General features: G+C 66.3%; 57 protein-coding genes and 1 tRNA gene (2 of these 58 cut by a window edge). 24 read left to right on the top strand and 34 right to left on the bottom strand.

The window, feature by feature from the left end:
- The 3 genes in view from ACED67_RS04640 to ACED67_RS04630 are tightly spaced (at most 13 nt apart) and all read left to right on the top strand, a layout consistent with a single transcriptional unit that may run on beyond the window.
- On the top strand, window positions 1-1,382 hold the 3' portion of the coding sequence (locus tag ACED67_RS04640) for a TylF/MycF/NovP-related O-methyltransferase (RefSeq protein WP_395540362.1). 391 nt of this gene lie to the left of the window's left edge; only the last 1,382 of its 1,773 coding nucleotides appear in the window; its start codon lies off the left edge, out of view; the stop codon is at window positions 1,380-1,382.
- A gap of 13 nt (window positions 1,383-1,395) precedes the next feature.
- Window positions 1,396-2,853, top strand: coding sequence for a CmcI family methyltransferase (locus tag ACED67_RS04635; protein WP_395540361.1), 1,458 nt, complete (start codon window positions 1,396-1,398; stop codon window positions 2,851-2,853).
- Entirely contained in the window at window positions 2,850-3,938 is a 1,089-nt protein-coding gene (locus tag ACED67_RS04630; protein ID WP_395540360.1) for a COG1470 family protein, read from the top strand. Before ACED67_RS04635 ends, ACED67_RS04630 begins: the two co-directional genes overlap by 4 nt.
- A gap of 198 nt (window positions 3,939-4,136) precedes the next feature.
- Here ACED67_RS04630 and ACED67_RS04625 read toward each other — a convergent pair.
- The 3 genes from ACED67_RS04625 to ACED67_RS04615 form a co-directional block, all read right to left on the bottom strand.
- A tRNA-Cys gene (locus ACED67_RS04625) sits at window positions 4,137-4,210 on the bottom strand.
- A 151-nt stretch (window positions 4,211-4,361) separates the two neighbouring features.
- Complete coding sequence (locus ACED67_RS04620; RefSeq protein ID WP_395540359.1) at window positions 4,362-4,805, bottom strand: GNAT family N-acetyltransferase; 444 nt, start codon at window positions 4,803-4,805, stop codon at window positions 4,362-4,364.
- An 11-nt stretch (window positions 4,806-4,816) separates the two neighbouring features.
- Window positions 4,817-5,680 carry a LysR substrate-binding domain-containing protein gene (locus ACED67_RS04615; RefSeq protein ID WP_395540358.1) on the bottom strand — a complete coding sequence of 288 codons (864 nt, stop codon included), beginning with the start codon at window positions 5,678-5,680 and terminating at the stop codon, window positions 4,817-4,819.
- 98 nt (window positions 5,681-5,778) lie between these two features.
- On the opposite strand from ACED67_RS04615, the gene ACED67_RS04610 reads away from it, so the two are divergent.
- Window positions 5,779-6,048, top strand: a complete 270-nt coding sequence (locus ACED67_RS04610; protein WP_395540357.1) for a hypothetical protein — start codon at window positions 5,779-5,781, stop codon at window positions 6,046-6,048.
- Here ACED67_RS04610 and ACED67_RS04605 read toward each other — a convergent pair.
- On the bottom strand, window positions 6,014-7,285 hold the full coding sequence (locus ACED67_RS04605; protein WP_395540356.1) for a TRAP transporter large permease: 1,272 nt from the start codon (window positions 7,283-7,285) through the stop codon (window positions 6,014-6,016). The two genes, ACED67_RS04610 and ACED67_RS04605, sit on opposite strands and share 35 nt — an antisense overlap.
- A gap of 37 nt (window positions 7,286-7,322) precedes the next feature.
- Here ACED67_RS04605 and ACED67_RS04600 point away from each other — a divergent pair, with 37 nt between their 5' ends.
- From ACED67_RS04600 to ACED67_RS04580, 5 genes are read left to right on the top strand one after another with little or no spacing between them, the layout of a single operon-like run.
- Window positions 7,323-7,646, top strand: coding sequence for a PAS domain-containing protein (locus ACED67_RS04600; protein WP_395540355.1), 324 nt, complete (start codon window positions 7,323-7,325; stop codon window positions 7,644-7,646).
- On the top strand, window positions 7,647-8,426 hold the full coding sequence (locus ACED67_RS04595) for a sensor histidine kinase (protein ID WP_395540354.1): 780 nt from the start codon (window positions 7,647-7,649) through the stop codon (window positions 8,424-8,426).
- Window positions 8,427-8,473: 47 nt separating this feature from the next.
- Window positions 8,474-8,653, top strand: a complete 180-nt coding sequence (locus ACED67_RS04590) for a response regulator (RefSeq protein ID WP_395540353.1) — start codon at window positions 8,474-8,476, stop codon at window positions 8,651-8,653.
- A gap of 21 nt (window positions 8,654-8,674) precedes the next feature.
- Window positions 8,675-9,151 carry a response regulator transcription factor gene (locus tag ACED67_RS04585; protein WP_395540352.1) on the top strand — a complete coding sequence of 159 codons (477 nt, stop codon included), beginning with the start codon at window positions 8,675-8,677 and terminating at the stop codon, window positions 9,149-9,151.
- Complete coding sequence (locus ACED67_RS04580) at window positions 9,142-9,594, top strand: RrF2 family transcriptional regulator (protein WP_395540351.1); 453 nt, start codon at window positions 9,142-9,144, stop codon at window positions 9,592-9,594. The genes ACED67_RS04585 and ACED67_RS04580 overlap by 10 nt, the downstream gene beginning before the upstream one ends.
- A gap of 23 nt (window positions 9,595-9,617) precedes the next feature.
- Here ACED67_RS04580 and ACED67_RS04575 read toward each other — a convergent pair whose 3' ends face one another.
- The 10 genes from ACED67_RS04575 to ACED67_RS04530 form a co-directional block, all read right to left on the bottom strand.
- Window positions 9,618-10,163: a chemotaxis protein CheD gene (locus ACED67_RS04575; protein ID WP_395540350.1), complete on the bottom strand. Its 546-nt coding sequence runs from the start codon at window positions 10,161-10,163 to the stop codon at window positions 9,618-9,620.
- Window positions 10,160-11,155, bottom strand: a complete 996-nt coding sequence (locus ACED67_RS04570) for a chemotaxis protein CheB (protein WP_395540349.1) — start codon at window positions 11,153-11,155, stop codon at window positions 10,160-10,162. The genes ACED67_RS04575 and ACED67_RS04570 overlap by 4 nt, the downstream gene beginning before the upstream one ends.
- A 117-nt stretch (window positions 11,156-11,272) precedes the next feature.
- Window positions 11,273-13,630, bottom strand: a complete 2,358-nt coding sequence (locus tag ACED67_RS04565) for a methyl-accepting chemotaxis protein (protein ID WP_395540348.1) — start codon at window positions 13,628-13,630, stop codon at window positions 11,273-11,275.
- A gap of 115 nt (window positions 13,631-13,745) precedes the next feature.
- Window positions 13,746-14,105, bottom strand: a complete 360-nt coding sequence (locus ACED67_RS04560; RefSeq protein WP_395540347.1) for a DUF8776 family protein — start codon at window positions 14,103-14,105, stop codon at window positions 13,746-13,748.
- Window positions 14,102-14,488, bottom strand: coding sequence for a response regulator (locus ACED67_RS04555; RefSeq protein WP_395540346.1), 387 nt, complete (start codon window positions 14,486-14,488; stop codon window positions 14,102-14,104). Before ACED67_RS04555 ends, ACED67_RS04560 begins: the two co-directional genes overlap by 4 nt.
- Window positions 14,489-14,526: 38 nt before the next feature.
- A complete protein-coding gene (locus ACED67_RS04550) occupies window positions 14,527-15,480 on the bottom strand; it encodes a CheR family methyltransferase (RefSeq protein WP_395540345.1) in 954 nt (317 codons plus the stop codon).
- Window positions 15,477-15,935, bottom strand: a complete 459-nt coding sequence (locus ACED67_RS04545; RefSeq protein WP_395540344.1) for a chemotaxis protein CheW — start codon at window positions 15,933-15,935, stop codon at window positions 15,477-15,479. Before ACED67_RS04545 ends, ACED67_RS04550 begins: the two co-directional genes overlap by 4 nt.
- Complete coding sequence (locus ACED67_RS04540) at window positions 15,928-18,171, bottom strand: chemotaxis protein CheA (RefSeq protein WP_395540343.1); 2,244 nt, start codon at window positions 18,169-18,171, stop codon at window positions 15,928-15,930. The genes ACED67_RS04545 and ACED67_RS04540 overlap by 8 nt, the downstream gene beginning before the upstream one ends.
- A gap of 9 nt (window positions 18,172-18,180) precedes the next feature.
- Window positions 18,181-18,555 carry a response regulator gene (locus tag ACED67_RS04535; protein WP_395540342.1) on the bottom strand — a complete coding sequence of 125 codons (375 nt, stop codon included), beginning with the start codon at window positions 18,553-18,555 and terminating at the stop codon, window positions 18,181-18,183.
- Window positions 18,552-18,836, bottom strand: coding sequence for an STAS domain-containing protein (locus tag ACED67_RS04530; RefSeq protein ID WP_395540341.1), 285 nt, complete (start codon window positions 18,834-18,836; stop codon window positions 18,552-18,554). The genes ACED67_RS04535 and ACED67_RS04530 overlap by 4 nt, the downstream gene beginning before the upstream one ends.
- A 224-nt stretch (window positions 18,837-19,060) precedes the next feature.
- Here ACED67_RS04530 and ACED67_RS04525 point away from each other — a divergent pair, with 224 nt between their 5' ends.
- A complete protein-coding gene (locus ACED67_RS04525; RefSeq protein WP_395540340.1) occupies window positions 19,061-20,074 on the top strand; it encodes an NAD-dependent epimerase/dehydratase family protein in 1,014 nt (337 codons plus the stop codon).
- A 109-nt stretch (window positions 20,075-20,183) separates the two neighbouring features.
- Window positions 20,184-21,563 (top strand): hypotaurine--pyruvate aminotransferase Tpa, encoded by a 1,380-nt coding sequence (tpa, locus tag ACED67_RS04520; protein ID WP_395540339.1) that lies wholly within the window; start codon window positions 20,184-20,186, stop codon window positions 21,561-21,563.
- A gap of 135 nt (window positions 21,564-21,698) precedes the next feature.
- On the opposite strand, the gene ACED67_RS04515 is transcribed toward tpa, so the two are convergent.
- Both ACED67_RS04515 and ACED67_RS04510 read right to left on the bottom strand, forming a co-directional pair.
- Window positions 21,699-22,169, bottom strand: a complete 471-nt coding sequence (locus ACED67_RS04515) for a nucleoside deaminase (RefSeq protein WP_395540338.1) — start codon at window positions 22,167-22,169, stop codon at window positions 21,699-21,701.
- A 102-nt stretch (window positions 22,170-22,271) separates the two neighbouring features.
- The gene (locus tag ACED67_RS04510; RefSeq protein WP_395540337.1) at window positions 22,272-22,625 is read right to left on the bottom strand and encodes a cupin domain-containing protein; all 354 of its coding nucleotides are present in this window, start codon (window positions 22,623-22,625) and stop codon (window positions 22,272-22,274) included.
- A 138-nt stretch (window positions 22,626-22,763) separates the two neighbouring features.
- On the opposite strand from ACED67_RS04510, the gene ACED67_RS04505 reads away from it, so the two are divergent.
- The 5 genes from ACED67_RS04505 (at window position 22,764) to ACED67_RS04485 (ending at window position 28,275) form a co-directional block, all read left to right on the top strand.
- Window positions 22,764-23,339, top strand: a complete 576-nt coding sequence (locus tag ACED67_RS04505; protein WP_395540336.1) for a GNAT family N-acetyltransferase — start codon at window positions 22,764-22,766, stop codon at window positions 23,337-23,339.
- A gap of 86 nt (window positions 23,340-23,425) precedes the next feature.
- The gene (pdxR, locus tag ACED67_RS04500) at window positions 23,426-24,889 is read left to right on the top strand and encodes a MocR-like pyridoxine biosynthesis transcription factor PdxR (RefSeq protein ID WP_395540335.1); all 1,464 of its coding nucleotides are present in this window, start codon (window positions 23,426-23,428) and stop codon (window positions 24,887-24,889) included.
- A gap of 229 nt (window positions 24,890-25,118) precedes the next feature.
- Entirely contained in the window at window positions 25,119-25,772 is a 654-nt protein-coding gene (locus ACED67_RS04495) for a protein-L-isoaspartate O-methyltransferase family protein (protein WP_395540334.1), read from the top strand.
- 89 nt (window positions 25,773-25,861) lie between these two features.
- Window positions 25,862-27,256 (top strand): TolC family outer membrane protein, encoded by a 1,395-nt coding sequence (locus ACED67_RS04490; protein ID WP_395540333.1) that lies wholly within the window; start codon window positions 25,862-25,864, stop codon window positions 27,254-27,256.
- 143 nt (window positions 27,257-27,399) lie between these two features.
- Window positions 27,400-28,275, top strand: a complete 876-nt coding sequence (locus ACED67_RS04485) for a hypothetical protein (RefSeq protein WP_395540332.1) — start codon at window positions 27,400-27,402, stop codon at window positions 28,273-28,275.
- Window positions 28,276-28,446: 171 nt separating this feature from the next.
- Here the strand turns inward: ACED67_RS04485 and ACED67_RS04480 are convergent, their stop codons facing one another.
- The 3 genes from ACED67_RS04480 to ACED67_RS04470 all read right to left on the bottom strand — a co-directional run bounded on the left by ACED67_RS04480 (window position 28,447) and on the right by ACED67_RS04470 (window position 31,660).
- Window positions 28,447-28,773 (bottom strand): DUF6280 family protein, encoded by a 327-nt coding sequence (locus ACED67_RS04480; protein ID WP_395540331.1) that lies wholly within the window; start codon window positions 28,771-28,773, stop codon window positions 28,447-28,449.
- A gap of 304 nt (window positions 28,774-29,077) precedes the next feature.
- Complete coding sequence (ygfZ, locus tag ACED67_RS04475) at window positions 29,078-29,848, bottom strand: CAF17-like 4Fe-4S cluster assembly/insertion protein YgfZ (protein ID WP_395540330.1); 771 nt, start codon at window positions 29,846-29,848, stop codon at window positions 29,078-29,080.
- A 54-nt stretch (window positions 29,849-29,902) separates the two neighbouring features.
- The gene (locus tag ACED67_RS04470; protein ID WP_395540329.1) at window positions 29,903-31,660 is read right to left on the bottom strand and encodes an ABC transporter ATP-binding protein; all 1,758 of its coding nucleotides are present in this window, start codon (window positions 31,658-31,660) and stop codon (window positions 29,903-29,905) included.
- A gap of 141 nt (window positions 31,661-31,801) precedes the next feature.
- On the opposite strand from ACED67_RS04470, the gene ACED67_RS04465 reads away from it, so the two are divergent.
- A complete protein-coding gene (locus tag ACED67_RS04465) occupies window positions 31,802-33,004 on the top strand; it encodes a pyridoxal-phosphate-dependent aminotransferase family protein (RefSeq protein ID WP_395540328.1) in 1,203 nt (400 codons plus the stop codon).
- 4 nt (window positions 33,005-33,008) lie between these two features.
- Here the strand turns inward: ACED67_RS04465 and ACED67_RS04460 are convergent, their stop codons facing one another.
- Window positions 33,009-33,662, bottom strand: coding sequence for an exopolysaccharide biosynthesis protein (locus tag ACED67_RS04460; protein WP_395540327.1), 654 nt, complete (start codon window positions 33,660-33,662; stop codon window positions 33,009-33,011).
- Between the two features lie 33 nt (window positions 33,663-33,695).
- Entirely contained in the window at window positions 33,696-34,610 is a 915-nt protein-coding gene (locus tag ACED67_RS04455) for a DMT family transporter (RefSeq protein WP_395540326.1), read from the bottom strand.
- 71 nt (window positions 34,611-34,681) lie between these two features.
- Here ACED67_RS04455 and ACED67_RS04450 point away from each other — a divergent pair, with 71 nt between their 5' ends.
- Window positions 34,682-35,401 (top strand): MBL fold metallo-hydrolase, encoded by a 720-nt coding sequence (locus ACED67_RS04450; RefSeq protein ID WP_395540325.1) that lies wholly within the window; start codon window positions 34,682-34,684, stop codon window positions 35,399-35,401.
- Here the strand turns inward: ACED67_RS04450 and denD are convergent.
- The gene (gene denD / locus ACED67_RS04445) at window positions 35,365-36,324 is read right to left on the bottom strand and encodes a D-erythronate dehydrogenase (protein ID WP_395540324.1); all 960 of its coding nucleotides are present in this window, start codon (window positions 36,322-36,324) and stop codon (window positions 35,365-35,367) included. The two genes, ACED67_RS04450 and denD, sit on opposite strands and share 37 nt — an antisense overlap.
- Window positions 36,325-36,632: 308 nt before the next feature.
- Between denD and ACED67_RS04440 the strand changes: the two genes are divergently transcribed.
- Entirely contained in the window at window positions 36,633-37,424 is a 792-nt protein-coding gene (locus ACED67_RS04440) for a gamma-glutamyl-gamma-aminobutyrate hydrolase family protein (protein ID WP_395540323.1), read from the top strand.
- 3 nt (window positions 37,425-37,427) lie between these two features.
- Here the strand turns inward: ACED67_RS04440 and ACED67_RS04435 are convergent, their stop codons facing one another.
- Window positions 37,428-37,787 (bottom strand): DUF1304 domain-containing protein, encoded by a 360-nt coding sequence (locus ACED67_RS04435; RefSeq protein WP_395540322.1) that lies wholly within the window; start codon window positions 37,785-37,787, stop codon window positions 37,428-37,430.
- A 177-nt stretch (window positions 37,788-37,964) separates the two neighbouring features.
- Here ACED67_RS04435 and ACED67_RS04430 point away from each other — a divergent pair, with 177 nt between their 5' ends.
- Window positions 37,965-38,651, top strand: a complete 687-nt coding sequence (locus tag ACED67_RS04430) for a D-lyxose/D-mannose family sugar isomerase (RefSeq protein ID WP_395540321.1) — start codon at window positions 37,965-37,967, stop codon at window positions 38,649-38,651.
- Window positions 38,652-38,727: 76 nt separating this feature from the next.
- On the opposite strand, the gene ACED67_RS04425 is transcribed toward ACED67_RS04430, so the two are convergent.
- Window positions 38,728-39,726 carry a L,D-transpeptidase gene (locus ACED67_RS04425; RefSeq protein ID WP_395540320.1) on the bottom strand — a complete coding sequence of 333 codons (999 nt, stop codon included), beginning with the start codon at window positions 39,724-39,726 and terminating at the stop codon, window positions 38,728-38,730.
- Between the two features lie 235 nt (window positions 39,727-39,961).
- Window positions 39,962-41,155, bottom strand: coding sequence for a kynureninase (gene kynU / locus ACED67_RS04420; RefSeq protein ID WP_395540319.1), 1,194 nt, complete (start codon window positions 41,153-41,155; stop codon window positions 39,962-39,964).
- Between the two features lie 96 nt (window positions 41,156-41,251).
- Between kynU and ACED67_RS04415 the strand changes: the two genes are divergently transcribed.
- From ACED67_RS04415 to ACED67_RS04405, 3 genes are all read left to right on the top strand, one after another.
- The gene (locus ACED67_RS04415) at window positions 41,252-41,746 is read left to right on the top strand and encodes a methyltransferase family protein (RefSeq protein ID WP_395540318.1); all 495 of its coding nucleotides are present in this window, start codon (window positions 41,252-41,254) and stop codon (window positions 41,744-41,746) included.
- A 116-nt stretch (window positions 41,747-41,862) separates the two neighbouring features.
- The gene (locus ACED67_RS04410; protein ID WP_395540317.1) at window positions 41,863-43,437 is read left to right on the top strand and encodes a Re/Si-specific NAD(P)(+) transhydrogenase subunit alpha; all 1,575 of its coding nucleotides are present in this window, start codon (window positions 41,863-41,865) and stop codon (window positions 43,435-43,437) included.
- A gap of 16 nt (window positions 43,438-43,453) precedes the next feature.
- Window positions 43,454-44,887, top strand: a complete 1,434-nt coding sequence (locus tag ACED67_RS04405) for an NAD(P)(+) transhydrogenase (Re/Si-specific) subunit beta (RefSeq protein ID WP_395540474.1) — start codon at window positions 43,454-43,456, stop codon at window positions 44,885-44,887.
- 58 nt (window positions 44,888-44,945) lie between these two features.
- Here the strand turns inward: ACED67_RS04405 and glpK are convergent, their stop codons facing one another.
- Complete coding sequence (glpK, locus tag ACED67_RS04400; RefSeq protein WP_395540316.1) at window positions 44,946-46,427, bottom strand: glycerol kinase GlpK; 1,482 nt, start codon at window positions 46,425-46,427, stop codon at window positions 44,946-44,948.
- A gap of 110 nt (window positions 46,428-46,537) precedes the next feature.
- Window positions 46,538-47,353: an N-acyl homoserine lactonase family protein gene (locus ACED67_RS04395; RefSeq protein WP_395540315.1), complete on the bottom strand. Its 816-nt coding sequence runs from the start codon at window positions 47,351-47,353 to the stop codon at window positions 46,538-46,540.
- Between the two features lie 133 nt (window positions 47,354-47,486).
- Between ACED67_RS04395 and ACED67_RS04390 the strand changes: the two genes are divergently transcribed.
- A complete protein-coding gene (locus tag ACED67_RS04390; RefSeq protein WP_395540314.1) occupies window positions 47,487-48,356 on the top strand; it encodes a helix-turn-helix transcriptional regulator in 870 nt (289 codons plus the stop codon).
- Window positions 48,357-48,406: 50 nt separating this feature from the next.
- Here the strand turns inward: ACED67_RS04390 and ACED67_RS04385 are convergent, their stop codons facing one another.
- The 7 genes from ACED67_RS04385 to glpD all read right to left on the bottom strand — a co-directional run.
- The gene (locus tag ACED67_RS04385) at window positions 48,407-50,131 is read right to left on the bottom strand and encodes an ABC transporter substrate-binding protein (RefSeq protein WP_395540313.1); all 1,725 of its coding nucleotides are present in this window, start codon (window positions 50,129-50,131) and stop codon (window positions 48,407-48,409) included.
- A gap of 84 nt (window positions 50,132-50,215) precedes the next feature.
- Complete coding sequence (locus tag ACED67_RS04380) at window positions 50,216-50,617, bottom strand: DUF2160 domain-containing protein (RefSeq protein WP_395540312.1); 402 nt, start codon at window positions 50,615-50,617, stop codon at window positions 50,216-50,218.
- Between the two features lie 2 nt (window positions 50,618-50,619).
- Window positions 50,620-51,435, bottom strand: a complete 816-nt coding sequence (locus tag ACED67_RS04375; RefSeq protein WP_395540311.1) for a carbohydrate ABC transporter permease — start codon at window positions 51,433-51,435, stop codon at window positions 50,620-50,622.
- Entirely contained in the window at window positions 51,435-52,316 is an 882-nt protein-coding gene (locus ACED67_RS04370; protein ID WP_395540310.1) for a carbohydrate ABC transporter permease, read from the bottom strand. The genes ACED67_RS04375 and ACED67_RS04370 overlap by 1 nt, the downstream gene beginning before the upstream one ends.
- Window positions 52,316-53,389 carry an ABC transporter ATP-binding protein gene (locus ACED67_RS04365; RefSeq protein WP_395540309.1) on the bottom strand — a complete coding sequence of 358 codons (1,074 nt, stop codon included), beginning with the start codon at window positions 53,387-53,389 and terminating at the stop codon, window positions 52,316-52,318. Before ACED67_RS04365 ends, ACED67_RS04370 begins: the two co-directional genes overlap by 1 nt.
- Window position 53,390: 1 nt before the next feature.
- On the bottom strand, window positions 53,391-54,491 hold the full coding sequence (locus tag ACED67_RS04360) for an ABC transporter ATP-binding protein (RefSeq protein ID WP_395540308.1): 1,101 nt from the start codon (window positions 54,489-54,491) through the stop codon (window positions 53,391-53,393).
- A 10-nt stretch (window positions 54,492-54,501) separates the two neighbouring features.
- On the bottom strand, window positions 54,502-54,649 hold the end of the coding sequence (glpD, locus tag ACED67_RS04355; protein WP_395540307.1) for a glycerol-3-phosphate dehydrogenase. It continues 1,460 nt past the right edge of the window; the window shows 148 of its 1,608 coding nt (coding positions 1,461-1,608); its start codon lies off the right edge, out of view; the stop codon is at window positions 54,502-54,504.

Below are 54,649 nucleotides of genomic sequence, written 5' to 3'. Positions count from 1 at the left end.
TTGGCCCGGGCCCCCAATGGATCACGATGCAGCAGGGCTATGATGCGGCATGGGAAGACCGGCTGCTGGACGGCATCGACTGGCAGAAGCACGGCTATCGCCTTTTCGATATTGCACCCTTTGCCGAGAATATCGTGCGCGGATGGTTCGGGCCGCTGAACGAAAGCAATCTTCTGTTCATGCATCGGGGGCTCTGGCAGGACCTCGGTGGCTTTGACCCCGCTTTCGAAAGCCCCGGCGGCGGGGCGGCAAATGCCGATCTGCTGTGGCGGGCCTTGGAGGCGCCCGGGACGCGCCAGGTGGTCGTGCTGGGGGAAGGGGTGTTTCATCAGATCCATGGCGGCACGCATACCAATGCCGGCAGCGCCTCGATCGAAATCCACAAGCAGGCCGCAAAGGAATATTACCGGCTGCGCGGACGGATCCGCGTGGTCGATGCGGAACGCAGCTATTTCGGCCCCGTCTCGCGCGAGGCGGCGGAAAGCTATCAGCGCCAGCTCGCGGCGGGCCATGCCGCGCCACGCCACACGGCGACCGTGCTGAACGCGGCGCCCGGGGCGTCAGAGCGCTATCTCGATCTGCTGAAGGCGGTGCTGCTGAACGAGACCGGGCTGGAGACCGAAGTCGCGCTCGATTCGGTGCGCGGCATGACGGAAATCCCGTCCGCCTTCTGGACCGAGACGCTTTATGACGTGCCCGGCGCGCTGGCGCAGCCACTGGCCGAGAAACGCCGGGTCCGCGCGCTGGGCATCGACACCCTGACCGCCCGGTCCGGGCCGCCCCTTGGCCATACGATGATCGGGCGCAAGCGGCTGGACCATCTTCAATGGTGCGTGACCACCGCGCTTGCCGAAGGGGTGCCGGGCGATCTCATGGAATGCGGCGTCTGGCGGGGGGGCGCCTGCCTGCTGATGAAAGCCACCCTCGATCTGAGCGGCGAGACGGGGCGCAATGTCTGGCTTGCCGATTCCTTTGCCGGCCTGCCGCCGCCGTCGCAGCCCGAGGACGAGGGCCTCGATCTGTCGCGCGGCAATTATCCCGCGCTGGCCGTCGCGCAGGAGCGGGTGGAACGGGCCTTTGCCGAATTCGGTCTGCTCGACGCCAGGGTGCGCTTCCTGCCCGGCTTCTTCGCCGATACGCTGGCGGGCTGCGCGGTCGAGACTCTGGCCCTGCTCCGGCTGGATGGTGATCTCTACAGTTCCACGATGCAGGCGCTCGAGGCGCTCTACGACCGTGTCTCGCCGGGTGGCTTCATCGTGATCGACGATTACGGCGGGCTGGGCAAATGCGCCAAGGCGGTCGACACCTTCCGGTCGGCGCGCGGCATCACAGCCCCTCTCAGCATGATCGACTGGACCGGCGCCTTCTGGCGCAAGTCGTAACCCCTTACCGGAGATGGAATTCGTGTTTCAATTCTGGCCAAGCGTCGTCAAACCCGTCCTCGACGCCGTGAAGGCCCGGCGCGTGATCGAGATCGGGGCGGGTACGGGCCGCAACACCCGCCTTCTGGCTGGATGGGCGAAAGCCAACGGCGCGCGGCTCGAGATTGTCGATCCCGAACCCGGTTTCGATCTCGCGCCCCTCTGCGACCGTTTCGGCGAGAGCCTGTGCCACCATCGCCGCCCCAGTCTGGAGGTTTTGGCCGATCTGCTGCCGGCCGATGCCGTGCTGATCGACGGCGATCACAACTGGTACACCGTCTATCATGAACTTGAAGCGATTTATGGCGCCGCAGGCCCGGTCGATGCGCGGGCGCCCGTCAGCCTCTGCCACGATGTCGAATGGCCCTATGGCCGCCGCGATCTCTATTACAGCCCCGACCGCATTCCCGCTGAATACCGCCGTGACTGTCGCATGGGCGGGCTTCTGCCCCAAGAGCGCGGCCTGACGCCCGGCGGCTACAATGCCAATCACTTCCATGCCCCTCAGGAGGGCGGCGCCCGCAATGGCGTGCGCACCGCGATCGAGGATTTCCTCGCCCGGCGCGGCGGCGAATTCCGCGTGCTCTGGCTGCCGCTGCTGCACGGCCTCGCAGTGATCGTCCCCCGCGCCCGTCTTGAACAGGCCGATGCGCTTGAGGCAGTGCTGGCATCGCTCGAGATCAGCCCCCGCCTGCGCAGCCTGTGCAAGATCGCCGAGCTGGAACGGATTGACGCCGACCGGCCCATTCTGGCGCCCGTAGGCGCAGGCCCAAGGGCCGGCAGCGCCGCGCGCAGCTATGCCAGCGCCTTGCCCGATAGCGTGCTGGTCGATTTGCTGAAGGGCAGCATGGGCTATCGCTACAAGGGCCGCTCGATGCTGCTCAACCCGTTGGACATGGCCAATTATCTGGCGCTGATCGGCGATCTGAAACCGGCAGCGGTGATCGAGATCGGCAGTCTCGAGGGCGGGCGCACCGAATGGCTGGCCGATACGATGGCGGCCCTGAATCTGGACGCCCGGGTGATCAGCGTGGATCTGCTGCCCCGGGCGCCCAGCCGCCACCCAGCCATCGACGCGCGGGTCGGCGATGCGCTGGATCTGGCAAAGGTTCTGCCGCCCGAGGAAATCCGGCGTCTTGGGCATCCTTTGCTGGTCATCGAGGATTCCGCCCATGACGAGGCAACCTGTACCGCGGTTCTGAACTATTTCGATCCGCTTCTGGCGCCGGGTGATTATGTGATCGTCGAGGATGGCGCCTTTCGCGCCGAGGGCGACCTCTCCGCTGCCGCCTCCGACCTTTCCCCGCCGTCGCTTGCGATCGACGCCTTCCTGGCCAGGCGATCGCAGGATTACGAGATCGACGGCGCGATCTGCGACCGCTTCGGCTATAATGCCACCTTCAACTTCAACGGCTGGCTGCGGCGGCGATGAGCGACTATCCCGACAGCAACCGGCCTGACGCGCCGGCAGCGCCGCCACGCGCATCGGCATGGATCGACATGGCCCTGTTTGACCGTATCCGCAACGCGGTGGCGGGCGTCAGCCGTCCCTGGTGGAAGGGCGAGGTGGTCAGCGAGAACGGTCTGATCTATGGCACCAATCTTGGCGGGTCGCGGCCACCGCTCATCTGGTGTTTTCAGGGCCATGGAGAGTTCGCCGCCTTCGCGCGCGCGCTGGGGCCGGATCAGCCGCTCTATGGCATGCGATCGGGCCATATGATCCTGTCGACCAGTGCCGAAAACCACCTGCATATGGCGATGGTCTGCGTGCAGGAACTGCACTCCCTCGGTCTGCCGGGGCCGGTCTTCATCGGTGGCAACTGCCAGGGCGCGCTGCTGGCCCAGAAGATGGCGCAGCTCATCACGGCCTCGGGGCGCCCGGTTTCCTTGCTGGTCGAACTCAATCCCATGATCCTGACGCCCTATGCCGGACGCACGGCCCTGATCGTCGGCCGATACGACAAGACCAACCCTTTCAGCCGGTTCCACGATCCCGACACTCTCCTGCGTGCCAACCTGCCCAATTGCACCATCGATACCCTGCCATCGCAGCATGGGGAAATGTTCAGCGGCAGGATCCTCGCGCTGCTCAGCGCGGCGGTGCGCCGCCGGATGGACGAGGCGGCGGAGGCCTTCCCGGGATCCTTTGCCGACTGGTCGCTGCGCGCCGAACTTTCGGTTCCGCCCCGGCTTGAGATCGCGGCCGGAAGCTTGCAGGAGGTGCCGGTCACGCTGCGAAACAGCTCTGATTTCGCCTGGCCGCCCAGCATCCAGAGCGGCATTTCGGTCGGGAATCACTGGTTCAAGACCGATGGCAGCCTGGTCCAGTGGCTGGATGGCCAGCAGGGCTTCGAGCGGCCCGTGCCGCCCGGCGAGAGGCTGGATCTGACCCTTCTGGTGCGCGCGCCCGGCAAGCCTGGGGAATATCTGCTGAAAATCGATGTCCAGCAGGCCGGGATCATGTGGCTCAGCGAAACCGGCATCGAGACCGCCACCAGCCTGGTCAGTGTCTCCTAACCTGCCTAGGTGGCGGATTCGCCCGGCCTCACCGCCGTCGCGCCGCAGATGGAGCACCGCGCGGCCCTGGCAGCCATGCACGGTCGCCCCGCACAACGGGCCAGCGCCGCGCCCGTAGCCCCTGGCATCGCAGGGCGCCCTGACCCACTGCCGCGCGATGCAACAGCCGGTATCCAAGTCACTGATCTGCAGGGATAGTGGAGGCGGGTACCGGAATCGAACCGGTCTTCACGGATTTGCAATCCGCTGCGTAACCTCTCCGCCAACCCGCCGCTGAAAGGGTAGGGGGGAGATAGCGGAAAGGGTGGGGGGCTGCAAGGGGGTCGCGGGCGCTGCGCAGGGCGACGGGGTCCGGTCCGGCGGCAGCGCCCGCGCGTCTCGGGGGCGGCGGGTCACTGCGGGGTGACCCGGGGCCCGCTTCCCTCAGCGGCTGTAGCGGATGAAAGGGGTCACCTTGGCGATGCGGTCGTAAAGCTGGCGGGCGGTGGCGTTGAAGTCCTGGGTCAGCCAATAGACCGCCGGGGTGCCATTGGCATCGGCCTCGGCATAGACCGCCTCGATCAGCCGGCGGCCAAGGCCGGTGCCGCGCGCCTGCGGGTCGACATAGAGGTCCTGCAGGTAGCAGACATTCTCGATCTTCCAGCAATGGCGGTGGAAGAGGAAATGCACAAGACCAAGCGGCTGTCCGTCGACCAGGGCGAGACGGCCCTGGAAATCCTGCGGGTCGTCGCCCAGGAGGCGGGCGAATGTGGTCTGATAGACCGCTTCCGGCACCTGTGTCTCGTAATAGGCCAGATAGCCGGTCCAGAGGCGGCGCCAATCGGCCGCGTCCGAGGCGGTCAGCGGTCGGATCTCGATCTTCGGCATGTCCGGTCCTTTCAGAGTTTGCGTTTCAGCCAGGTGACGAAGGCCGCGACCGGGGCGCGGGTCTCGCCTTGCGGGGTCACCGCCCAATAGGTGACTTCGGGCAGGTCCCAGCCCGGCAAGGTGACAAGCGCGCCCGAGGCGATGTCGTCGCGCATGATGATCTCGGTCGCGAACAGCAGACCCAGGCCGCGCAGGGCGGCGGCGCTGGCCAGCATGGAATTCTCGATGAAGACCCGGGTCAGCCGCGCCGGATCCAGCCCGCGCGTCGCAAGCCAGCCAGCCTCGAGCCGGTCGCCGTCATTCAGGATCCAGGGCATTGCGGCCGGATTGGCATCGCGGGCGATCAGCTCGGGCGTGCCGACCACGACCATGCCGGTGCGGCACAGCATCTCCGCCTCGGTCCCCGGCCAGGGCGGGCTGCCCGCGCGGATGGCCAAGTCAAAGCCGTCACGGATCAGGTCGGCATTGCGGCTGTCGGGCACCAGCGAGACCGGGATGTCGGGATGTTCCGCCCAGAAGCCCGCCAGGATCGGCAAGAGCACGCTCTGCGCGAAGCCGGGCGTCGTGGTGATGCGCAGGCCGCGGCCGCGGTCGGCCAGCCGGGCGCGGTCCAGCGCTTCGGCCATGCCCGCGAAGCCCGCGTTCAGCGCCGCAGCCAGGCGCATGCCTTCTTCCGTCAGCCGCAAGCGCCGCGCCGCCTCGGCCACCAGCCGCACGCCCAGATGCTTCTCCAGCGCCCGCACCTGCTGCGCCACCGCCGGATGAGTCACGTTCAGCACCCGCGCCGCCGCCGAAAAACTGCCCAGCCGCGCCGCCGCCTCAAAGGCGCGCAGCGCGGGCAGGGGCGGAAGGCTGCGCCAGTCAAAGGGGATCATCTGAAACCCTGGCTTTCAGGTTCGAAAAAGACCTGAGCGGCAGCCTGCGCCGTTTTGTGGCAAAACACCAGTGGGTCCAGCAGCAACAGGAGGGTCAGATGTTACAGATGCCGAATCCCGATCTTCTGCGTGCCATGCGCCGCGTGGCCGCCGAGGACACCGCCGAGGGGCGCGAGGCCGCCCATCGCCGCACCCTGGCGCAGGCCCGGCGCGACAGCGCCCAAAGCCCGGGGCAGATCGTCCGGGCGCGCCTGCGGGTCTTGCTTGCCCGGCTCCTCCGCCGGGGCGTGAAAGCCGGAGGCCGGTCCGCCAAGACCGGCCCCCGCCCGGGCCTTACATGCCCAGCAGCCTTGGCAGGAACAGCGTGATCTCCGGGATATAGGTGATCAGCATCAGGAAGATCAGCGCCGTCATCAGCCAGGGCCAGGTCGCCACCGTCACCTCGGTCAGCCCCAGCCGCGACAGCGACGAGGCGACATAGAGGTTCAAGCCAACCGGCGGCGTACAGAGACCGATCTCCATGTTGACGACCAGCATGATCCCGAAATGCACCGGATCGACCCCCAGCGCCATCGCCACCGGATACAGGATCGGCGCCATGATCAGAACGATGGCCGAAGGCTCCATCACCATGCCGATCATCAGCAAGAGCAGGTTGACGACCAGCAGGAACCCGACCTTGCCCAGGCCCAGCGACACGATCCATTCCGACAGCGCCTGCGGAATCTGCTCCGAGGTCAGGATGAAGGCGAACATCACGGCATTGGGGATGATGTAGAGCAGCATCGCCGACATCGCCGCCGAGGTCAGCAGCACCCGCGGCACATCGCGCAGCCTGATGTCCTTGTAGACCCAGACGGCGATGACAAAGGCATAGACGGCGCTGACGGCGGCGGCCTCGGTCGGCGTGAAGATGCCGCCATAGATGCCGCCCATGATGATCACGATCAGCAACAGGCCCCAGACGCTGTCGCGGAAGGCTTTCCAGCGCTCGGCAAAGGGCGCGCGGGGCTGGCGCGGATAGTCATGCTTCCAGGCGCAGAACATCGTGGTCGAGCCCAGCATCATCGCCAGCATCAGCCCCGGCACCACGCCCGCGATGAACAGATCGCCGATCGAGGCCGACATCACCGGCGCGCCATCCGGCCCCTGCACGACCATGCCCGAGGTCGCGACGGCATACATGACCATGACGATCGAGGGCGGGATCAGGATGCCCAGGCCGCCCGCCGTGGCCACGGTACCCACACCGAATTGCGGTGGATAGCCCTGCTTGACCATGGCTGGGATCAGGATCGAGCCCACCGCCATCACCGTGGCGGGCGAAGAGCCCGAAATCGCGGCGAACAAGGCGCAGGACAAGACGGCGGCAAGGCCAAGCCCGCCATACCAATGCCCGACCATGGAGGAGGCGAAGCGGATCATCCGCCGTACCCCGCCGCCATGGGTCAGGAAGTTCCCGGCCAGGATGAAGAACGGGATCGCCATGATCTCGAACTTCTCGATGCCGATGAACAGTTTCAGCGCGATGGCATCCAACGGCACGTCGGACAGGGTGAACAGGAAGGTAAAGACAGTCAGACCCAGCGCGATCGAGACCGGCATCCCGGTGATCAGCAGCAGCGCCAGGATCTTCGGCGAAATGGCCTTTCGGCGCTCGATGGAGGAAAGCCTGACCGTAGGTCTGCGCGCCAAGGACCATGACGGCGGCGTCCTTTATGTGAATGCGGCCTTCTGCCGCCTGGTCGGCTGGCCTGCCGCCGCGCTTCTGGGCCAGGCGCCGCCGATGCCGTACTGGGCGCCCGAACGACTGGAAGAAACGCTGGCGCAGCAAAAGGCGTTGGCCGAAGGCGGCGCGCAGAGCCGGACCTTCGAGACCCGCTTCCGCCGCGCCGATGGCAGCGAGATCGACGTCCAGGTTTATGAAGCCCCGCTGATCGACGCCCGCGGGCAGCATCGCGGCTGAATGGGCAGCCTGGTCGACATCAGCGATGCCAAACGCGCCGCGCGCCTTGCCCGCGCGCAGGACGAGGCGGTGGCGCGCACCGGGCGGCTGGTGACGCTGGGCGAGATGGCTTCGACCCTGGCACATGAATTGAATCAACCCCTTGCCGCAATTGCCAGCTATGCGGCCGGCACGCGCAACCTGCTCGAACGCGGCGAGGGAACCGAGGCAGCGCTGACTCCGGTGGTCGAAAAACTGTCGCTCCAGGCCGGGCGGGCAAGCCAGATCATCCGCCGCATCCAGGACCTGGCCCGGAAGCGCGAGCCAAAATTCACCCGGCTGGCGCTGGACGAGGTCATTCAGGGCACGGCGGGGTTTCTTGCGGCTGATGCGCGCGAACATCGGGTGCGGATCGAGCTTGCGCTGGCGGCGGCGCCCGAGGTCGAGGCCGACCGCATTCTGATCGAGCAGGTTCTGGTCAACCTGATCCGCAACGGCATGGAGGCCATGGCCGGCACGCGAAGCGGCGATGCGCTGACCCTGCGCCTGACCGATCGCGAGGGCGCGGCGGTGATCGAGATCGAAGATCGTGGTCAGGGCGTCGAGGCGGATATGGCCGCGTGGCTCTACGATCCCTTCGCTTCGTCCAAGGCGCAGGGCATGGGGATGGGGTTGAACATCTGCCGCTCGATCATCGAATTGCATCGCGGCCAGCTGACCCATCGGCCCGCGCCCGGCGGAGGCACGGTGTTCGAAGTGGTTCTGCCTGCGGCGGGCGACGATCGGATGGCGGCGGAATGAGCGAATTTTCGACGAAAATTCGGGCTCTTGCGGGGGAGGCGCAGGCAATGATCCACATTGTCGATGATGATGAGGCGGTGCGAGACGCGCTTGCCTTCCTTCTTGCCTCGCGCGGGATCGCGACACAGGGCTGGCCCTCGCGCGAGACCTTTCTCGAGGCGATGCCGGTCGAGGACTGCGCCTGCGTGATCCTGGATGTGCGCATGGCGTGTCTCTCCGGCCCCTAAGTCTTTGAGCGGCTGCGGGCGATGGGCCTGACCGCGCCGGTGATCTTCCTGACCGGCCATGCCGATGTGCCGGTGGCGGTGCGCACGCTTAAGGCCGGGGCCTTCGATTTTGTCGAAAAGCCCTTCAACGACAACCAGATCGTCGATCTTGCCATCGCGGCGATGGACCGCCATGCCGCTGAACGCGCGGGTGCTGCCGAGCACGAGGCCCTCGCCGCGCGCCTGTCTGGCCTGTCCGCGCGCGAGGATGAGGTGATGCGCCTGATGCTTCAGGGTCTATTGAACAAGCAAATCGCCGCCGGGCTGGGCATCGCCATGCGTACGGTCGAGGTGCATCGCGGCCGCGTTCTTGCCAAGCTGGGCGCGCAATGTCGCGGAACTCGCGCTTTTGCTGGCCGGGGCCGACCGGCGGGACTGATCTGGATCAAATCCGCTGCCGCGCTGCCGGTTTATGATTTCGTCTCCAGCCCTGCGGAGCCTCGCAACGAATGCGCCTGACGGTCCGAGCCAATCTTGCCATGCGCATCCTGATGCAGGCGGCGGTGAATGCCCCGGGGGTGATCCGCGCCGTCGATGTGGCCCGGGCCTGCAATGCCTCGGTCAACCATGTCTCGCAGGTGGTCAGCCAGCTTGCGCTTGCGGGCTACCTCAACACGCAACGCGGGCGCGGCGGCGGTATCGTGCTGGCGCAGGCGCCGGGTGCGGTGCGCGTGGGCGAAGTGTTGCGGCTGATCGAGGCCGACGTTCCCTTGGCCGAATGCATGTCGCGTGACGACAATACCTGTCCGCTGACCGCCGCCTGTCGCCTGCGTGGTGCGCTGTGCCGTGCGCTTGACGCTTTCTACGCCGCGCTGGACGAGGTGTCGCTGGACCATCTGATTGCTAACAATCCGGCGCTGGCCGGCCTTCTGGCCCATGAAAAACCGCCTCTCGTTGGATAGCATTCGGTCCCGGCGCGCCGCGGTCAGAACAGTTCGATACCAGCGGCCGCCTGAGGTGCCGGGCGCAGCGGGCGGGGCGGCGGCGGGGTTTCCTGAACCTGGCTGCCGGGGATCAGCAACTGGCGCGCGCGCCCGCTGACCGGGTGAAAGGTGATCCGGCGAGCCTGCGTGCCGCCCAGGCTTTCGGCGATGCAGGGAATGCCTTCGTCGCGCAGGAACTGGCGGGCGAAACTGGCATTCGACGCGCCGATATCGCGCAGATTGGTGGCGATCTTGGCACCGCCGAACAATTTGGCCTGCAGCTGGTCGCGCCGCGCGCCGCCGCGCAAGAGCGCGTTGATCAGCATTTCCATGGCATGGACGCCATAGCGGATATCTCCGGCCGCCGCGCCGGGTTGCGACTGGGCCAGAAGGAAATGGTTCATGCCCCCGATGGCTGCGCCTTGATCCCAAAGGCAGGCGGCGACGCATGAGCCGAGCACGGTGGACAGCATTTCCTCGGGGTTGCGGGTGATGCGGAATTCGCCCTGGACGACCTGCACCGTGGGTTGGGGCGCTGTGTGGTTCATTTGCGGGCAGCCTCCATCCGCTGTTCCGTGCAATGGGCCAGGATTGCGCCTGCCATCTGCGGCAGGGCCACGATCTGTTCGGCGGCGCCCAGATCGGCCGCGGCGCGCGGCATCCCATAGACCACCGAACTCGCCTCATCCTGGGCGAGGGTGCGGGCCCCGGCTCGGCGCAGCTCAAGCAGGCCCTGCGCGCCGTCGCGCCCCATCCCGGTCAAAAGCGCGGCGACGATGCGCGGGGCGACCGGCAGCGCCGATTGAAACAGCACATCGACCGAGGGTATATGGCCCGAGACCGCCGTGCCGGGCAGGACGCGGGTTTGAAGCGGTGTGCCGGGCGCGAGTTGCAGATGGCCCCGACAGCCAGCGCCGACCACGATGGTGCCGGGCGACAGGGCGATCCCATCCTGTGCAGGCAGCACGCGCGCCTTGGCGCAGCGCACGAAAAGCCGGATCAGGCTGTCGGAAAAGGCCGCGCCGGTGTGCTGGACAATGGCCGTGGGCGGACAATCCGGCGGCAGGGCGGAAAGGATCTGCAGCAGCGCGTCAATGCCCCCGGTCGAGGCGCCGATCAGGATCACGCTGTCGGGCCGGAACGCCCTGGCTGTTCCGCTGTCTGCTGGCGTGACCGCCGGAAGGCGGCGCGGCATTGCCGCGGCCTGGACGGCGTGCAGGCGTGCGCGCAGGGCCGCGGGCGCCGTCCCCGGCAGGATGGCGGCATCGCCCGCAGCGGCTCCCGGCCCGGTCGCGATCTCGATACAGGCGGTGCCGATCATGCCGAACAGGGACAGTATGCCTTCAAAGTCGGGATGGTTCAGCATGTCACGGCCGATTAGCGCGATATCCGGTTCCCGTTGCTCGGCAAGCATATAGACCGCGGACAGATCGGTCGCCTGTCCGCAGAGATCGATATCGGGCAATGCGGCGAGATCGCGGGCGAGGCGCGATTGCGCCAGGGGGCTGGACGTGGCGATGATCACGCGTAACGCGGGCATTGCGGTCTCCGCGACAGGGGAAGGGGGCAGTGAACGGATCTGGCCGGGAAAGCCGCGGCTGCGGGCACCGTCAGGCAGAAGCGCGCGGGTGGCGCCCGGGCGGGCCGGATATGCATGTCAAAAATCCTCCCAATCGCCCACCGCAGCCGCCGGGAGCGGGCGCGCAGGGGCCGGTACCTGCGGCTGCGGCCTCTCCGGTGCGCGCTGGGCGGGATCCGCCAGAACTGCAGGGGCGAACGGCGCATCTGCGGCGGCGGCAAGCGGCGCGGGTGTTGGAAGAGGTGAGGCCGCGCCACCGCCAGGCTGGAAGCGGGCGATCAGGGTCTGCAAAGAGACCGCCTCGCGCGACATGGCGCGGCAGGCCTCCTCGGCCTGGCTGACCATTCCGGCATTCTGCTGGGTAACCCCGTCCAGCTGCGTCATGCCGGTATTGATCTCGTTCAGCCCGGTCGATTGTTCCGAGGCGGCAGCAGCGATCTCGGAGATCAGCTTTGCGATCTCCTGAACCCGCATCACGATGCGCGACAGCGTGTCGCCCGTCAGCCCGACCTGGGCGACGCCGCTTTCCACCTGCTGCGAGGATGTGGCGATCAGGGCCTTGATCTCGCGCGCCGCCTGCGATGAGCGCTGCGCGAGCGCCCGCACTTCCGAGGCGACTACAGCGAAACCCTTGCCCGCTTCGCCCGCCCGTGCGGCCTCGACGCCCGCATTCAGTGCCAGAAGGTTGGTCTGGAAGGCGATGTCATCGATTACGCCGATGATCTGGGTGATCTGGCCCGAAGATCCTTCGATTTCCTGCATGGCCTGTACGGCCCTGCGCACGATATCGGCCGATTTCTCAGCCTCGCCCCGCGCCTGGGTGACGATGTCTTCGACATTGCGCGCCGCCGCCGCCGTGGCGCGGACGCTGCCCGTCATCTGGTCCAGCGCAGCGACCGCCTGCTCCAGCGTGGCAGCCTGGGTCTCGGTGCGCCGGGACAGGTCCGAGGCTGACTGGCCCAGCCGTTCCGCTGCATCGCCGATCTTGGTCGAGGATTGCGCGACCCCCGAAAAGGCCAGCGCCATCTGCGCGAGCGCCGCGTTGAAATCGTGGCGCAAGGCATCAAGCCCTTCGGGAAAACCCTGGGCGATGCTGGCCGTCAGATCGCCCGCGGACAGCGCGCGCAAGCCTGCGCCCAAGGCCATGACCACGCCATCTTGCTCTTCCCGCATCCGCAGGGCCGCCGCTTCGGCCTCGGCCGCCAGGGCCAGCTTGTGGCGCAAGCCTTCCAGCGTCGAGGCCATCCCTCCCATCTCGTCGCGGCGCTGGGTCTCGGGCACTTCGCTGGCCAGATCGCCTGCGCCCACCCGGGTCAGGGCTGCCGACAGCCGGGCGATGGGCCGGGTGACCGAACGCGCAAGGGCCAGCCCCGCAAGGGCGATCAGCACAACCAGCACCAGATCGGTCACGGCCGAGCGGAGACGAAAGGCGGCAAGCGTCGCGTCGATATCCTGCCAACTGCGATCCATCACCAGGCGCCATCCGGCCTCGCTTGCGGCAAGGGTCTGAACGATCGTCAGGCCCCGCTCGCCGGTGACGGTGACCACATCGTCAAGCAATTGCCCGGGCGGGGCGGCGTCCAGGCGTTCTGCGGCGGGCAAGGCCGCGTTCACCTCGAACAATCCTGCTTGCCGTGACGAGCTGCGGCTGCGTCCGTCAGGGCCAAGAACATAGGCTTCGCCGGTCGCGCCCAGCCCTTCCTCCAGTCCCAATGTCTGCAGCAGCGGCTCGATCGGAACCTGGATTGCAAGCACACCCACCAGCGTGCCAGAGCCATCAAAGGCCGGGGAGGCGACGAACATCGCCGGTTCCCCCTTCGACGGGGCATAGGGCTGGAAGTCCGAAATCGTGCTGGACCCGGCGGGCAGGGTCAAAGCCTTGGCAAAGATGCGGCCCAACTCGGTCGCGGCATAGGCGCCATGGGCGAGGTTCGTGCCGAAATCATCTTCTTTGGCAACGGTATAGAGCACGTCGCCATCCGGCGTGATCAGGAAGATGTCATAATAGCCTGATTTTTCCGCCAGGGTGCGGAGATAGGGGTCCAGCTGGGCATGGCGGGACGGATAGGGGCCTTGCAGCGCGTCCTGATCCGCGCTGCCGCGCTGCGCGGCACGGTTGGCCAGAAACCTGTCGCGCAGGCGGGCCAGGGGATCGGCGCCAAGATCGGCCAGCGCGGCGCCGAGATCCGATATCGCCCTGACCACGGTCGGGTTTGCGGCGGTGGAGACGGCGCCCGCCTCGACGGTTTCAAGCCATTGGTTGATTCGGTCGGCCCGCCACTTCGAGGAAGCGATCAGGTCGCCCCGCGCCCTTTCGATCGTCAGCTCCTTCACGGCAAGATATGACAGGCCCTGGCTGACCAGTTCGACCAGAAGGCAAAGACCGATCACCGCGAGCGGGACTTTCCACCGGATCGGCAGAGCGAGCTTTCTCATCTGGCGGGCGTCCTTTGGCAGGATACGGGCGGAACGGCAGGTCTGGTGGGCAGTATCCGGATCAGGCACGAAGAAGCGGTTAAAGAGGATACCCGCGGCCCGGTTGGACCCGCGTTCAGAAAAGTTCGGTCAAGCCGGCCCCTGGATCATGGGCGCGCGCGCGGCCGCCCAGGGCATGGCGCAATTCTTCGAGCCTGAGCGCGGCGAGCGCGTCGAGCGCGGGCTGCGGCAGCGGCGTGGCACCGGTCAGCGGCGCGATGGCCGAAAGCCAGCGGGACAGATCGTCAAGCCGCTGGTCCAGAAGGTCGATCGACTGCACTTCGGCCAGCGGCAATCCGGCACCGCGCAGGCGCCCGCTTTCAACCAGGCGGTGGACCGTGTCCTCGATCCGCTGGACGATGGCGCGGCAGCGCGCCACCTCCTCGGCGGTGCGGGCGATCACCTCGGCCATGGTCGCGGGCGCGGGGATGGTCACAGGGGGCCCACCACGCGTTCGATGCTGGCCTTGACGGTCGCGGTGGTGAAGGGCTTGCGGATCAGATTGTTCAGGCCAAGCTGCTGGCCGCGCTGCATCACCTCGGGCGAGGGCGTGCCGGTGATCAGGATAAAGCCAATGCGCTGCGTCGTCTTGTTCTGGCGCAGCGCCCCCAGCAGGTCGAGGCCCGACAGTCCGGGCATGTTCATGTCCGAGATTACCAGATGCACCGGGTTGGCGGCCAGCTTGCCCAGTGCGGTCTTGCTATCGGATTCGGTGGCGACATGCTTGATGCCGATCTCCTCGAGCGATTGCGAGATCAGGGCGCGGCTGACGGACATGTCGTCGACGACAAGGACGCGAAGGGAATCTTTGAGGCTCATGGCAGGGTGCCTTTCGTGATCGGGCCGGGGGAGGGCGGTCAGGGAACGGTCGGGACATCGGGGCCCGGCGGGCCGAGCGCGCCGGCCGGGCTGGCATTGCGGCGGTAGGCGGTGATGCCCACGCTGTCGAGCTGCGCCGTGGCGGGGCCTGACAGGCGTTCGGAATGCCCGATGCAAAGCAGCCCCCCGGGCGCAAGCAGCGCCGCATAGCGTTGCCAGAGCCGGGCCTGGGTCGGCTTGTCGAAATAGATCGCGACATTGCGGCAGAAGATCGCGTCGAAAGGGCCATGAACCGGCCAATCCGCCATCAGGTTGAGTTCCGCGAAATGAACAAGGCCGCGGATCCGGGCCTGGACCTGAACCTGCGCCGAAGTCTCGGCTGCGCGGTCGAACATCTGTGCGCGCAGCCGGTCTGGCACGCCCTTGGCTTCTTCGGCAGGGTAGTTCGCCGCGCGGGCGCGGGCGAGGATCGCCGGGTCGATATCGGTGGCGAGGATGCGGATGTTCATCCGCGTCGCTTCGGGCAGCAGCTCAAGTACAGTGGCCGCGATTGAATAGGGCTCCTGCCCGGCCGAGCAGCCGGCCGACCAGATGCGCATCCGTTGGCCCGCGCGCAACCTGTCGGCCTGGGGTTTCAGAACCAGGTCCGAAAGCAGGGTGAAATGATGCTCTTCGCGGAAAAAGTGGGTGACATTGGTGGTCAGCGCCGAGATCAGCTCGACCCGCTCCGCCGCGCCGCCATCGCCTTCAAGCTGGTTGCAATAGGTCGCGAAATCCGGGCAGCCGGCCTTGCGCAACCGCTTGACCAACCGCGAATAGACCAGGTCCTTCTTCGACTCCTGAAGGTGCAGCCCGTATTCGCGGTGGGCAAAGGCGGCGATGCGGGTGAAATCGGCATGGGTAAAGGCGATGTCGGCCCGATAGCCGCGCGGCTCCGCCGCTGCGCCGGTTGACAAGGGTGCGGCCGCGTGTGGCAGGGAAGCCGCGGTCATGCCGCCTGCCTTCCCTTGCTCTGGATCACTGCGGCAAGGTCGATCACCCGGGTCATGCCCTCTTCGATCGGAATGACGCCGGTGATCGAGAGCTTGGTGGATTCCGACCTTATGTCCGGCGTATCCTGGATCTGCGACCGGGCGACCGACAGGATCTCGGACACGGCCTCGACCAAAAGCCCGACGGTCTGATTGTCGATCATGGCGACCACCACGACATTGCGCGGGTTTTCGGGCGTGTTGCCCAGGCCGAACCGCGCCGACAGATCGTAGATCGGGATGACCGAGCCGCGCAGGTTCATCACCCCCAGCACTTCTTTTGGCGCGTGCGGCAGTGGCGTCACCGCGCTCCAGCGGCGGATCTCGCGCACATGCGAAATGTCGAGCGAGAAGCTTTGTCCTCCTGCCTGGAAGGTGACGAATTCAGCATCGATTCTGGTATCGGCGTCAGACATGGGCTGCTCCTGAAGGGGCGCCGGGCGGGGGCGCGAAGCTGCGGATCGGCACGTGGCCGTTCAACATGCGGTTGGAGGTCAGTGCCTCGGAGTCGAGGATCAGGGCGATCTGGCCATCGCCCAGAACGGTCGCGGCGGAAACGCCGGGGATCGAACCGTAATTCGATTCCAGCCCCTTGATCACGACCTGGCGCTGATCGTGAACCGCATCGACGATCAGGGCGCATTGCGTCTGGCTTTCGGTCTCGACGAGCAACAGGAGCGGCGGTTCGTCGCTGTCGCGTTGCGGGAAGCCCAGGCATTGCGCCACATCGATCATCGGCAGGAAACGGCCGCGGATCGACAGCAGCTTTTCCGATGTGCCCATGTGATGCAGATCGCCTGGGCCGGGCCGGATGGTCTCGATCACCGAGGCGATCGGGATCACCATGGTCTGGCCCGCGACCGAAATGACCATACCGTCCATCACGGCGAGGGTCAGCGGAAGCGAGATGATGAACTCAGTTCCCTCGCCGGGTTGCGAGGTGATCGCCACGCGCCCACCAAGGGCGGTCACGGCATTCTTGACGACGTCAAGACCGACCCCGCGCCCGGAGAGATTCGAAATCTTCTCGGCTGTAGAGAAGCCCGGCAGGAAGAGAAGATTGTCGATCTCGCCATCGGTCAGTTCCGCATCGGAGGACACCAGGCTTTTGCCCACGGCCTTCTCGCGGATGCGGGCGCGGTTCAGCCCGGCGCCATCGTCGCGCACGGTGATGATGACCGAGCCCGAGCGATGCGCCGCCTGAAGCCGGATCGTGCCCTCGGGATCCTTGCCTGCGGCAAGGCGCGCCTCGCGCCCTTCCAGCCCATGATCCACCGCGTTGCGGATCATATGGGTCAAGGGGTCGGCCAGGCGCTCGATCACGGTCTTGTCGACTTCGGTCGCCTCGCCCAGCGTGACCAGACGGGCCATCTTGCCCGTGGCCTCGGCCGCTTCGCGCACGATGCGGGACATGCGTTGGAAGAGCGGTTTCACCGGCTGGGCGCGGATCGCCATCACCGCTTCCTGGATGTCGCGCGCGAGGAGCCGGTAATCCTCGACATGCGTGATGACCTCGGCATCGGTCGGCAGCGAGAGGTCAAGGATCGACTGTTCGATCATCGCCTGGTTGATGATCAGCTCGCCCACGGCATTGATCAGCCGGTCGACCCTTTCGAGATCGACGCGCAAGGTGGGCTTCGGGCCACCGGAACCTCCTTCGTCGTCGCTGGGGCGCTGCTCCCTGCGGCCCTTGGTGCCGGATAGAAGAGCGGGCGGCGCGGCCAAAGGCGCCGCATCCAGCGGACCGGCTTCGGTCAGGCTCTCGCTGGCTGCGGGGGCGACCGGGTCGTCAGCCAGATTTCCAGGCATGGGCTCAGGGGCCGCCTCGACCGCCGGCGGCGTATCCGGGGCGTCCATCCGGGCCGGGGCTGGGCCGATTTCCAGCGCGCAGAGACCCTCGACGAATTCGAACGCCTCGTGCAGAACGGTTTCGGGTTCGCTGCTGCGCAGGTGCAGGGTCCAGCCCAGATAGCTGCCCGCAGGGTCGAACGCGTCCCAGGACGGCAGTCCCCCGACATCGAGCGTCACGTGCAAGCGGCCAAGATCAGCCAGTGTCGCGAAGATCAGCGCAGGGTCGTGGCCATTGGCGTAAAGCCCGGCCATGGGATGGAACGTGATCTTGTACTCGGTTTCGCCCTCGGCGGGCGCTTCGGTGGCAAATGTGTCGGGGGGCGGCAGGTCGATCGGGTCGAAATCCAGCGTCACAGCGTCAAAGCCGAAACAGGGATCCTCATCCCCTGCCGCACCGGGGGCGGGCGGGGCTTCGACTTCGCCCAGGCAGGCGGCGAGATTGGTCAGGAAACCCTCGGTCGCCTCGGCATCGACCTCGCGCTCTTCGCGCGCGGATTCGACCTGATCGGCGAGATGATCGGCCGAGCGCAGGAGCGTGTGCATCACTTCGGGGGTTAGCTCGATCTTGTCCGAGCGCAGCGCATCAAGCACGGTTTCAAAACGATGGGCAAAGGCGACCAGGGCATTGAGCGCGAAGGCCCCGGCGCCGCCCTTGATGGAATGCACGGCGCGGAAGACGGCATTCACCGTCTCGGCATCATGCTCGTCCGCCTCCATCAGTTGTAGGCCCTCGGCCAGCGCCTCGAGCAGTTCCTCGCATTCCTCGAAGAAAGTGTCGCGGATGGAATTCATCGATGCCATGTCAGCCTCCTAGCCGCGCGCGCCGGTGACGCGGCGCACCACCGAGACGATGGCCGTGTCCTCGAATGGTTTGACGATCCAGCCGGTTGCCCCGGCGCGACGGGCACGCGCCTTGAGCTCGTCGGCGCTTTCGGTCGTCAGCACGAGGATCGGCACGGTGCGGTTGGTCTCGCCGCCGCGGATCGCGTCGATGACGCCGAACCCGTCCAGGCGCGGCATGTTGATATCGGTGATCACCACATCGGGATCGACCTCGGCAAAGCGTTCGACCCCGTCCACCCCGTCATCGGCAGTGGTGCAGTCGAAACCCGCATCCTCCATCGCCTTGCGGACGAGGTTGCGGATCGTACGCGAATCGTCGATGGCGAGCACCCGGATCGTCATGGCTGCACCTCGGTGTGGAGATGGGCTGGCGTCACCCCCAGCGCGGCCAGTTGCGCGGCCTGGTCGGGCGACAGACGGATCAGCCGGAAGTCCACGCCACGGGTGCGGCGATCTGCGGCGGCGGCCAGAAGAAGCTGGACGAGTGGCGTGTCGAGCTTGCGCAGGCGCAAGGCCGAGATCGCGAGGGGCGCATCGGGGTTCTGTCGCAGAAAGGGCAGAAGCGCATTCTCGCCCGTCACGGACAGGCGTTCGGGAAGCTCGAATTCGATGGTGCTGGGCATACGGCGGCGGCCCCCATGGCTTGGGATGGACACCCGGCACGCGGCCGGGGCGGTTCGCCATGGATACCGGGACGAGACTTAAGGAATCGTTGTGCGCGGTCTGGACAGGATCGCAATTTCCCTCAACCTCTTCGCACCGGGCCTTGCAGGGCCGCACGGGTTGACGCCCGCCCGCCGCCCGCGCAGTCTTGCCGCCAAAAGACGCGGCAAGGGGCAGTCGAGCGATGCGCAAGGCCTTCATCACCGGAACTGCCGGTTTCATCGGCTTCCACCTTGCGCGGCTTTTGCTGGCGCATGGCTGGCAGGTCACCGGGTATGACGGCATGACCGATTATTACGATGTCACGCTCAAGCGCCGCCGCCATGCGATGCTTCTGCAGACACCGGGTTTTGCCGCGACCGAGGCGATGCTTGAGGATGTGCAGGCGCTGGACGCCGCCATCGACGCCTTCGTCCCCGATGTCATCATCCATCTCGCCGCCCAGGCAGGCGTGCGCTACAGTCTTGAAAACCCGCGCTCCTATGTCAGCGCGAATGTCGTGGGCACTTTCAACGTGATCGAGGCGGCGCGGCGGCTGGGCGTGCAGCACCTGCTGATGGCCTCGACCTCGTCGATCTACGGCGCGAACGAGGCGATGCCGTTTCGCGAGACCGACAAGGCCGACGGTCAGCTGACGATCTATGCCGCGACCAAGAAGGCCACGGAATCCATGGGCCATGCCTATGCCCATCTGTGGAACATCCCGACCACAATGTTCCGCTTCTTCACCGTCTACGGCACCTGGGGGCGGCCCGACCTGGCCTATTTCAAATTCGTCGACGCGATCCTGAACGACCGGCCCATCGACATCTACAACAATGGCGAGATGTGGCGCGACTTCACCTGCGTCGACGATCTGGTCGAGGGCATCCGCCTGCTGATCGACGCGGTGCCGGTGCGGCCCGCACCGGGCGAGGCCGTGTCCGAGGGCGACAGCCTGTCAAAGGACGCGCCCTTCCGCATCGTCAACATCGGCAATTCCGAAAAGGTCAAGTTGCTCGATTTCGTCGAAGCGATCGAGGATGTGCTGGGCAAGAAGGCGATCCGCAACTATCTGCCGATGCAGATGGGCGACGTGCCCGCGACCTGGGCCGATGCTGCGCTTCTGAAATCACTGACCGGCTATGCGCCGAAAACCGATCTGCGCGAGGGGATGCGGCGCTTCGTGGCCTGGTATCGGGAATTTTACGGCAAGTAGGTCTGCCCCCGTCGTCTGGCCTTACCGCGCCGCGTGGTCTGGTCCTAATGATGGGCCCGGATTTGGCTCATACTGCGCGTGGCGAATTCTCTGACCGAAAGGGTGTGCCATGGAAGGCATGAGCGGAATGAACGACATGGATCGCGTGGTCGAGGCTGACCGCGCCCATGTCTGGCATCATCTGGTACAGCACAAGCAATTTGAGACCGTGGACCCGCGCGTGATCGTCGAGGGCAAGGGGCTGCGGGTCTGGGATGCGCGCGGCAAGGAATATATCGACGCGGTCTCGGGCGCGGTCTGGACGGTGAACGTGGGCTATGGCCGCGAGTCGATCGCCAATGTCGTGCGCGACCAGCTGATCAAGATGAACTATTTCGCGGGCGTGGGCGGATCGATTCCCGGCGCGTTGTTTGCGGAAAAGCTGATCTCGAAGATGCCGGGGATGAGCCGGGTCTATTATTCCAATTCGGGTTCGGAAGCGAACGAGAAGGTCTACAAGATGGTGCGCCAGCTGTCGCACCGCGTGCATGGCGGCAAGAAGGGCAAGATCCTCTACCGCGAGCGCGACTATCACGGCACCACCATCGGCGCCCTGGCGACCAGCGGACAGGCCGAGCGCGCGATGCAATACGGGCCTTACCCGGACGGTTTCGTCATGGTTCCGCATTGCCTGGAATACCGCAAGCAATGGGATGTGGAAAACTACGGCGAGCGCGCGGCCGATGCGATTGAAGAGGTGATCCTGCGCGAAGGCCCCGACACTGTGGGCGCCATCGTGCTGGAGCCGGTGACGGCGGGCGGCGGCGTGATCGTGCCGCCGAAGGGCTATTGGGAGCGGGTGCAGGAGATCTGCAAGAAATACGACATCCTGCTGCACATCGATGAAGTGGTCTGCGGCGTCGGCCGCACCGGCGAATGGTTCGGCTACCAGAACTACGGCATCAAGCCCGATTTCGTGACGATGGCCAAGGGCGTTGCCTCGGGCTATGCGGCGATTTCCTGCACCGTGACGACGGAAGCGGTCTTCGACATGTTCAAGGCCGATGCCGCCGATCCGATGAGCTATTTCCGCGATATTTCCACCTTTGGCGGCTGCACCTCCGGCCCGGCCGCGGCCCTGGAGAACATGCGCATCATCGAGGACGAGAACCTTCTCGAAAACACCAAGCGCATGGGCAAGCGGACGGTCGACAACCTGCGGGCGCTGATGGAGAAGCACAAGGTCATCGGGGATGTGCGCGGGGCGGGGCTGTTCTGCGGCGCCGAGCTGGTCGCCGACCGCCAGACCAAGGAGCCGATGGACGAGAAGAAGGTCGCCGCCGTGGTGGCCGATTGCAATGCGCAGGGCGTGATCATCGGCATGACCAACCGCTCGCTGCCCGGGCTGAACAACACGCTTTGCCTATCGCCCGCGCTGATCGCCACCGCGGATGACATCGATGCCATCACCGGCGCCATCGACAAGGCGCTGACCAAGGTCTTCGGCTGATCTTCGCGGAAGTGATCCGATGGTGCGGCCCGGCCTGAAGAAGGCCGGGCCGCAAGTCTTTTCACGCGCCTCTGGCCTCCCGCCGACCGGCTCGGGACGCCTCCGGTGGCGAGTATTTGCGCCAAGATGAAGGGCTTACCAGAAGTCCTTGTGGCCTACGATGATCTCGGCTTCCAGCTCTGGGTAGGGGCCGCGCACGCTGACCCTGCGGCGTCCGGCGGCGAAGACCTTATGGCAGGATAGATCGAGCGTCAGGTTTTCCGGGTTGTCGCCGGTCAGTTCGGCCAGGCGCTTTTCGGTCAAGCCGTAGACCACCGTGCCGATCCCGGCCCAATAGCAGGCCCCGGCGCACATGCAGCAGGGTTCGACCGAGGTGAAAAGCGTGCAGCTTTCCAGGAAATCGGGCGCGTAACGCCGGGCGGCCGCGCGTGCGACATTGGCCTCGGCATGGCCGCAACCGCGATCCTGGGCATAGGTGTTTCCCGAGACCAGCAGCACCGCGCCGTCCCGCCCGGCAAGCAGCGCGCCGAAGGGATGGTTGCCGGCCGCGCGGGATGCAGCGGCCAGCTCGATCGTCTGGCGCAGGAATGCGAGGTCTGGATGCATGGCGGGCCTCCGGTCGTGCCATGCTCGGCGCGGGGGCCTGGCCTGTCCAGACCTTTTTATCCTGCGGGCCGGGGCGGCGGCGGCCTGCCCCGGTCTGGGGCGTTATTTCAGCTTGATGCAGAAATGCTTGCGGACCGGCTTCGTCACTTGCCAGGTGCCCTTGAAGGTGGGTTCCACCGCGAAGGCATCGCCCGGCCGCACCGTGACTGGCGCGCCTCCATCGGGGGTGATGATGATCTCGCCCTCGATCAGATGCACGAATTCGTAAGACTGGTAGGTCGCGTGCCAGGTGCCGGGCGTCGCCTCCCAGGTGCCGCTGATCACGCTGCCATCGGCCGAGCTGTGCTGCACCCAGTAGCGCATGGTCGGGTGGCCTTCGGTCTTGACCCAGCCGGCAAGGTCGGTGGTGATCGCATCGGCCCCGGGCGCGGGGAAGCGGAAGATCGTGTCGCTCATGGCTTTGTCCTTTTCTGTCTGTCCGGGCCATTTGGTAGGGGCTTGCCGCCGGGGTGACAAGCCGTCTGCGCTTTGCCTCTTGCACTTCCGCCGCGGCTGCGGAACCTCGCAGGCGACGGGAAGCACAGGCGGGACGGGATGAGGATCAGGCAGGCAGAAGCAACAGATGCGGCGCATCTGGCGCGGTTCATCAACATGGCGGCGGACGACCTGCCGCTGCATTTCTGGAAGAAATCGGTTGGACCCGAGGGGGATCCCTGGGCCTGGGGCATGGAACGCGCGGCGCGGGAAAGCGGCAATTTCTCTTACCGCAACGCCTGGCTGGCCGAGGATCAGGGCGCGGTCGCGGCCTGCCTTCTGGGCTATCCCGCCGATCCCGAACCCGCCGCGATCGACCCCGACACCCCGCCGATCTTCGTGCCGCTGCTGGAACTCGAGGCGCTGGCGCCGGGATCGTGGTATCTCAATGTGCTTGCGACCTATGAGGACCATCGCGGCCGCGGCCTCGGCCGGGCGCTTCTGGCCAAGGCGGAAGAGGTCGCCCGGGCGGGGGGCTTTCGCCAGATCAGCCTGATCGCCGCCGATACCCATGGCGATGCGCTGCGGCTGTATTGCGGCCAGGGCTATGCCGAGCAGGCGCGGCGCGCGGTGGTCAAGGGCGACTGGCAGGTCGGGGCATCGGAATGGATCCTCTTCACCAAGGCGTTGGGGTAACGGCACTCCGGGCGCGGCCTTGACAAAAGCGGGTCCCCGCCGCCTTGTAGCGCCAGATTTCTGGATCAATGAGGCCAGTTCAAGCTATGGCGATTCCGGTCGAGGCGTTCTTTCTGGCGGCGGGCGGAGCAGGCACGTTGCAAAGCCGGATCCGCACCATGGTGACCGAGGGCATCCTGGCCGGCCGCTTCCGCCCGGGCGAGAAGATGCCCTCATCGCGCGGCCTGGCCGAGCATCTGGGCATCAGCCGCATCACCGTGACGCTGGCCTATGGCGATCTGGTCTCCTCCGACTATCTCAGCGCGCGGGGCCGGTCGGGCTATTACGTCTCGGACAATGCGCCGCGGGCGCCGGAATTCCCGGCTTCGGCACGGCCTGCCGAGGAGGTGGACTATCGCTCTCTCTCGGGCGGGCGCTTTTCCGGTGCCATGACGCTGGTCGACCGACCGGTCGACTGGGACCGCTATCCCTGGCCCTTCATCTATGGCCAGACCGATCCGACGCTTTTCGATCACCAGAACTGGCGGGCCTGCGCGCTGCGGGCGCTGGGACGCCGCGATTTCGCGGCGCTGACTTCGGATTACTACGAACGCGACGATCCGGTGCTGATCGAGCAGGTGTTGCGGGTGATCCTGCCGCGCCGGGGCATCGCCGCCGGTGCGGACGAGGTTCTGTTGACGCTGGGCGCGCAGAATGCGCTGTGGATCGCGTCGCAGGTTCTCTTGGGTGTCGGCCGTCGCGCGCTGGTCGAGAACCCGGCCTATCCGGGCCTGCGCCGGATCCTGGAGGTCTCGGGCGCCGAGGTCCTGTCCGTCGATGTCGATGAAGGCGGTCTGCCGCCCGTGTTGCCGCGCTGCGATGTGGTCTTTGCCACGCCCAGCCACCAGTGCCCGACCAATGCCACGATGCCGCTGGACCGCCGCCTGGCGCTGTTGGAGGCGGCGAGCCGCGAGGATTTCGTCATTGTCGAGGACGATTATGAATTCGAGATGTCCTTCCTCAAGCCGGTTTCGCCTGCGCTCAAGTCGCTCGACAAGGCGGGGCGGGTGATCTACGCGGGCTCTTTCTCGAAATCCATCTTCCCAGGAATGCGGCTTGGCTATCTGGTCGGCCCCCCGGGCTTCATCGCCGAGGCACGGGCGCTGCGGTCCATGGTGCTGAAGCACCCGCCCGGCCATGTGCAGCGCACGGTCGCCTATTTCCTGGCCGAGGGGCATTACGACGCCATGATCAACCGGATGCGGCTGGCCTTCCGGCGGCGGCGGCAGGTCATGGACGAGGCGATCCGCGAGGCGGGGCTGACCGTGGCGGGGCAGGGCGGGTTTGGCGGGTCTTGCTTCTGGATGGCTGCACCCGAGGGCGTCGATACCGGGCGCCTGGCGCGGCATCTGAGGACCGAGGGCGTGCTGATCGAGCCGGGCCACAGCTTCTTCGACCCGGCCAGGCCCGACCGGCGGCACTACCGTCTGGCCTATACCTCGATCCCGCCCGCGCGTATCGCCGAGGGCATATCGCGGATCGGCCGGGCGCTTGCAAATGGCGATGCTTGACCTGACCTTAACCTCTGGCGGCCATCCTTCGCGCCAACCGGGCTCGTGGGCAGGATGCGGCTTCCGCGTGACAGGTTGCGGTTTGCGCACAGCGGTCGTGGCGGCTGTGCAAGGCAAGCTCTGGCCAAATCCGCGCGGCTCGGGCAAAAAGGGGCGCAAGGACAGGTTGCCGCGCCGCGGAGCCTGTGTCAGATATTCGAAACACGCGATGTAAACCGGAAGGTTCGGAATGAGCGAATTCGCTTCCCGCCGCATGATGATGGTAGATACACAGGTCCGCCCCTCGGACGTGACCAAGTTCCCGATCATCGAGGCGATGCTGCATGTCCCGCGCGAGGTCTATGTGCCGCGCGACAAGCGCGAGGCGGCTTATGTGGGCGCGAATGTCGAGATCGCGCCGGGCCGCGTGCTGCTGGATGCGCGCACGCTTGCCAAGATGCTGGATGCGCTGGACATCCAGCCGGATGAGCTGGTGCTCGATCTGGGCTGTGGGCTTGGCTATGCGGCGGCGGTGATGGCGCGCCTGGCCGAGACGGTGGTCGCGGTCGAGGAGGACGAGACACTGGCCGCCGAGGCGCAGCGCGTCTTGTCGGAAGAGGGTGTCGATACTGCCGTGGTGGTGAGGGCGCCCCTGGCGGGTGGCGCGGCCAAGCATGGCCCCTATGACGTCATCCTGGTCGAAGGCGGGGTCGAGACCCTGCCCGACGCGATTGCGGGACAGCTTAAGGATGGCGGCCGGATCGCCGCCGTCTTCCTGGATGGAGCTTTGGGCACGGTGCGCATCGGCCACAAGATTGATGGACGGATTTCCTGGCGCTTTGCGTTCAATGCTGCGGCGCCGGTTCTTCCGGGCTTTGGAAAGCGGCAGGGCTTCGTGCTCTAGGGCTGCGGGGGCCGTCGGCGGGCCTGCGGGAAAAGGTCAAGGCGCGGTCCGCCGGAAAGGGCCCGCCAGTCACGAAAAGGGCAGAGCGGATGGCAAAGTGGTTGCGCGGAATGGCGGTCGGGCTGGCGATTTCGCTGGCAGGCTTGCCGGCAAGGGCCGAGACCCTGACGGATGCCCTGATTTCGGCCTATAAGAACTCGCATCTGCTGGATCAGAACGAAGCGGTTCTGCGCGCCGCGGATGAGGATTTTGCGGTCGCCGTCTCGGCGCTGCGGCCGGTCATCAGCTATGTCCTGTCGGCGGGCACCACCTGGACGCGGGCGGATACGCTGGGGGTCACGACCAATACCGATGTGCTCAGCGCCTCGCTCGGAATCTCGGCCGATCTGACGCTTTACGATTTCGGTCGCCGCGAGGCTACGATCCTGATCGCCAAGGAATCCGTTCTGGCCACGCGCCAGGCGCTGGTCCAGGTCGAACAGAGCGTGCTGCTCGCCGCCGTTCAGGCCTATGTCGACGTGAAGCTCGCCGCCGAGATCGTGGCGCTGCGCCAGTCGAACGTGCGGCTGATCACCCAGGAGTTGCGCGCGGCGCAGGACCGGTTCGACGTGGGCGAGATCACCAAGACCGATGTCTCGATCGCCGAGGCCCGCCTGGCTGCGGCCCGTGCCAATCTGGCCGCCGCTGAAGGCGACCTCATGATCGCGCGCGAAAGCTACAAGGCCGCGACCGGCCATTACCCCGGCAATCTGGCCGCGCTGCCCAGAAGCCCGAAGATCGGCAAGACTCTGGAAGAGGCGCGCAGCGTCGCCGTGCGCACCCATCCCTCGATCCTTCAGGGCCAGCATCTGGTCAAGGCCGCCGACGGACAGGTCGCGCTGGCCGATGCGAATATGAAGCCCACGATCGGTCTGGGACTTGATGTCACAGCCTCCACCCGCGACGGCTCGGCCGCGGATGGCGACTCGCTGTCGGCCCAATTGGGCCTTCAGATGAGCCAGACGATCTATGCCGGCGGTCGCTTCTCGGCCCTCTATCGCAAGGCATTGGCCAACAAGGACGCGTCGCGTGCGGGGCTGATGCAGACGGTCGTGACCGTGGAGCAGAATCTGGGCAATGCCTGGGCCAATCTTGCGGTCTTCGTGGCCTCGATCGAGGCCTCGGATCGCCAGATCCGTGCCGCTCAGGCGGCATTTGATGGGGTGCGCGAAGAGGCGACGCTGGGCGCGCGCACAACGCTGGATGTGCTGGATGCCGAGCAGGAACTGCTGGACGCCCGTGCCTCGCGGCTTCAGGCCGAGGCCAACCGCTATGTCGCGGTCTATCGTATCCTGGCGGCCATGGGTCTGCTAACGGCCGAGCATCTGAAGCTGGGCATTCCCACCTTCGACCCCGAAGCCTATTTTGACGCGGTCAAGTCAGCCCCGGCAACTTCGTCGCGCGGCAAGAAGCTGGACGAGATCCTCAGCAAGATCGGCAAATAAGCCCGTCAGATCGCGGGCTGCTTCGGCAAGGCGCTGCTGGCGTTAGGGAAACCTTAACGCCGCAGCGCCAATTTCTTGTATGGTCGGGCGGTTCCCGTTAAGCTGCTTGGCAAAAGACCGATACCTTCAGCAGGCAGAACAGAATGTCGGAACCGTTGAGCTCGCATGAGATCGAGGATGTCCTGTCCTCTATCCGCCGCCTCGTGTCCGAGGATCTGCGCCCCGCCATGCGCCAGACCGGCGTCGCCCCTGCGGAAGATGCCAGGTCCGACTCGCGCCCGGCCCCGGCGGCTGAGGCGGCGGGACGGCTGGTGCTGACCGCCGCGTTGCGGGTGGTCAATGCGGAAGATGCCACTGCGCAGGCCGCTTCCGATGCGGGGCCAACGGCCCCCCACATGCAAGATCCCTTGGTATCAGCGCACATGTCTTCGACGGAAGACAACACACCGCCTGCGGCCGCTGAGGAGACGGATTCAGCCCAGACCCCGGTTGGGGACGAGGACGATATCTGGGCTGCGCCCGGAACGGCCACGGACGACCAACTGGAGGAAGATCCTGAACTAGAGCCGTCGACGCTGACCGGGGCCTTCCGACGCGGCCATTGGACGGCCGAGACGGTTCCGCAGGTCGCCTGGGTCGAGGATGAAGAGGACTGGCCGGATACCGCTCCGGTAAGGTTCGCGGCCCGTCCGCGTTTCGGCGTCTCCGAACCACCGCAGGACGTAAATCCGGGCCAGCCCGCCGACAGCGCGCCTGAGCCGCCACAGGCGGCGGCAGAGACCGCCTCCGCTGCGCCAGACCCTGCTGCTGGATTTGCCGCGTCGCGCCCCTCTGCGCCTGATAAGGGTCTGTTCGATGCCGACGCGCCGGGCGTTGACGAGGAAATGCTGCGCGACATCGTCCGCGAGATCATCCGCGAGGAGCTTGCCGGAACTCTGGGCGAGCGCATCACCCGCAATGTGCGCAAGCTGGTGCGGGTGGAGGTCAACCGCGCACTGACAGCGCGGGAATTCGAATAGGTCCCATGGATGCCGACTTGCTCGGCGGCACCGCGCATTTGGGCGCGGCCCCTGGGCATTGGCGGGAGAGCGCGGCCGAATCTGCGGCCAACAACAAAGACAAAGCGCGCCCTGAGGCGCGCTTGTCGGCAACTTGGCAGCCCTGCGCAGATATCGCGCCGGGCCAGAGGATCAGGCGGCTTCGGCCTGGTCGGCCTCATAGGCGGCACGGCGCTCGGATTCTTCCCGGCTCAGCGCAACGCTGGTGCGGATGCCCTTGGAAACGAATTCCATCAGACCCTTCACCACCCGCTCATTGGGGTCGATACCGGCGCAGGACAGAACCTCGCGCCCATCGCGCGAACGGGCCCAACGGGCGATCTGATCCGGTCCATTGCCGTATTTCTTGTCATCGGCAATCGCATCGTCCAGAGCCGCAAGCACGACGGCGGCAAAAAGCTTGCGCGCGCGCTGGCCCTGTTCGAAATTGAATGCCGTGCTGTCGATCGTGTCGAGCATCACTGGTCTTCCTGCGTGGTCTTGTCTTTCATCGCGTCCTGCGCTTGTAACGATTTGATCACGATTCGGGAATTCGACTTTTGCATGACTGCCATGCTTTCAGTGCATTGGTCGGCGAATTTCCTACCGTATCTAGTCTGGTACTGCGCGAACGATCTCCAATATCTAGGGCTTCGCCGCCATCGTTCAACCGTCAAATCGGTGAATTACGTCCATTTGCGACATTCCCCCTTGCCTTTTCCAAAATGACCCAGCGGCATTTTCGCGCAGAGGCCCCGGCCGCAACCGTGCGTTGCCTAAGGCTTCAACGCGCCAGCAGACGCAGATTGGCATCGCCGGCCAGAAGCGGCCCCTCGGCCCGGTCCATCCGCAGCCAAGCCAGCGCCCTGTCGCCCGCTACGGTGCCCAGCCGCCCTGCCTCGCGCCCATCGGGCAGGGTGATCGCTGCGCCGGGCGAGGCCGCTCCTCCAACCGCGACCTGAGCCAGCCCCTTGCGCAGTTCGGTCTTGTGCTTCATCCGCGCGGTCACTTCCTGCCCGACATAGCAGCCCTTGCGGAAATCGACGCCGTGCAGGCGCTCGAAGCCCATCTCGAGGATATAGCTGTCATCGGGCACCAGCTCCTGCGGATATTCCGGCACCAGATGCGCCACGCGCAGCGCGTCCCAATCGACTTCGGGCGCGGGGAGCGGCGTTTCTGAATACAACCGCCAGCCAAGGGCGGGATCGCGCGGGTCGGGCAAGGCCCCCTGCGGCGGCGCGTCCAGCCCGCGCGACACGTGAAGCGCGCTTTCCCCGATCTGCACATCGGCGCGCAGCCGGTACATCGTCAGGCGGCGCAGCGTGGCGGGCGCAAGCGCGGCGGGAATGTCGATCAGGATCTCGCCCTCGTGCGCGTCCGGGCGGTGGATCACGAAGAAATCGGCCAGGTACTTGCCCTGCGGCGTCAGCAGCGAGGCCCAGACCGCGCCCGGTCCGCGCGCCAGAGGCAGCACGTCATTTGTTACCAGCCCCTGCAGGAAGGGCAGAACCTCTGTGCCGGACAGCGTCCAGATCGTGCGGGATTGATCGGTCATTGCTTGGCTCCTTCGCCTCCAAGCTAGGGGTTTTGGCGGCGGGGAAAAGGGGCCTCAGGCCCGAAACTGCAACGCGTGCAGTCGGGCATAAAGACCGCCCCGGGCCAAAAGCTCGCCGTGGCGCCCTTCCTCGACGACGCGGCCCTGGTCCATCACCACGATCTTGTCGGCATCGCGCACCGTGGCAAGGCGATGGGCGATCACCAACGTCGTGCGGCCTTCCTGCGCGCGGGCCAGCGCCTCGGTCACCGCCGTCTCGGAGGCGGCGTCCAGCGCGCTTGTCGCCTCGTCCAAAAGCAGGACCGGCGCATCGGCCAGAAGCGCGCGGGCGATGGCGACCCGCTGGCGCTGGCCGCCCGACAAGGCCGATCCGCGCGGACCGGCGCCCGTGTCCAGCCCGGCGGGCAGGCGCGACAGGAACTCGGCCACATTCGCATCCGCGATGGCCTGGCCAAGCTGGCTTTCGGCTATGCCGTCCCGACCGAGGATCAGGTTCTCGCGCAGCGTCTCGTCGAAAAGCCCGGTCTCCTGCGACACCGCGGCAAAGAGGCGGCGTTGCTCCGACAGCGTCATCTGCGCCGCATCGGCCCCGCCGATCAGGATACGCCCACGGTCCGGCTCGGCCAGGCCGGTGAGCAGATGGAAGACGGTGGATTTCCCCGCGCCGGAAGCCCCGACCAGTGCCGTGACCTTGCCCGCCGCCGCAGTGAAGCTTAGGCCGTTGAGCACGGGATGTTCGGCGTCGTAGCCGAAATGAACGCTCTCGAAGGCGATGGCGGGTGGCAGGGTTGCGGGCCGGGCGGCGCTCTTGGCCGGGCGCCTGCTGGTGCTGGTGGTGTCAAGCAGCGCGAAGATGCGTTCTAGCGACGCGCCGGCGACCTGCCACATGCCCGCAAGTTCTCCCAGCCGCCGGATCGGCTGAAAGGTCAGCGCCATGGCGGTGAAGAAGGACATGAACTCGCCCGTGGTGCGGGTTCCGGCCACGACCTCGCGCCCGCCCAGCAGAAGGACGGCGAAGAAGCCGATGCCGGTCACCACATCCACCAGGGCGGGCATGGCGGCGCGGCCCAGGGTCGATTTCACCTCTGCCCGCTGGATCGTGTCGACGATGCGGGCGAAGCGACCCGATTGGTAGGCTTCGGTCCGGGTCAGCTTGACCTGCTGGATGCCGTGGAAGATCTCGTCCAGCCGCGTGGCGCGCAGGCCGGATTGCTGGCGCATGTGCCGCACCTTGCGGCGGATATAGCGTTGCAACCCCAGCGCGGGCAGCATGAGAAGCGGCGCGCCGATCAGGGCGGCCAGCGTCCAGGTCATGTCGATCGACAGGGCCACGGCAAAAAGCCCGATCAGCGACACCGCATCGCGCCCGATCCCGCCCACGACGGTCAGCACGGCGCCCTGCGCGGCGGTGGTGTCGCCCTGCACCCGCTCGATCAGCGTGCCGGGCGGGTTCTTCTGGAAGAAGGCGCCATCGAGCGTCAGCAGGTGATCGAGCAGGGTCTTCTGCATCTCGGCCGCTGTGCCCTGGTTGATCTTGGCCATCAGCCAGCGGTTCAGGATCGAGGTGGCGGCCCGGATCAGGAACAGCGCCAGGATGCCGGTGCCGACCCAGACCAGCGCCTGCGTGGATTGCGCGGCGAAGACCTGATCGAACAGCGGTTTCAGCATCCAGGACAGCAGGCCCAGAGTCGAGCCTTCCAGCACCGACGTGCCGAAGGTCAGCGCGATCAGCCCGGCGCGCGGGCGCAGGAACTGTCGCCAGTAGCGCCGGAAAAGGCGCGGACTGGGCGTGGTTTCGGATGGGGAGGTCACGCCGGTTCCTTTGTCTGCCTCATGCGGGATAGCGCAGCGCGGCGGCGCGCTCAAGCCACGAGGCCGCCGGATGGCGGGGTGGCGTTGACCTTGCACCGGCACGAGTCTAGCCATGCTGGGTCGACAGATCAGGAGCCAGACATGTCGCTTGCCAATGGCCAGCCCTACCGCGCCATCCCCGGACCATCGGTCATCCCCGATCGGGTGCAACGGGCGATGCATCGGGGCAGCCCCAACATCTATGGCGGCGCGCTGGTGGAGATGGTCGCGGGCATGATCCCCGATCTGCGCAGGGTCGCGGGCACCGCGCATCACGTCGCCCCCTATATCGGCAATGGCCATGCCGCCTGGGAGGCGGCGAATGCGAACATCTTCTCAAAGGGCGAAACGGCACTGGTGCTGGCCTCGGGACATTTTGGCCATGGCTGGGCGAACCATGCGCGGGGCATGGGGATCGACGTCGAAATGCTGGATTTCGGCCGCGCCGACCCTGCCGATCCGGCGCGTCTGGAAACCGCCCTGCGGGCTGACCGCGAGCGGAAGATCAAGGCGGTGTTGGTGACGCAGGTGGATACGGCCAGTTCCGTCCGCAACGACATCGCGGCGCTGCGCGCGGCGATGGATGCGGCGGGCCATGATGCACTTCTGGTCGTCGATTGCATCGCCTCGCTGGGCTGCGACGAATACCACATGGATGACTGGGGCGTCGATGTCACCGTCGCCGCCTGCCAGAAGGGGCTGATGGTGCCGCCGGGCATGTCCTTCGTCTGGTTCTCGGACAAAGCGCGGTCGCGCTGTGGCGAGACCGACCTTGTCACGCCCTATTGGCGCTGGGGGCCGCGGGCGCAGGGCGAGGAGTTCTGGCAATACTGGTTCGGCACCGCGCCCACCGCGCATCTTTACGGCCTGCGCGAGGCGCTGGACATGATCCTGCACGAAGAGGGGCTGGAGAATGTCTGGCGCCGGCACGAGGTTCTGGCGGGGGCGGTCTGGGCCGCCTTTGACGCCTGGGGCGCGGGCAACCCTGCCATCGCGATGAATGTGCGCGATCCGGCGTTTCGGGGCCGCTCGGTCACCGCCGCGCGGCTGGGCGCGCCCCATGCCACGCAGCTGCGCGACTGGTGCGAGGCCGAGGCGGGCGTCACCCTGGGCATCGGCCTTGGCATGTCCACGCCCGACGATCCGGCAGGCGACGGTTTCCTGCGCGTCGCGCATATGGGCCATGTGAACGCCCATATGACGCTGGGCGCGCTGGCAGTGATGGAGGCGGGGATCCTGGCGCTGAAAATCCCGCATGGGCCGGGCGGTATCGCGGCGGCGGCGGCGCGGGTGGCGCAAGGCTGAGGCTTCAGAAGGCGTTGCCGATCAGGAAGATCACCGATTTGACCAGCGCATAGCCCAGGCCCACGACATAGAGCAGCGCGCCTGCCGCGGCCACGATGCCGATCACGATCCACAGCCCGTCCCGCTCGAGCACGCCCAGGCCGATCAGGCAGATCGCCAGCGCGGGGGCAAGATTGGCGAAGGGGATGGGCAGGGCCAGGGCGATGGCCAGGATCAGGCAGATCGCCCCGATCCCCCGCTGCGCCAGGGGTGAGGCCAGGCTGCGCAAGCGCGACTTCAGCAGGCGCTCGGCCCGCGCGAGCCAGGGATTGATCCGCGTGACCATCGCGGCAAAGGCGCTGCGCGGCATCGAGCGGCGGGCGATGAATGCGGGCAGCCAGGGCTGCATCCCCAGCATCATCTGCGCCGACAGGAACATCAGCGGCAGGCCCAGAATCCCGGCAAGCCCGGGCGGCGAGGGCAGGATGTTCGGGAAGGCGAAGATCATCAGCAACGCGCCAAAAGCGCGGCCGCGCATCGTCTCCAGCATGTCGGCGATGGCAATGCGCTCGCGGCTTTCGTCTTGGGCCAGCGCAGACAGGATATCGGAGAGGCGCGCCGGGCGCTGGTCCTTTTCCGGGCAGGAGCTGGTCTCATCCAGCGGGGCGGCTTCGATCATTTTGATAAAACTGCACAACGGTTTGAAGGCCGATCAATCTGCGGTTTCTGGACCGACCGCAAGTCGGCCTTTCCTGCCAAGCTGTCTTTCGCGCAGCGAGATATACAGTGCCGATCCGATCAGCACCGCGACACCCAGGCAGGTCCAGCGGTCGGGCAGATCGCCGAAGAACCACCAGCCAAGAACCGTGGCCATGATGATCTCGGAAAAGGCCAGGGGCGCCAGCAGCGAGGCTTCGGCCCGCTCATAGGCCAGGGTGATCAGCACATGGCCCAGCGTCGCGACCACGCCAAGGCCGATCAGCATCAGCCATTGCTCGGGCAGGGGCACGTGCCAGAGGAAGGGCAGGCTTAGGCTCATCAGCCCGGCCGCCATGGCATTGGTCTGGAAAGTCAGCACCATGGCATTTCTCTGACCGGCGATGTGCCGGGTCATCACGAAATAGCAGCCCAGGGCAACGCCCGCGCCAAACGCGTAGAGGGTGCCGGGATTGGGCTCGATCATGCCGGGGCGGATGATGATCAGCGTACCGATAAAACCGATCGCCACGGCGGTCCAGCGGCGCGGGCCGACCGTTTCGCCCAGGAGCACGGCCGAGAGCAGCGTCACCACCAGGGGATTGACGAAGAAGATCGCCAGGGCGTCGGCAATGGGCAGGGTCTTGAGCGAGAAGAAGAACAGGAAGGTCGCGGCCGACAGAAGGCAAGCGCGCAGAAGGTGGTGCAAAGGCCGGGCAGGGCGCAAAATGCGCGCGCCTTCTGCCCGAAGCGCGAAGGGCAGGACCGTCAGCGCCCCGAACACCGCCCGCGCCCAGACGACCATCGCGATGGGCAGTCCGGCCTGGCCAAGCTTCTTGGCGAGCACGTCGATGAAGGGCAGGATGGCCATGGCCAGAAGCATCAGGCCGATGCCAAGAAGCGGCCGGGGCGGGGTGCGGGCTTGGGTCATGGGGACAAACCCTAAGGGGCGGCAGGTTCGCGTGCCGTCCTGAAACCGACATGCGGCATGCAGAGGATGAAATGTGGTTTCACAGCATCGAACTCGCCCCCGGTCTCTGGCGGACAGACGAGCCTGCCGTTGATCCGATGTTCCGCGCCGCGATGGTGACCCTGCGCGGACGGGATCGCGATTTGCAATTCGATTTCGGCTGCGGCCTCGTGCCTCTTCGGCCCGCTTTGCCCTTGTCCGGCGCGCCGGTGGTGGCGGTGGCAAGCCATGCCCATGTCGACCATATCGGCGGCTTTCATGAATTCCCGGAGCGGCTTGGCCCTGCGGCCGAGGCGGCGGGTTTTGCGGGCCTTCCGGGTTTCGAGACCTTCGCCGGTGAGTTCCGCGCATGGCCGGACCTTGTTGCCACGCCACCCATGCCCGGCTGGCGGATCGAAGACTGGGCGCTGCAACCGGCACCGCTGACCGGCGCGCTGGCCGAGGGCGACCGGATCGATCTGGGCGGCCGGCTGTTCACTGTGCTGCACCTGCCGGGCCATTCTCCCGGCGGCATCGGGCTGTTCGACGAGGTTGCGGGGCTGCTTCTGTCGGGAGATGCGATCTATGATGATGAATTGCTCGACGATCTGCCGGGGGCTTCGGTGCCCGATTATATCGCCACCATGCAGCGGCTGGCGCGGCTGGATTGCGCACTGGTGATCGGCGGCCATGGTCCGGCGATGAGTGGGGCGCGGATGCGCGCGATTGCAGAGGGCTACTTGCGCAAGAAGGGCGCGTCATCCTCAAGATAGGCATCGATCAACTGGCTCGCCTTGGTCTCGGCGGTAAAGCCCAGGGCGCGCGCGCGGCTGGCGGCATAGTTTCCGGGCCAGCTTTCCACGATGGTGGCAATGGCCGGATCGGCATGGCGCGTGACCAGCGACAGCGCCCGTGCCCCCTGCCGGTCGCGCAACGCGGCCAGCAGGTCATGCACCGTGGCCGAAAGGCCGGGCAGGGTCAGCGCCCGGTTCTGGCCCAGGCTGCCCGTCTCCAACAGCGCGGCCCGCAGGAAAGCATCGACGGCACTGCGCGGGCTGGCAAAGTAGTGGCGGAACCCCTCATCGACCGGCAAGTTGGCCGGATACCCGGCCAGAGGTTCACGCAGGATGGCCGAGAAAAATCCCGATGCGGCGCGATTGGCGGCGCCAGGCCGGATGCAGATCGTCGGCAGGCGCAGCGAGACGCCGTCGATGAACCCGCGGCGCGAATAGTCATTGACCAGTGCCTCGATCATAAGCTTCTGGATGCCATAGCTCGAGGCCGGGTTCGGCGCGAAATCATCGGGAACAAGCTGGGGAAAGGGCGGGCCGAAGACCGCCAGAGACGAGGCGAAGACCAGCCGCGGCCGATAACCCGCCATCCGCCGTATTCCCTCCAGAAGCGCCCGCGTCGCATCGAGATTGACGGCATAGCCCTTGTCGAAATCCGCCTCCGCCTCGGCCGAGACGACAGCGGCAAGGTGGAAGATGACTGCGGGCCGGTCGGCCAGCAGAAGCTGCGGCGCCTGCCGGTCGGTGAAGGGCAGCACGATCTTGCGTACCGGCAGCCCGGGCGGAGCGGGCGGATCGACCATGTCGGACAGGGTCAGGCGGCTGACCGGCAGGCCGCCGCGCGCTATGGCGGCAGTCAGCTTGCGGCCGATCATTCCCGCCGCACCGATGATCAGCACATGCATCGCAGCCCCCCTCTTCTCAGGGCAAAGGAAGCACAAGCCCCGCGCCGCGTCACCGGGGAATTTGCCGCGAGCACCGCTGTTGCAGGGATCGGCAGGGCGGTGGCCAAAGGCGATGGGCCGATCGGATGGCCCGAAACTTCGCCAAAAGCCCTTGGCTGTGCCGCTGGAAGGCTGGTCATGCCCGGCCGTTCCGCCCATCTTGCGGGCAGTGTGCAACGATGGCGGGCGACTGTGCGGCAGCGGGCCTTCTCAAGCCGGGCCTGCGGCATTAGTGTAGCAAGCATCTGTCACAATTCGGGGAATAGGGCATGTCCTGCCTTCCCAGCCGTCGGCCCGTCGTGGGGATCATCGGCAATGCGCATTCGATCAATGACCGGTACGAGGTTCACGCCGCGGGGCAGATGAACAGTGCCGCCGTTGCCGATGTGGCGGGATGTCTGCCGCTGATTGTTCCGTCGGATCCGCGCTTTGTCTCGGTGGCCGAGCTGATGGAATTGTGCGACGGCTTCCTGCTGACGGGCGGGCGGCCGAATGTGCATCCGAGCGAATATGGCGAGGACGAGACCCCGGCCCATGGCGCCTTCGACCGCGGGCGGGATGCGATCACGCTGCCCCTGGTGCGGGCCTGCGTCGAGCGGGGCCAGCCGTTCCTGGGCATCTGCCGGGGCTTTCAGGAAGTGAATGTCGCCATGGGGGGCGCGCTGCACCCGGAAATCCGCGAGCTGCCGGGGCGCATGAACCACCGCATGCCGCCCGATGGCACGGCGGAGGAAGTCTTCGCCCTGCGCCACCGTGTCTCCTTCACCCCGGGCGGCGTTTTCGCGCGGCTGATGGGGGCCGATGCGGTGATGACCAATACGCTGCATGGCCAGGGCATCTCGCGCGCGGGGGCGAGGATCGTGATCGACGGTTCCGCCGAGGACGGCACGCCCGAGGCGATCTATGTCAAGGATGCGCCCGGATTTACCCTTTCGGTTCAATGGCATCCCGAGTGGCGCGCGGGCGAGGACCCGGTTTCTCGCCCGCTGTTCGAGGCCTTTGGCCGCGCCGCTGCCGACTGGGCGGCGGGGCGGCGCCCGGCGATGCAGGCGGCGGAATAGGGCCTAGACCCCTGCCACGAGCGCGGCCAGCGCGAAGGCGGCGGGGGCGGCTTGGATCGCGAAAATCCGGCGGCTGGCGGTAAGGCCGCCATAGATACCGGCGATCAGGATGCAGGTCAGGAAGAAGACGGCGGGGGCCTGGCCAGCGGCCAAAGGGCCCTCGATCAGCGCCCAGACAAGGCCTGCGGCGAGAAAGCCGTTATAGAGCCCCTGATTGGCGGCCAGGACGCGGGTGGCCTGGGCGAATTCCGGCGTGGTGCCGAAGGCGCGGCGGCCGCGCGGCGTTGTCCAGAGCGCCATTTCAAGGACGAGGATATAGAGGTGAAGGGCTGCGATCAGGGCGATCAGGATCGTGGTCAACATGCTGTTTTTACCTGAAATTCGACGTCTTTCGAAGGTCTTCCAAACGTCTTCCGAACGTCTTCCGCTTTGTCTTGCCGTGACCGCAGGCTAGCCAGCTTGCGGCGCCTTTGGCAACGCTTGGTTCCACGCTTTCGCGGCGCTATGGTCGGGGCGAGGAAGCATGGGGAGACCAGGGCGATGAAGCGCTCGCGCATCAACGAGATCATGGCGGCGGCGGATGAGATGGTCCGCCGCTACGGCTTTGTCCTGCCACCCTTCGCAGCCTGGACGCCGGATCAGTTCCGCGCCCGGCGCGACGCGGCCGCCCGCGTGATCGAGGGGCGCTGCGGTTGGGACATCACCGATTACGGCCAGGGCCGGTTCGACGAGATGGGGCTGTTCCTCTTCACCCTGCGCAACGGGCAATTGGCCGATCTGCAGCGCGGCGGCGGGATGTGCTATGCCGAGAAGCTGCTCATCAGCCGTCAGGATCAGCTGTCGCCGATGCATACCCATGTCATCAAGGCCGAAGACATCATCAACCGGGGCGGCGCGACGCTGGTGATCGAGCTTTACGGCAGCGACGATCAGGGCCGCTTTGCCGAGGACAAGGGCGGGATGGTGCATTGCGACGGCATCGCCACCCCCTATGGCCCGGGCCAGAAGCTGAAGCTGGCGCCGGGGGAATCGGTCACGCTGATGCCGGGCGACTGGCATGCCTTCTGGGGCGAGGGCGGTGATGTTCTTATCGGCGAGGTCTCAACCGTCAATGACGACCTGACCGACAATATCTTTCGCGAGCCGATCGGGCGTTTTGCCGAGATCGAGGAAGATGTGGCGCCGACCCATCTCTTGGTCAGCGACTATGAGACCTGGCTGAAATAGGGCGGGCGGTCCGGCAATGAGAAAGGGCCGCATCCTTGCCCGGATGCCGCCCTTCTTCTTTGCGGGGCAAGCTGCCCTAGCCCTGGGGGCAGGCACCGTTCACCAGCGGAACCGGGCAGGCGGCGGGCGCTTCGGGCGCGGCAGCCGGGGCGGCTGGTTCAGCAGCCGGGGCAGGATCGGCCGCCGGGGCCGGGGCCGCAGGCGGGGTGTCGGCGGCGGGGGCCGCGGCGGGTTCGACCGTCGGGGTCGCCAATCCGGTGCCCGGGCCGCCTGCGATGGTCGGCGGGGTCAGCACGGCCAGCGGCGGGGCGACGACCGGCGTCACCACCGGCGCTTCCTTCTTTTTCGGGGCCGGCGGTTTCGGGATCGACAGGCCCTTGGGTATTTCGCCTTTCGAGGTCAGCACGATCACCTTCTCGCCCCCCTGGACCCGGTCATAGAGGTCCATCACGTCCTGGTTGATCATGCGGAAGCAGCCCGACGAGGCATTGCGCCCGATTGACTTCCATTCCGGCGTGCCATGGATGCGATAGCCGTAATCGACGCCGCCCGAAGTGAGGTAGATGGCGCGCGACCCAAGCGGGTTGGTCGGGCCGCCGGGCTGGCCTTTTTCATATTGCTTGAGATGCGGCTTGCGCTCGATCATCTCCTTGGGTGGGGTCCAGGTCGGCCAGGTCCGCTTGTTGGCGACGACGGATTCGCCCGACCAGCCAAAACCCTCGGCGCCGACGGCAATGCCGTAGCGGATCGCCTTTTTCTTGTCCAAGACATAGTAGAGCAGGCGCTTCGAGGGATCGATGATGATCGTGCCCGGCACCTGTTCGTTCGGATATTCGACGACCTGGCGGCGGTAGGGTTCGGGGATCTCGGCGACGGGCAGGGCGGGCACGGTAAATTGGCCGTCCGACCGCGCGGCATAGATGGTCTCATCCGTCACGACCGGCGCCTGGGCGGGCGTGCCGGGGGCGGCGCCCATGCCGCCTTCGACACAGGCCGAAAGCAGGAGCGCGGAAAGCAGGGCGGCGGAGGCGGATTTCAGGGTAGGGGCACGGGACAGGATGCCGGGAAGGCGCATGTGCTGAGACTCACTTGTTTCCTTGCCGGAAACGACGGGTTTCCGGGGACAAAATCGCGGCGAATTTAGCCTGTCGCCTTGGATGCGTCAAACTGCTGCGGCGGGGTGCAAATGACAGGCGCGTGATAATGCGCTTTTCCGGGCGAAATTGCCACGGAACCGCGATCTTTCCGGCGAAAAGATGCCAAAGCGGGGCGGGTTCGCGGCCACCAGCGCCCGGCGCCGGTGGACATGCTCAGGTCACGCGGGCGCGGGTCTTGAATTCTGCGCGGTCCCAGAGCCTGCCATGCAGGATGCGGGCCAGAACCTCGGCGGCATGGTCGATCTCGGCCTCGCCGATATAAAGCGGGGTGATGCCGAAGCGCAGGATGTCGGGGGCGCGGAAATCGCCGATCACGCCCTCGGCGATCAGGGCCTGCATCACCGCATAGCCCTGCGGGTGGTGGAAGGAGACCTGGCTGCCGCGCTGTGTGGTGTCGCGGGGGGTGGCGAGGGTCAGCTCGGGGCAGCTGGCTTCGACCCTTTGGATGAAGCGGTCCTGAAGGATCAGGCTGCGGAAGCGCAGATCGTCGAGATCGACCTGGTCCCATACATCCAGGGCGGCGTCGAGGGCCGCGAGTTGCAGGATGGGCGGCGTGCCGACGCGCATCCGCTCGACCCCGGCGCCGGGGCGATAGTCGCGATCGAAGGCGAAAGGGGCTTCGTGACCCAGCCAGCCCGACAGGGCGGGGCGGGCGCGGTCCTGATGGCGCGGGGCGACATAAATGAAGGCCGGGCCGCCGGGGCCGGAATTGAGGTATTTGTAGCTGCATCCCACGGCGAAATCGGCGCCGTCGCGGGCCAGATGCACCGGGAAGGCCCCGGCGGAATGGGCCAGATCCCAGACCACCAGCGCGCCCGCGGCATGGGCGCGGGAGATCAGCCGGGCCATGTCATGGCGGCGGCCGGTGCGGTAATCGACTTCGGTCAGCATCAGGACGCCAAGATGGTTATCGATGGCGGCCTCGACTTGCTCGGGCTCGACAACCTTCAGGTGATAGTCGGGGCCAAGGCTCTGGCACAGGCCCTGGGCCATGTAGAGGTCGGAGGGGAAATTGCCGCTGTCGGAGAGGATGGTCTTGCGACCGGTCATCTCGAGCGCCGAGGCAAGGGCCTGGTAGACCTTGATCGACAGCGTGTCGCCCATGACCACGCTATAGGGTTCGGCCCCGATCAGCCTGCCGATGCGGTTGCCGATGCGGCTGGGCATCTCCATCCAGCCCGCGCTGTTCCAGCCGCGGATCAGCATCTCGCCCCATTCGCCGGTGATGGTCTGCGCCACGCGGGCGGCGGCGGCGCGGGGCAGCGGGCCCAGAGAATTGCCGTCAAGATAGGTGATGCCCCGGGGCAGGTCGAACAGCGCGCGGGTGGCGGTGAAATCGGTGGTCATGATCGGGTCTCCCTTGCCGCCTTTGTGGCCGGGCGGCGCGCGGAAGCCAAGCGGGAAGGCGGAGGTGGGTTGCGGTGAGGCGCAAAGAGGACCAGCGTGACGCAGCGACACGCGGAGGGCGGGGCGATGGAAAGGCTGGGCAAGGCGCTGGATTGGCCGCCGGTCTGGACGCTGGCGATGGTTCTGCTGGCGGCGCTGGCGGGCTGGGCCTTGCCCTGGCGGGGGCTGGGGGCGGCGGGGGCGGCGCTGGGTCTTGGCCTGGCCCTGGCGGGGATCGCGCTGATGGCGGCGGCCGTGGCGCAGATGGCGCGGGCGCGCACAACGGTGATCCCGCGCCGCGCGCCCTCGTCCTTGGTGACGGGCGGGGTCTTCGGCTTCAGCCGCAACCCGATCTATCTGGGCGATGCGCTGGTGATCGCCGGGGCCTGTCTGGGCTTTCACGCGGCCTATGCGCTGCCGCTGGTCTGGGTCTTCATGCGGGTGATCCAGCGCCGTTTCATCGCGGGCGAGGAGGCGCGGCTGATCGAGGGATTCGGGGCGGAATACGGGCTTTGGGCCGGGCGTGTCGGGCGCTGGTTCGGGCGGCATTAGGACGCACATGGCCGCTTCTGCTGCAACAAGAGTCGCAAATACGCCAATCGGGCATTGAAATATTGTTTCGCGATGCTAAGGGACGCATCGAGGCCTGCCACACGGGGGAGAGTGCATTGAAGATCGGCGCGATAAGCGAAAGCTTCGAGGGCGAGAACCGGGTGGCGATGACGCCCGATTCGGCCATTCAGCTTAAAAAACTGGGACATGACTGCATTGTGCAGTCCGGGGCTGGGCTGAAAGCCGGGTTCACCGATGCAGCCTATCAGGCGGCGGGGGTCGAGGTATTGCCGGATGCGGCCGCGGTCGCGGCGGCGGCGGATGTGATCGTCAAGGTACGCGGACCGGATGCCGATGAGGCCCGGCTCTTGCGCAAGGGCCAGACGCTGATTTCCTTCTTCTGGCCCGCCCAGAACGAAGCGCTGATGAAGCAGCTTGCCGAACAGGGCGCGACGGTCGTCGCCATGGACATGGTGCCGCGCATCAGCCGCGCCCAGAAGATGGACGCGCTGTCGTCGATGGCCAATATCGCGGGCTATCGCGCGGTGATCGAGGCCGGCAACAATTTCGGCCGCTTCTTCACGGGCCAGGTGACGGCGGCGGGCAAGGTGCCCCCGGCCAAGGTTCTGGTCGTCGGCGCGGGCGTGGCGGGTCTTGCCGCCATCGGCACCTCGACCAGCCTTGGCGCGATCACCTATGCTTTCGACGTGCGGCCCGAAGTGGCCGAACAGATCGAATCGATGGGCGCCGAATTCGTCTATCTGGACTTCTCGGAAGCCCAGACCGACGGCGCGGCGACGGGCGGTTATGCGGCGCCCTCCAGCCCTGAATTCCGCGAGGCGCAGCTGAAGAAGTTCCGCGAGCTGGCGCCGGAGATGGACATTGTCATCACCACCGCGCTGATCCCCGGCCGCCCTGCGCCGAAACTGTGGACCGCCGATATGGTCGCGATGATGAAGCGCGGCTCGGTCATCGTCGACCTTGCGGCGGAACGCGGCGGCAATTGCGACCTGACCGTGCCGGACCAGAAGATCGTGACCGACAATGGCGTGACCATCGTCGGCTATACCGACTTCCCCAGCCGGATGGCGACGCAGGCCTCGACGCTGTATGCGACCAATATCCGCCATATGCTGACCGACCTGACGCCGAAGAAGGATGGCGTCATCGACCATAACATGGGCGATGACGTGATCCGCGGCGCGACCGTGGCGCATGGCGGCGAGGTCACCTGGCCGCCGCCGCCGCCGAAGATCGCGGCCATCGCGGTGCAGAAGCCGAAGGAGAAGGCCAAGGAACTGACGCCGGAAGAAAAGCGCGCCAATGAAGTGGCCGCGTTCAAGGCGCAGACCCGCAGCCAGGTTGGCCTTCTGGCCATTGGCGGCGGATTGCTGCTGCTGGCCGGGCTTTATGCGCCGGCGAGCTTCATGTCGCATTTCATCGTCTTCGTGCTTTCGTGCTTCGTGGGCTTCCAGGTGATCTGGAACGTCTCGCACAGCCTGCACACGCCGCTGATGGCGATCACCAATGCGATTTCCTCGATCATCATCCTGGGCGCGCTGCTGCAGATCGGCTCGGGCTCGTGGCTCGTGGTGCTGCTGGCGGCGCTGTCGGTGCTGATGGCGGGGGTGAACATCTTTGGTGGCTTCCTCGTGACCCGGCGCATGCTCGCCATGTTCCAGAAGTCGTGAAGCGGGGGGCATGAATATGGAAATCGGATTCACCACTGCGGCCTATGTCGTTGCCGCAGTTCTGTTCATCCTCTCGCTGGGCGGCCTGTCGGGCCAGGAAAGCGCCAAGCGCGCGGTCTGGTATGGCATTGTCGGCATGGCTTTGGCCGTGGCGGCGACGCTGGCAGGGCCGGGGTCGGGCCTGTGGTGGCTGTCGGTCCTGCTGATCGCGGGCGGCGGCGCGGCAGGCTGGGTCGTGGCGACCCGGGTGCAGATGACCGAGATGCCGCAGCTTGTGGCGGCGATGCATTCGCTGGTCGGCCTGGCCGCCGTCTTCATCGGCTTCAACACCCATATCGAGGCCGCGCGCATCGTCGGGATGAGCGAAGAGGCCAAGGCGGCGCTGACCGGCTTTGCCGCCGTGGTGGCGCACAAGACCCCGGTGGAAATCGCGATCCTGCGGGTCGAGACCTTCCTCGGCGTCTTCATCGGGGCGGTGACCTTCACCGGCTCGGTCATTGCCTTCGGCAAGCTGGCCGGCAAGGTGGATGGCAAGGCCAAGAAGCTGCCGGGCGGGCATATCTTGAACGCCTCGGCCGCGCTGATCTCGCTGATCCTGCTGGTCGTCTATCTGCAAAGCGGCTCGACCGTGGCGCTTCTGGTGATGACGCTGGCGGCCCTGTTCATCGGCTATCACCTGATCATGGGCATCGGCGGCGCCGACATGCCGGTCGTGGTGTCGATGCTGAACAGCTATTCCGGCTGGGCGGCAGCGGCGATCGGCTTTTCGCTGTCGAACGATCTGCTGATCGTCACCGGCGCGCTGGTCGGTTCTTCGGGCGCGATCCTGAGCTACATCATGTGCAAGGCGATGAACCGGTCCTTCGTCTCGGTCATTCTGGGCGGCTTCGGCGGCACCACCGGCCCGGCGATGGAAGTGACGGGCGAGCAGATCGCCATCGACGCCGATGGCGTGGCGGCGGCGCTGAACGATGCGGACAGCGTGATCATCGTGCCGGGCTATGGCATGGCGGTGGCGCAGGCCCAGCAATCGGTGTCGGAACTGACCCGCAAGCTGCGCGCCAAGGGCAAGGAGGTGCGTTTCGCCATCCACCCGGTGGCGGGCCGTCTGCCGGGCCACATGAACGTGCTTTTGGCCGAGGCCAAGGTGCCCTATGACATCGTTCTGGAAATGGACGAGATCAACGAGGACTTCCCGAATACGGATGTGGTCATCGTCATCGGGTCGAATGACATCGTGAACCCGGCGGCGCAGGAAGACCCGAATTCGCCGATCGCCGGGATGCCGGTTCTGGAAGTCTGGAAGGCGAAGCAGGTTTTCGTGTCGAAGCGCGGCCAGGGCACCGGCTATTCGGGGATCGAGAACCCGCTGTTCTACAAGGACAATACGCGGATGTTCTATGGCGATGCCAAGAAGTCGGTCGACGCGCTGCTGCCGATGATCGAATAGGCGATCCTTCGGCAAAGGGATCGGAAGGGGCGGCTTCGGCCGCCCCTTTGCATTTGGCCTAGAAGGCCATCGTCGCGGCGACGGCGCGGTCCCAGCGGGCCAGTTTGGCATCGCGGGTGGCGGCATCCATCTGCGGCGTGAAGCGCCGGTCAAGCGCCCAGCTGGCCGCGAAGGTTTCGGTATCGGTCAGCCCCGCCTGCATGGCGGCCAGGAAGGCCGCGCCAAGGGCGGTGGTCTCCGTCACCACCGGGCGGTCCACCGGCGCGCCGATGATGTTCGACAGGAACTGCATCGCCCAATCGCTGGCAACCATGCCGCCATCGACGCGCAGCGTGCTGTCACTGGCGGCGGACCAGTCGGCGCGCATGGCGTCGAGGAGGTCGCGGGTCTGGTAGCCCACGGATTCCAGCGCGGCGCGGGCCAGTTCGGCCGGGCCGGAATTGCGGGTCAGGCCAAAGACCGCGCCACGGCAATCGGGCCGCCAATAGGGCGCGCCAAGGCCGGTGAAGGCGGGGACAAGGACGACGCCCTGCGCCTCATCCGCGGCTTCGGCCAGGGCCTTGGTCTCGCGCGCCTCGCGGATGATCTTGAGCCCGTCGCGCAGCCATTGCACCACGGCGCCTGCGATGAAGATCGAGCCTTCCAGCGCATAGGTGGTCTGGCCCTTCAGCCGGTAAGCAACGGTCGAGAGAAGCCGGTTCTGCGACGGCACAAGATCGGCGCCGGTGTTCAGCAGCGCGAAGCAGCCGGTGCCATAGGTCGATTTCATCATGCCGGGCGTGAAGCAGGCCTGGCCGATGGTGGCGGCTTGCTGGTCGCCCGCGACACCGAGGATCGGGATTTCGCGGCCGAAGAGGTCGGGGCGGGTCATGCCGAAGGGGGCGGCGCAATCCTGCACTTCGGGCAGGAGCGACATGGGAATGTCGAGCAGGGCGCAGATTTCGCTATCCCAGTTCTGGGTGGCGATGTTGAACAGAAGCGTGCGGGCGGCGTTGGTGGCATCGGTCGCGTGGACGCGGCCGCCGGTCAGGTTCCAGATCAGCCAGCTGTCGACCGTGCCGAAGGCGAGTTCGCCCCGGGCCGCGCGTGCCCGGGCGCCGGGCACGGTGTCCAGCAGCCATTTCAGCTTGGTGCCCGAGAAATAGGGGTCCAGAAGCAGGCCGGTGCGGGCAGAAACCATCTTCTCATGCCCAGCCTCTTTCAGCGCGGCGCAGATATCGGCCGTGCGGCGGTCTTGCCAGACGATGGCGGGGGCAAGCGGCTGGCCGGTGGCGCGGTCCCACAGCAGCGTGGTCTCGCGCTGGTTGGTGATGCCGATGGCGGCGATGTCAGCGACCGGGATGCCCGATTTCTCGATCACCGCGCGGGCGGTGGCGGCGGTCGAGGCCCAGAGATCGGAGGGGTCGTGCTGGACCCAGCCGGGCTGCGGGTAATGCTGTGGGAATTCCTCTTGCGCGGTGGCAACGGGGCGCAGGGCCGCGTCGAAAAGGATGGCGCGGCTGGATGTGGTGCCTTGGTCAATGGCCAGAATATGCGGCATTTTTCCCCCTCCCCGGAGCAGTGGAAGTCTGGCCGGGGAGGGGGTGAAAGTCAACGGTTTCGGCGGCTGAGGTCTTGCCTAAAACCCATGTTTCACAAAGGCTTGCGCGCCTACTTTGCCGAAGCGGGGAAGGCGGGCAGCTTGGCGGTATCCGCCGGGTCGTGCTGGATCACCAGAACAGCCTTCAGGTTCTTGGTCAGCGCTTCGAGCCGCTCCATCGAGGCCAGCGTCTCGGCCCGGTCCCAGTTGAAGCCGGGCACGCCACGATGGGCGATCTGTTCGGCGAAATGGACCACGTCGCCCGACAGGAGGACCGGCCCGGTTTCGGCCAGACGGACCAGAAGGGCGGTCTCGCCGGGGGTGTGGCCAGGCATCGACAGGACCATCACGCTGCCATCGCCGAAGAGGTCCAGATCGCCTGACACTTGTGTCACCGCGCCGCCATCCTTGAGCCAGGGCGCAAGCGGCGCGGGATCGGCGAAGGGCGGCAGGGGATCGGCCGAGAGGGCGGCGAAATCGGCGGCGCCGATCACAAGCGTCGCCTTGGCGAAGGTTGCGGCCTGCCCGGTATGGTCGAAATGATAGTGGCTGATGCCGACATGGGTGATCTGGTCCGGCGCCACGCCAATTTCGGCCAGTTGATCCGGCAGATCGCGGGCCAGAGTGGGGGCCATGGCGGCGGTAGGGTCCTGCGGCGCGCCGAGCAGGGCGGCAGGCAGGCCGGTGTCCCACAGAAGATAATCCGCATCGTGGCGGATCAGGTAGCAACTGTCGGTCAGCGTCTTCGACTGGCCGGAATAGGCCATGGTGTCGGAGAAGGCGTTCAGGTCATTGACCTGGATTGTGCCGCAGTCGAGCCGCCACAGCTCGACCTCCGCCGCAGCGGCGGGCGAGGCGAGAAGGGCGAGAAGGAAGAAGGGTTTCATCTTGGTCTCCGGGGTTTCGAGGCCCCGGTTATGCGATGGCGGATGGCGCGGCCTGCGCCGGAGACGTTCGACCATGAGCCCGAAACGCTCAGGTCAAGGATGGTTTTCCGGCCGGGGCAGGCTATGTTGGGCCATGACCTCTCACTTCCCCCAAGACGAGGCGCTGTTGCGCGCCGATCTGCTGGAGCGGATGCGCCGGGTGCGGCCCGCGCGCAAGGGCGGCTTCACGCCGCGCGCCCGCAATGCCTTTACCTATGGCTGCAAGCATCGCGAAACGCTGAAATCGGTGCTGGTGGAAAAACCCGCGCTGGTGGTGGTGCTGCGCGGATCGAAGGAGATCTGGATCGGGGCGCGCTGCCTGACCATGCCGACCGGGTCGGTCTTTGTGCTGCCGCGCGGCTTGCGGGCGCATTTCGTGAACGTGCCGGATGACAGTCTGGGGCTGTATGAATCGCTGCTGCTGGAAGTGGATGGTCTGCCGCAGTCGGTGCCGCGCCTCAGCCCGGCGGAACGCGCCGCGCCACGGGCCGATCTGCGCGTGGCCTTGAGCCGCGATCTGGTCGAGGCGCTGGGCCATGCGGCGCAGCACCTGTCAGAGGCCGAGGGGTTCGAGACGATCCGCGACTTGCGGGTGGCCGAAATCCTGATGCTCTTGCGCCCGGTGCCGCAGGCCCGGCCATTGTTCGAGCAGACCCTGGCGGAAGATGCGCGCTGGCTGATGCGCTCGGCCCCGGCTGACCCGTGGTCGGTCGAGGGCGTGGCAGAGGTGTTCGGGATTTCGGGGCCGACATTGCGGCGGCGGCTGGCGGCAGAGGGCACGGCCTTCCGGGCGCTGTTGCGCGAGGTGCGGATGGAGGCGGCGCGGGCGGCCTTGGCCGAAGGGTCGGGCAGTCTGGCGGCGGCAGAGGCGGCGGGCTATGCCTCGCGGTCGCATTTCGCGCGCGCTTTTCGCGATGTCTATGGCGCCACGCCGACAGGGCGGGGCCGGGTCGCGGCGGAATAGACCCAGAAAAACGGGGCCCCGAAGGGCCCCGTTTCAGGATCTGGCAGGACTTACTTCTGCCAGGACTTGATCAGCTCGTCATAGCTGATGGTTTCCGGCGTCGGATCCTCATTGTCCAGCTTGGCGACCGGCGAGCCGGGGGCGTCAAGCCATTCTTGCGGATCCTTTTCCTCGTTCAGTTTCGGGCCGATATCGCCCTGCACGCCGGCGCGTTCCAGGCGTTCCAGCACCTTCTCCTGATCGGCGCAGAGCGAATCCAGCGCCTCTTGCGGGGTCTTGGCGCCCGACATCGCGTCGCCGATGTTCTGCCACCACAGCTGGGCCATCTTCGGATAATCCGGGATGTTGGTGCCGGTGGGCGACCACTGGGTGCGGGCGGGCGAGCGGTAGAACTCGATCAGACCGCCCAGCTTGGGCGCGCGTTCGGTGAAGTGGGGGCTGTCGATGGTGGATTGGCGGATGAAGGTCAGGCCGACATCAGACTTCTTCACATCGACGGTCTTCGAGGTGACGAACTGGGCATAGAGCCAGGCCGCCTGCGCCCGATCCACCGGGGTCGATTTCATCAGCGTCCAGGAGCCCACGTCCTGATAGCCGATCTTGGTGCCCTCGGACCAGTAGGCGCCGTGGGGCGAGGGGGCCATGCGCCATTTGGGCGTGCCATCCTCGTTCATCACCGGCGTGCCAGGGGCGACCGAGGCGGCGGTGAAGGCGGTGTACCAGAACATCTGCTGCGCGATATTGCCCTGGGCCGGGACCGGCCCGGCCTCGCCGAAGGTCATGCCCTGGGCTTCCGGCGGGGTGTATTTCTGCAGCCACTCGATGGCCTTGGTCACGGCATAGACCGCCGCCGCATCGTTGGTGGCCCCGCCGCGCGCGACGCAGGAGCCAACGGGACGCGAATTTTCATCGACGCGGACGCCCCATTCGTCGACCGGAAGGCCGTTCGGTTCGCCCTTGTCGCCCATGCCGGCCATGGACATCCAGGCATCGGTGTAGCGCCAGCCAAGGCTCGGGTCCTTCTTGCCGTAATCCATGTTGCCATAGACGCCGGTGGCGGGCCCGCCCATGTAGGACATGTCGCGGCCGGTGAAGAATTCGGCGATATCCTCATAGGCCGACCAGTTGACCGGCACGCCCAGGTCATAGCCGTATTTGGCCTTGAAATCCTCCATGGTCTTGGGGTCCGTGAACCAGTCGTAGCGGAACCAGTAGAGGTTGGCGAATTGCTGGTCGGGCAGCTGGTACAGCTTGCCGTCCGGCGCGGTGGTGAAGGACGTGCCGATGAAATCGGCCAGGTCGAGCGTGGGTGAGGTAACGTCCTTGCCTTCGCCCGCCATCCAGTCGGTCAGGTTGCGGGCCTGCTGATAGCGCCAATGGGTGCCGATCAGGTCGGAGTCATTGACATAGGCGTCATAGATATTCTCGCCGGTCTGCATCTGGGTCTGCAGCTTTTCCACCACATCGCCTTCGCCGATCAGGTCATGGGTGATCTTGATGCCGGTGATGGCGGTGAAGGCGGGCGCCAGCACCTGCGATTCATAGACATGGGTGTCGATGGTTTCCGAGACGACCTTGATCTCCATGCCGGCATAGGGCTTGGCCGCGTCGATGAACCATTGCATCTCGGCTTCCTGATCGGCGCGCGAGAGCGTGGACATGTCGCCGATCTGGGCATCGAGGAAGGCCTTGGCGGCCTCCATGTCGGCCCAAGCCGGCATCCCCGTGGCCATCAGCGCGAGCGCCATGGCGGTTGCGGTTGCGCGTAGTCTCATTCGAACTTCCTCCCGTTTGATTTGGTTGCTTTCGCGCGGGGGGCGGGGCTCCTCTTCCCCGCCGCCCGAAGGGGTGTATCCCCGCTAGACCCGCCAGAAGACGAGGGCGGCGTAGACGAGGCAGACAAGCATCGGCGCCCAGCCCAGGGTGCCGAAGACAAAGAGCCAGGCCAGATGGATGAAGGCCGAGCCCAGAAGGGTGATGAACAGCCGGTCGCCGCGCGTCGTCTCGATGCGCAGGATGCCGATGCGCGGCGTTTCAGGAAAGCGGATCGCCAGCAGCGTCATGGTGATCAAGAGGCTGGCGATCACCCAGAAGAACAGCGCGATGGGGAAGGTCCAGGCCATCCAGCCGCCCGGGATGAGGGGGGCGGTCCAGTCCTTCGCGCCGTCCTTGACCGGCACGGCCCAGATGAGCGCCAGAAGAAGCGCGGCCATCAGCGCGGCAAGGGACAGGGTGATCGGGGTCCAGCGGGTTCTGGTCATGGTCACACCCTTCCCAGGGCAAAGCCCTTGGCGATGTAGTTGCGGACGAAATAGATGACGAGCGCGCCCGGAACGATGGTCAGCACGCCTGCGGCCGCCAGCACGCCCCAGTCCATGCCCGAGGCGGAAACCGTGCGGGTCATCACGGCGGCGATGGGCTTGGCGTCAGTGGTGGTCAGCGTGCGCGACAAGAGCAGCTCCACCCAGGAGAACATGAAGCAGAAAAAGGCGGCGACGCCGATCCCGCTGGCGATCAGCGGCATGAAGATGCGGATGAAGAAGCGCGGGAAGGAATAGCCGTCGATATAGGCGGTCTCGTCGATTTCCTTGGGCACGCCGCGCATGAAACCTTCCAGGATCCACACCGCCAAGGGCACGTTGAACAGGCAATGCGCCAGCGCCACGGCGATATGGGTGTCGATCAGCCCGAAGGCGGAATAAAGCTGGAAGAAGGGCAGGGCGAACACCGCCGGGGGCGCCATGCGGTTGGTCAGGAGCCAGAAGAACAGGTGCTTGTCGCCCATGAACGAGTAGCGCGAGAAGGCATAGGCGGCGGGCAGGGCGACGGTAATCGAGATCACCGTGTTCATCACCACATAGATCAGCGAGTTGACATAGCCCATATACCAGGCCGGATCGGTCAGAATGGTGCGGAAATTCTGCAGCGTCGGGTTCTGCGGGATCAGCGTGAAGGTGCTGGTGATCTCGGTATTGGTCTTCAGCGACATGTTCACCAGCCAGTAGATCGGCACCAGCAGGAACAGCAGATACAGCGTCATCACGACGGCGGGGATATAGGTTTTCAGCGGGCGGCGCATCACTTGCCCCCCTGCGTGTCGGCGCGGTCCATATTGGTCATCACCGTGTAGAAGACCCAGGAGATCAGCAGGATCACCAGGAAGTACATGATCGAGAAGGCGGCGGCAGGGCCGAGGTCGAACTGGCCGGTCGCCATCTTGGCGAGGTCGATCGACAGGAAGGTGGTCGAGTTGCCAGGGCCGCCGCCCGTCACGACGAAAGGCTCGGTATAGATCATGAAACTGTCCATGAAGCGCAGCAGGATCGCGATCAGCAGCACGCCCTTCATCTTGGGCAGCTCGATATAGCGGAAGACCTTCCAGCGGCTGGCCTGGTCGATCTTGGCGGCCTGATAATAGGCTTGGGCGATGGATTGCAGCCCGGCATAGCAGAGAAGCGCCACCAGCGAGGTCCAGTGCCAGACATCCATGATCACGACGGTGAACCAGGCATCCACCGTGTCGCGCACATAGTTGTAATCGACGCCAAGCGCCGCCAGCGTATGGCCGAGAAGGCCGATATCCACGCGTCCGAAGATCTGCCAGATCGTGCCGACGACGTTGAAGGGGATCAGCAGGGGTAGCGCCATCAGGACCAGACAGAAGCTGGCCCAGAAGCCCTTTTTCGGCATGTTGAGCGCAATGAAGATGCCCAGCGGCACTTCGATCGCCAGGATGATCATCGAGAACAGGATCTGACGGCCCAGCGCCTCGTGCAGACGGTCGGAATGGATCATCTCGTCGAACCATTCGATGCCCGCCCAGAAGAATTCGTTGTTCCCGAACGTGTCGTTGACCGAATAATTGACCACGGTCATCAGCGGGATCACGGCGGAAAAGGCCACCAGCGCCAGCACCGGCAGGACCAGGAACCAGGCCTTGTTGTTCTGGGTCTTTTCCATCAGGCGGCCCCTTTTGCGCTTTGGCGCCAATCATCGGCATAAACGTTGATCCGGCCCGGGGCGAAACTCAGGCGCGGTTCGGGCGGCAGGCTTTCGCCTTCGTGCAGGATGGCGTTGACCGGATGGCCCATCAGCGCGCCGCGCAGGATGCGGTGGCGTCCGACATCTTCGATACGGGTCACGGTGACGGGCAGGCCCTGGTCCGAGATCTGGGTGTATTCGGGCCGGATGCCGATCTGGACGCGGCCCTGCGGCGTGCCGTAATCGGCGCCCAAGTCAAGCGCCGCCTCGCCCAGCCGGGCGCAGCGGCCCTGCACGCTGGCGGGAAACAGATTCATCCCCGGCGAGCCGATGAAATAGCCGACGAAGGTATGCGCGGGGGTTTCGAACAGCTCTTCCGGCGTGCCCATCTGCACGACGCGGCCGTCATGCATGACCACGACCTTGTCGGCGAAGGTCAGCGCCTCGGTCTGGTCATGGGTGACATAGATCATCGTATGGCCGAACTGGCGGTGCAGCTGCTTGAGCTGGGTGCGCAATTCCCATTTCATATGGGGGTCGATGACGGTCAGCGGTTCATCGAAGAGGATGGCGTTGACATCCTCGCGCACCATGCCGCGGCCCAGGCTGATCTTCTGCTTGGCATCGGCGGTCAGCCCTTGGGCCTTGCGCGCGAGCATCGCCTCCATCCCGATCATCCTGGCGATCTGGTCGACGCGCCGGGCGATATAGGCGGCGTCCATGCCGCGATTGCGCAGCGGGAAGGCGAGGTTGTCGCGCACGGTCATCGTGTCGTAGACGACCGGGAACTGGAAGACCTGGGCGATGTTGCGCTGGGCGGTGTCGGCGCGGGTCACGTCGCGGTCGTTGAAGAGGACGCGGCCCTGCGAAGGGTGGACGAGGCCAGAGATGATGTTCAGCAGCGTGGTCTTTCCGCAGCCCGAGGCGCCCAGAAGGGCATAGGCGCCGCCATCCTGCCAGACATGGTTCAGCTCTTTGAGCGCGAAATCCTGCTCTCCCTTGGGGTGGGGCAGGTAGCTGTGGGCCAGGTTTTCCAGCGTGATCCGGGCCATGTCAGGCGGCTTTCGCGTAGGGGGCGGGGGCGGCGAGACGGCCCTCGGCATCGAAAAGATAGACATGGGCGGGGTCGAGATAGACCTTCACCTCTTGTCCAGGGGGCAGGGCATGGACGCCGGGGACAAGGCCGACCCAGCGGTCCCAATGTGCTTCGGAGCCATGGCTGACATGCAGGAAGGTTTCCGAGCCGGTGATCTCGGTCACGCCCAGAGTGCAGGTGAATTCCACCGCATCGCCCGAGGGCCGGTTGATCGCGATGTGATTGGCGCGGAAACCGGCGGTGTAGCGGCCATCCGGCAGGGCGGCCATGGCGCCGGTGGCGGGGGCATTGGCGCGGTCGCCGAAGTTGAGCCGGGCGCCCTGCTTGAAGACCGAGACGAAGTTCATCGGCGGATCGCTGAAGACGCGCGCGGTGGTGGCGTCGGCGGGGTTGCGATAGACCTCTGCGGTGGGGCCGAACTGGGTGACGCGGCCCTCCCACAGAGTGGCGGTATTGCCACCCAGAAGAAGCGCCTCTTCCGGCTCGGTCGTGGCATAGACGAAGATCGCGCCCGAAGCCTCGAAGATCCTTGGAATTTCGATCCGCAATTCCTCGCGCAGCTTATAGTCGAGATTGGCCAGCGGCTCGTCCAGCAACACCAGTTTCGCGCCCTTGACCAGCGCGCGGGCCAGGGCGCAGCGCTGTTGCTGGCCGCCGGACAGTTCCAGGGGTTTGCGCGCCAGCATCGGTGTCAGGCGCAGCATCTCGGCGGTGCCACGGACGGCGCGGTCGATCTCGGCCTTGGGGCGGCCCAGAAGGCGCAGGGGAGAGGCGATGTTCTCGTAGACGGTCAGTCCGGGATAGTTGATGAACTGCTGGTAGACCATGGCGACGCCACGATCCTGCACGCGGATGCCCGTCACGTCGCGCCCATCATGGATCAGGCGGCCCGAGCTTGGCTTGTCCAGCCCCGCCATCAGCCGCATGAGCGAGGTTTTGCCCGACAGCGTGGGGCCAAGCAGCACGTTCATGGAACCGGATTGGAGGCTCAGGGTCGTGGGGTGGATATGCACCCGCCCTGACACCACCTTGCCGATCCCCTGCAATTCCAGCGTCATATGCCTCTCCTTATCCGGCGGCGCGTTCGGGGGCGCGGGCCGGGTGTGCTGCGGCCAGATGGGCCTGCAACGCTTCGATCTGTTCAGCGCTCAGGTGCAGGCCCAGCCGGGTCCGGCGCCAGACGATATCCTCGGCGCTTTGCGCCCATTCCTGCGCC

This window comes from Neotabrizicola paludis (assembly GCF_044142105.1).
In the GTDB taxonomy this organism is placed as follows: Bacteria; Pseudomonadota; Alphaproteobacteria; order Rhodobacterales; family Rhodobacteraceae; genus Pseudogemmobacter.
The sequence above is the reverse complement of the archived record's forward strand: the minus strand, read 5'-3'. Positions and strand labels throughout refer to the sequence as shown.

Bases quoted from the DNA above. Each gene is read 5' to 3' on its own strand.
- ACED67_RS04635 (WP_395540361.1), top strand. From the start codon at position 1,396: ATGGAATTCGTGTTTCAATTCTGGCCAAGCGTCGTCAAACCCGTCCTC.
- ACED67_RS04630 (WP_395540360.1), top strand. From the start codon at position 2,850: ATGAGCGACTATCCCGACAGCAACCGGCCTGACGCGCCGGCAGCGCCG.
- ACED67_RS04620 (WP_395540359.1), bottom strand. From the start codon at position 4,805: ATGCCGAAGATCGAGATCCGACCGCTGACCGCCTCGGACGCGGCCGAT.
- ACED67_RS04615 (WP_395540358.1), bottom strand. From the start codon at position 5,680: ATGATCCCCTTTGACTGGCGCAGCCTTCCGCCCCTGCCCGCGCTGCGC.
- ACED67_RS04610 (WP_395540357.1), top strand. From the start codon at position 5,779: ATGTTACAGATGCCGAATCCCGATCTTCTGCGTGCCATGCGCCGCGTG.
- ACED67_RS04605 (WP_395540356.1), bottom strand. From the start codon at position 7,285: ATGCCGGTCTCGATCGCGCTGGGTCTGACTGTCTTTACCTTCCTGTTC.
- ACED67_RS04600 (WP_395540355.1), top strand. From the start codon at position 7,323: ATGGCCTTTCGGCGCTCGATGGAGGAAAGCCTGACCGTAGGTCTGCGC.
- ACED67_RS04595 (WP_395540354.1), top strand. From the start codon at position 7,647: ATGGGCAGCCTGGTCGACATCAGCGATGCCAAACGCGCCGCGCGCCTT.
- ACED67_RS04590 (WP_395540353.1), top strand. From the start codon at position 8,474: ATGATCCACATTGTCGATGATGATGAGGCGGTGCGAGACGCGCTTGCC.
- ACED67_RS04585 (WP_395540352.1), top strand. From the start codon at position 8,675: ATGGGCCTGACCGCGCCGGTGATCTTCCTGACCGGCCATGCCGATGTG.
- ACED67_RS04580 (WP_395540351.1), top strand. From the start codon at position 9,142: ATGCGCCTGACGGTCCGAGCCAATCTTGCCATGCGCATCCTGATGCAG.
- ACED67_RS04575 (WP_395540350.1), bottom strand. From the start codon at position 10,163: ATGAACCACACAGCGCCCCAACCCACGGTGCAGGTCGTCCAGGGCGAA.
- ACED67_RS04570 (WP_395540349.1), bottom strand. From the start codon at position 11,155: ATGCCCGCGTTACGCGTGATCATCGCCACGTCCAGCCCCCTGGCGCAA.
- ACED67_RS04565 (WP_395540348.1), bottom strand. From the start codon at position 13,630: ATGAGAAAGCTCGCTCTGCCGATCCGGTGGAAAGTCCCGCTCGCGGTG.
- ACED67_RS04555 (WP_395540346.1), bottom strand. From the start codon at position 14,488: ATGAGCCTCAAAGATTCCCTTCGCGTCCTTGTCGTCGACGACATGTCC.
- ACED67_RS04550 (WP_395540345.1), bottom strand. From the start codon at position 15,480: ATGACCGCGGCTTCCCTGCCACACGCGGCCGCACCCTTGTCAACCGGC.
- ACED67_RS04545 (WP_395540344.1), bottom strand. From the start codon at position 15,935: ATGTCTGACGCCGATACCAGAATCGATGCTGAATTCGTCACCTTCCAG.
- ACED67_RS04540 (WP_395540343.1), bottom strand. From the start codon at position 18,171: ATGGCATCGATGAATTCCATCCGCGACACTTTCTTCGAGGAATGCGAG.
- ACED67_RS04535 (WP_395540342.1), bottom strand. From the start codon at position 18,555: ATGACGATCCGGGTGCTCGCCATCGACGATTCGCGTACGATCCGCAAC.
- ACED67_RS04530 (WP_395540341.1), bottom strand. From the start codon at position 18,836: ATGCCCAGCACCATCGAATTCGAGCTTCCCGAACGCCTGTCCGTGACG.
- ACED67_RS04525 (WP_395540340.1), top strand. From the start codon at position 19,061: ATGCGCAAGGCCTTCATCACCGGAACTGCCGGTTTCATCGGCTTCCAC.
- tpa (WP_395540339.1), top strand. From the start codon at position 20,184: ATGGAAGGCATGAGCGGAATGAACGACATGGATCGCGTGGTCGAGGCT.
- ACED67_RS04515 (WP_395540338.1), bottom strand. From the start codon at position 22,169: ATGCATCCAGACCTCGCATTCCTGCGCCAGACGATCGAGCTGGCCGCT.
- ACED67_RS04510 (WP_395540337.1), bottom strand. From the start codon at position 22,625: ATGAGCGACACGATCTTCCGCTTCCCCGCGCCCGGGGCCGATGCGATC.
- ACED67_RS04505 (WP_395540336.1), top strand. From the start codon at position 22,764: ATGAGGATCAGGCAGGCAGAAGCAACAGATGCGGCGCATCTGGCGCGG.
- pdxR (WP_395540335.1), top strand. From the start codon at position 23,426: ATGGCGATTCCGGTCGAGGCGTTCTTTCTGGCGGCGGGCGGAGCAGGC.
- ACED67_RS04495 (WP_395540334.1), top strand. From the start codon at position 25,119: ATGAGCGAATTCGCTTCCCGCCGCATGATGATGGTAGATACACAGGTC.
- ACED67_RS04490 (WP_395540333.1), top strand. From the start codon at position 25,862: ATGGCAAAGTGGTTGCGCGGAATGGCGGTCGGGCTGGCGATTTCGCTG.
- ACED67_RS04485 (WP_395540332.1), top strand. From the start codon at position 27,400: ATGTCGGAACCGTTGAGCTCGCATGAGATCGAGGATGTCCTGTCCTCT.
- ACED67_RS04480 (WP_395540331.1), bottom strand. From the start codon at position 28,773: ATGCTCGACACGATCGACAGCACGGCATTCAATTTCGAACAGGGCCAG.
- ygfZ (WP_395540330.1), bottom strand. From the start codon at position 29,848: ATGACCGATCAATCCCGCACGATCTGGACGCTGTCCGGCACAGAGGTT.
- ACED67_RS04465 (WP_395540328.1), top strand. From the start codon at position 31,802: ATGTCGCTTGCCAATGGCCAGCCCTACCGCGCCATCCCCGGACCATCG.
- ACED67_RS04460 (WP_395540327.1), bottom strand. From the start codon at position 33,662: ATGATCGAAGCCGCCCCGCTGGATGAGACCAGCTCCTGCCCGGAAAAG.
- ACED67_RS04455 (WP_395540326.1), bottom strand. From the start codon at position 34,610: ATGACCCAAGCCCGCACCCCGCCCCGGCCGCTTCTTGGCATCGGCCTG.
- ACED67_RS04450 (WP_395540325.1), top strand. From the start codon at position 34,682: ATGTGGTTTCACAGCATCGAACTCGCCCCCGGTCTCTGGCGGACAGAC.
- denD (WP_395540324.1), bottom strand. From the start codon at position 36,324: ATGCATGTGCTGATCATCGGTGCGGCGGGAATGATCGGCCGCAAGCTG.
- ACED67_RS04440 (WP_395540323.1), top strand. From the start codon at position 36,633: ATGTCCTGCCTTCCCAGCCGTCGGCCCGTCGTGGGGATCATCGGCAAT.
- ACED67_RS04435 (WP_395540322.1), bottom strand. From the start codon at position 37,787: ATGTTGACCACGATCCTGATCGCCCTGATCGCAGCCCTTCACCTCTAT.
- ACED67_RS04430 (WP_395540321.1), top strand. From the start codon at position 37,965: ATGAAGCGCTCGCGCATCAACGAGATCATGGCGGCGGCGGATGAGATG.
- ACED67_RS04425 (WP_395540320.1), bottom strand. From the start codon at position 39,726: ATGCGCCTTCCCGGCATCCTGTCCCGTGCCCCTACCCTGAAATCCGCC.
- kynU (WP_395540319.1), bottom strand. From the start codon at position 41,155: ATGACCACCGATTTCACCGCCACCCGCGCGCTGTTCGACCTGCCCCGG.
- ACED67_RS04405 (WP_395540474.1), top strand. From the start codon at position 43,454: ATGGAAATCGGATTCACCACTGCGGCCTATGTCGTTGCCGCAGTTCTG.
- glpK (WP_395540316.1), bottom strand. From the start codon at position 46,427: ATGCCGCATATTCTGGCCATTGACCAAGGCACCACATCCAGCCGCGCC.
- ACED67_RS04395 (WP_395540315.1), bottom strand. From the start codon at position 47,353: ATGAAACCCTTCTTCCTTCTCGCCCTTCTCGCCTCGCCCGCCGCTGCG.
- ACED67_RS04390 (WP_395540314.1), top strand. From the start codon at position 47,487: ATGACCTCTCACTTCCCCCAAGACGAGGCGCTGTTGCGCGCCGATCTG.
- ACED67_RS04385 (WP_395540313.1), bottom strand. From the start codon at position 50,131: ATGAGACTACGCGCAACCGCAACCGCCATGGCGCTCGCGCTGATGGCC.
- ACED67_RS04380 (WP_395540312.1), bottom strand. From the start codon at position 50,617: ATGACCAGAACCCGCTGGACCCCGATCACCCTGTCCCTTGCCGCGCTG.
- ACED67_RS04375 (WP_395540311.1), bottom strand. From the start codon at position 51,435: ATGCGCCGCCCGCTGAAAACCTATATCCCCGCCGTCGTGATGACGCTG.
- ACED67_RS04370 (WP_395540310.1), bottom strand. From the start codon at position 52,316: ATGGAAAAGACCCAGAACAACAAGGCCTGGTTCCTGGTCCTGCCGGTG.
- ACED67_RS04365 (WP_395540309.1), bottom strand. From the start codon at position 53,389: ATGGCCCGGATCACGCTGGAAAACCTGGCCCACAGCTACCTGCCCCAC.
- ACED67_RS04360 (WP_395540308.1), bottom strand. From the start codon at position 54,491: ATGACGCTGGAATTGCAGGGGATCGGCAAGGTGGTGTCAGGGCGGGTG.